Genomic DNA, 57671 nt, shown 5'->3' with positions numbered 1-57671 from the left:
AGCATGAGGCCGAGCGCGTGGTGGCACGCATCCAGAGCCTGCGCGCCGAGGGTAGCCTGCAGGCCGAGGGTGGGCAGTACAAGGAGTGGAAAGACTTCTGCGTGCTGTACCGCGCCAACCACCTGGCCAAGCCTTTCGAGAAGGCTTTTCGCAAGGCCAACATTCCGTACAAGGTCTCAGGCGGGCAGAGCTTTTTCGACCGCGCCGAGATCAAGGACCTGTGCTGCTGGATGCGGCTGCTGGTCAACAACAACGACGACCCGGCGTTCATGCGCGCGGTGACCACGCCCAAGCGCGGCATAGGCCACACCACGCTGGGCGCGCTGGGCACATTCGCGAGCCAATCCAAGCAGAGCCTGTTCGAGGCGCTGTTCAGCAACTCGCTGGGTTCGGTGCTGCCGGCCAAGGCGGTGGGCTCGCTGCATGAGTTCGGCCGCTACCTCAACGACCTCGAGTACCGCGCCAAGCGCACCGTGGGTGCGGAGGACGCGCGCGCCTTCCTGAACGACTGGCTCAAGGAAATCGATTACGAAAAGCACCTTTACGACGGCGAGGACAGCGAAAAGCTCGCCGCCGCGCGCTGGACCAACGTGATGGATTTCTGCGACTGGGTCGCGCAGCGCTGCGGCGGCCAGATCGATGACGCCTCCGGCGCGGTGGTGGCCGCCGAAACCAAAACCATGCTGGAGGTGGTGCAGACCATCGCGCTGCTGTCCACCATCAGCGAACGCGAGGGCGACCAGAACGTGGTGACACTGTCCACCCTGCATGCGGCCAAGGGCCTGGAGTGGCCGCACGTGGTGCTGGCCGGCGTGAACGAGGGCCTGCTGCCCTTCAAGCTGGAAGACGACGATGGGACCAACACCGACAACATCGCGCTGCGCCTGCAGGAAGAGCGCCGCCTGATGTACGTGGGCATCACGCGCGCGCAGCGCACGCTGGCCGTGAACTGGCTGCGCAAGCGCAAAAAAGGCCGCGACATGATCCCCGGCGCGCCCAGCCGCTTCATCGCCGAGATGGCGCTGGACAAGGCCACGGTGAAGGAAGACCCGCGCGAAAAGCTCAAGGCCTTGCGCGCGGAGTTCGCGAAAAAATCCGCTGAGGGGATTGCGGCGGCAGCGGCGGCGGCAGAGACTCGCTAGCGCTGCGCCCGAACTCCCGTTCCTAGTTCAGCGCGAGATTAGGCGCGCCCCCGCAGACAGTGCTTAGGCAAGGGGGCTGCAACGACATATCGCGTTGAAATAGGAACGGGACATCACAGCCCGAGCCATTTGCCGAGGTCCATCAGCTTGGCCTGGTCATACTCGATGAACCCCTGCACGGTAAGCGCTTCCAGCCGCTTTTTTCCGTCGGCGGATTGATCCAGCCCCACAAAGTAGGCGGTGATCTGGGCACGCTCCGCATCGCTCAGCTTGCCGCTGGCGATCAGGTGCTTGATGGGCACGGGCTTGCTGGTGGCCAACACCTTGCCGCCCTTGGCCTGCCAGTCTTTGACCACCGCGCGTGACGCGGTGACGCCTGAGGCGACCATGTTGTTTTCCACCATGAAGGGCACCGCGTCCTGCAGTTTGACGTAAACGGTTTCCACCGGTTGCGGCCCGAGCACGTCACGCAAGGTGGCGCGCATGATCACCGAGGTGATGGAGTCTTCACTGGGCGCACCTATCTTGAGGCCCTTCAGGTCGTTGATGGACTTGAGCGGGGAGTCGCTGCGCACCAAGAAGGAAGCGCTGTAGTCGGTAAAGCCCTTGGTCAGCGCGACCAGGCGGTAGCCGTTTTTGGACATCGCCCGGATGGAATGATGGGCCGGGTGCACATAGGCGATGTCGTAGCGCTGCTCGGCCATGCCCGCCGCGAGTTCTTTGTAGTCTGTTACGGGCTGTATCTTGACCGGACGCTTGAGCAGCTTGCCCAGGTCCTCGGACAGGTCGCGAAAACGCTCCACAGTGGCGCCTGGATTGACACGGTAAGTCACGCCTTCATTCACGGCGAACACCAATGGAGCCCCTTGGGCGCAGGCTTGGCCGGCCAGCAAAGCCAGCACCAGCGTACTTATGTATTGACGAATTTTCATAACGGATGCCCCTCTGGGTAAAAATGGAAACCAATTCAGTATTTCAGTATGTCAGTTACAAATGGTTTCAACTCACGGGTTTACCTGAGTTGTGCGTCATAGAAGATGTATTCGTGAGATAGTGCGCAAGCCCCGAGCTGCACGTTGCTTAAAACCGTCATCTGCCGCCTGGGTTTTCCTTCACTGCCGCGCCACAGTCCCGACCCCCGCCCCGGGGCCTGTGCAGCGTTCCCATAACCCCGTTCCGAACGGCCTCGAGCCGGCGTTCACCTGTCCATGACTTCGAATACCTTCCGATTTGCTCTTTTGTTGATAGCAAGCTGCGCACTGTCCACCGGGGTTACTGCCCAAACCAAGCCTGACACCGGATGCCCCGCGGCGGCGGACATGAAGGCCGCGCAGCTTTACGGCCTGTGGGCCGTGCGTTTTGCCAACCCGCCCGCCGGCCTGCCGGCCCGCGCCACCATGCTGCTGGAACAGCACGCCGAGTTCGCCGAAAGCCTGGCCGGTGTCGTGAGCCGCGACCTGGGCCCGGCCGGCGGCTCCAAGGCCATCGCCGCCCATGCCGCCAAGGCCGCGCTGGCCGGTGACCTCGAGGGCGGCATGCTGCTGCTTGACGAGTCCTCCGACAATGTCAGCATCACCGGCACCTGGAACGGCGAGATGGTCGAAGGCTCCTGCGGCAAGGCCTTCAAGGGCAGCTGGAAAGACACCAGCAGCAGCGCACCCGACAATGCGCCCGACATTCCCTTCACGTTGACCCGGCTGCCTTGAGCCCAGCCCCCGCGTTTAAAAATTCCTTAAACACCACCGGACAGACTGCCCACCCATGCGACCGACATCCTCCTCATTTGCCGCGCCCCTGCTGTGGGCCGGCCTGCTGGGGCTTTGCGCCACGGCCCCGGCGCAGGCGCAAACCCCTGCGCGCGCTTCCGCCGCCCCGGGCTGGCAGGCTTGCCAGGCCATGAAGGCCGACCCGGCCGCACAACTGACCTGCTTCCAGCAATGGGCCGACGCGCAGACGCCGGCCAACACGCCCGCGCCCAGCCTCACCACGGCGCCGGCCAACCCCGCGACCGGCCAGGCGGCCACGCCGGTGCTGCTGCTGCCCTCGCTGAACACCGAAGCACCCGACGGCAAGCCTATCGGCTGCAAGAACACCAAGTACTCCGAACTCTCGCGCTTCTGGGAACTGCAGCGCGGCACCGACTGCGACACCTTTTCGCTGCGCGGCTACCGGCCGATCTCGCTGGCGGTGATTACCTCCGACAGCGTGAACATGCAGCCCTCGTCGCCGTCGCTGGGCCATACCGCGCTGACCTCGCAGCCTTATATGCGGACCGAAAACAAGATTCAGCTCTCGGTGCGCACCAAGATCGCCAAGGGTCTGCTGAAGAACGGCCCCGAAGACGACGACGACCACGACTCGCTGTGGTTCGGCTACACGCAGCAAAGCTACTGGCAGCTGTTCAACGGCGCCATCTCGCGGCCTTTCCGCACCACCGACCACGAGCCCGAGGTTCTCTACATCTACCCGCACCAGATCCCGCTGGCAGGCGGCTGGATGTACCGGCTTTCGGGCCTGGGGCTGGTGCACCAGTCCAACGGCCAGTCGCTGCCGCTGTCGCGCAGCTGGAACCGCGTCTACCTGATGGGTGCGGCGGAAAAGACGCTGAGCCAGGACTCGGGCCTGATCCTGCAGGGACGCATCTGGGACCGGCTCAAGGAGTCCTCGGGCAACGACGACAACCCCGGCATCGAGAACTACGTAGGCCGCGCCGAAGTCACCGGCAGCTGGCAGATCAACAAGGCCAACACGGTGGGCGTGACGCTGCGGCATTCGCTGCGAAAAGAGGCCCGCGGCTCGGCGCGCTTTGACTGGATGATGGCGCCCGCCTCGTCGCCCAACTACACCGGCCTGCGCTACCACGTGCAGCTCTTCAGCGGCTACGGCGACAGCCTGGTGGACTACAACCGCAAGCGCAACGTCCTCAGCGTGGGCCTGAGCCTGGTCGACTGGTAAGCACGGCGCTTTCGCCAGCACATGAACGGCGTGCCCGCCGATATACAAAAGTGCAGGCTTGCGCCATGCTGTGCCGATGCCCGAACCCACCACCTTCACCCTGGCTTGCATCGTGGCCGGCGCGCTGCTGATCGCGATGACGCTGGGGGGCTCTTTCATCGCGCGTCTGCCGCTGAGCGCCGCCATGCTGTACCTCGGCGTGGGCGTGGCCGTCAGCCCGGTGGGGCTGGGGCTGCTCAAGCTCGACGCGCTGAAAAACGCCGTGCTGCTGGAGCGCCTGACGGAAGTGGCCGTGCTGGTCTCGCTGTTCACCTGCGGCATGAAACTCGAGTTCCGCCGGCACGACGGCCGCTGGCGCATTCCGGTGCAGCTGGCGACGGTCTCCATGGTGCTCACGGTGGCGGCCGTTGCCGCGTTGGGCGTCTACCTGCTGAACCTGCCGCTGGGCGCGGCCGTGCTGCTGGGCGCCATCCTGGCGCCCACCGACCCGGTGCTGGCCTCCGACGTGCAGGTGGCCGATCCCGGCGACCGCGACCGCCTGCGCTTCGGCCTCACGGGCGAAGGCGGGCTCAACGACGGCACGGCCTTTCCTTTTGTCATGCTGGGCCTGGGCCTGCTGGGCCTGCACGAACTCGGCGAGGGCGGCTGGCGCTGGTGGGCCGTCGACGTGCTGTGGGCGGTGGCCGGCGGCCTGGCGCTGGGCTGGCTGCTGGGCACGCTGGTGGGCCGCGCCATCCTGTACCTGCGCATGCGGCACCGCGAGGCGCTGGGCTCGGACGAGTTCATCGCGCTGGGGCTGATAGGGCTCACCTACGGCCTGGCGCTGCTCAGCCATACCTACGGATTCCTGGCGGTGTTCGCAGCCGGGCTGGCGCTGCGCCGCATTGACGAGCCTCATGTGCGCCCGCAGGTGGCGGCACCCGACCCAGGCGAAACACTGAGCCCCGCGGAGCAGGAAGCGTCGGGCGCCGAGGCGCCGGCCCACATGATGCGCGCGGTGGCGCGCTTCAACAGCCAGCTTGAGAGTTTTGTCGAAGTCGCCATCGTGCTCGCGGTGGGCGTGCTGGTGGCCACCACGCGCTTTCGCCCGGAGGTGCTGTGGTTCATCCCGGTGCTGTTCCTGGTCGTGCGGCCGCTGGCGGTTTACATCGGCCTGCTGGGCACACGGGTCAGGGGCGCGCAGCGCAACCTGATGGGCTGGTTCGGCATACGCGGCATCGGCTCGCTCTACTACCTGCTTTACGCCATCAACCACCACATCGAGCGCGCGCTGGCCCAACAGCTGCTCTCGATCACGCTGGCCGTGGTCGTGGCCTCGGTCGTGGCGCATGGCGTTTCGGTCACGCCGCTGATGAAGCGCTACGAAGCGCGTAAGGCCGGCCGGCGGCGCTGAGAGCCACTCAAAAACCCTCCTGGCATTGTTGCGCCGCCTTGCCGTGCTGGCGCACTGTCTGCGGCAGCGCGCCTGGCCAGGATCGCTTCGCTGGGTTTTGTGAACAGCTCTCGGCTTCTTCCATTTTTAACCCCGCCTAACCGTAACGGAATGACCCGGCATTCCGTACGCCGTTGATATTGATAACTATTCTCATTTGTATAATCCCCTTTTCGCCAATCCCAAAATCCCAGGAGCCGTCATGACACCCGTGCTGAAACCCGTCTTTATTGCCACCCTGCTTGCCCTGCTCGCAGCACCCGCCATGGCCCAGCCTGCAGCCGCCACAGGCAGCACCGCAGCGGCACCGGCCGCACAAGCAGGGCAGGCCGTGACGGCGCCCGCCGTGGCCAAGCACTACGCGCAACTGGTGTTGGCCAGCTATGAGGACACGCTGGCCGGCGCGCTCACGCTGCAAAAGGCCGTGCAGTCCTTCACCGCCGCGCCCTCGGATGAAGGCCTCAAGGCCGCGCGCAAGGCCTGGCTGGACGCACGCGAGTTTTACGGCCAGACCGAGGCCTTCCGTTTTTACGGAGGCCCTATTGACGACAAAAACGGCCCCGAAGGCCGCATCAACGCCTGGCCCATGGACGAGTCCTACGTCGACTACGTCAAGGACGCGCCCAACGCCGGCATCATCAACAACCGCAAGGCCGTCATCGGCAAGAAGCAGCTGGCCAACCTCAACGAGCGCAACGGCGAAGAGAACATCGCCACCGGTTGGCACGCCATCGAGTTTTTGCTGTGGGGCCAGGACCTGAGCACCACCGGCCCGGGCAACCGCTCGTTTGAAGACTTCATCGACGGCAAGAAGCCCAACGCCGACCGCCGCCGCCAGTACCTGCAGGTGGTGACCGAGCTGCTGGTCGACGACCTGCGCAGCCTGACCAAGGCCTGGGCCCCTAGGGCCACGTCCTACCGCGCGAAGTTCGAGCGCGGCGGCATGGAGTCGGTGCGCAAGATTTTTGTCGGCCTGGGCTCGCTCTCGCGCGGCGAACTCGCGGGTGAGCGCCTGGAAGTCGCGCTGGCCAGCCAGGACCAGGAAGACGAGCACTCCTGCTTTTCCGACAACACCCATCGCGACGTGGTGAACAACGCCAAGGGCATACAGAACGCCTGGCTGGGCCAGTACAAACGCGCCGACGGCAGCACGCTCAGCGGTGTGTCGCTGCGTGAACTGGTGGCCGCCAAAAACCCGGCACTGGCCGAGCGCACCACCCAGCAGATCGCCGCATCGGTCGCCGCCGCCGAAGGCATACAGGCGCCGTTTGACCGCGAGATCGTCGGCGCCAAGGACGCGCCCGGCCGCCTGCGCGTGCAGAAAACCATCGCCAGCCTGGTGCAGCAAAGCAAGGACCTGGTCGAAGCGGCGAACGCCGCCGGCATCACCAAGCTGACCCTGGTCAAACCTTAAGTGTTGCGCCCCGTTTTGCCCCGACCACTCCCGCGCTCCCTGCGCGCGGGGCTGCTGTGGCTGGCCGTGACCGGCCTCGCGGGCCTGGCCTTCTGGGCGTCCGCGGGGCCGGCCGGCCAGGACGGCAGCGCGCCCGATGACGAAAAAACCGGCGGCGACACCACCGTGTTCGCCACCGGCCAGAACGCCTTCTCGTTTCCACTGGCCAACCTGCCCGATGAGGAGCGCACGCGCTTCGTCATCGGCAATTCGTTCTTCAAGCGCAACTGGGTGCAGGCGCCATCGTCCACCACCGCGCGCGACGGCCTGGGCCCGCATTTCATCGCCCGCTCCTGCGGCGGCTGCCACGTGCAGGACGGCCGCGGCGCGCCGCCGGATTTCACGCGCGGCCTGTCCGACCAGCCCGTGGGCCTTTTGCTGCGCCTGTCGATTCCGGGCAAGGACGTGCACGGCGGTCCCCTGCCCGACCCGCTCTATGGCGACCAGTTCTCCAATTTCGCGGTCCAGGGCGTGACACCCGAAGGGCAGATTTCGCTGCGCTACGAGACGGTGCGCGGCAAGTTCGCCGACGGCACGCCTTACCAGTTGCAAAAGCCCCGCTATGGTTTCAGCAAGCTCAACTACGGCCCCATGGCCAGGGATGTGATGCTGAGCCCGCGCATCGCTCCGCAGATGGCCGGCGTGGGTTTGCTCGAGGCGATTCCCGAGGCGGAGATCCTGCGCAATGCACGCGACCAGGCGGCCCTGGGCGGGCCGGTGCGCGGCGTGGTCAACCAGGTATGGGATGCGCCCACGCAGCAAATGCGCGTGGGACGCTTCGGCTGGAAGGCCAACGTCGCCACGCTGGCCCACCAGACCGGCGGCGCCTTCCTCGGCGACATGGGCATCACCTCGCCGCTGTTCCCCAAGGAAACCTGCACCAACGCGCAAAAAGACTGCCTGGCCGCGCCGCGCGGCGCACAGGGCAAGACGCCCGAGATCGACGAGAAGACCTTTAACGACGTGGTGTTCTACGAAAGCACGCTGGCACCGGCCGCGCGGCGCAACCCCAAGGATGCCCAGGTGGTGCAGGGACAGAAGCTGTTTGCCGCCGCGCAATGCGCTGCCTGCCATCGCCCGAGTTACGTGACCGGCGAAATTCCCTTCCCGCGCCTTGGCAGCAAGGCCGCGCAAGGCCAGACCATCTACCCCTACACCGACCTGCTGCTGCACGACATGGGCGAAGGCCTGGCCGACGGCCGGCCCGACTTCCTCGCGAACGGCCGCCAGTGGCGCACGCCGCCGCTGTGGGGCCTGGGCCTGGTGCCCGACGTGAACGGCCACAACCGCCTGCTGCACGACGGCCGCGCGCGCGGCGCGCTGGAGGCCGTGCTCTGGCATGACGGCGAGGCCAAGGCCAGCAAGGACAAGGTCCTGCAGATGAATGCACAGCAGCGCGCCGCGCTGGTCAAATTCCTCGAATCGCTGTGAACGCCATGCAATCCTTCCTCGCCCCCTTGAAGCCGGCCCTGGTGCTTCTCGCCGGTGCCGCCGTCTTGTTGGGCGGCGCCGCGCAGGCACAAACCGTCCCGTCCAAGGTCGCGGTGCCGTTTTACACGGCCGGCGATTTCATGCGCGGCGTCTACCGCTTCTGGTACGCGCCGCAAGCGGCCGCGTTCGCCGAGCAGGCCGGCGGCCTTCCCGCGGCGATCTCTGCGGTCTGCGATGCGGACGCCGGCGCGGCCGCGGCCAGCCTGGAGCAGGCGCGCGAACGCTGGAAAGCCAGCGCCCTCGCCTGGGACCGCCTGAGCGGCGTGCAGATAGGCCCGCTGGTGCAGCGGCGCTCGGCGCGCCAGATCGACTTCACGCCGACGCGGCCCGAACTCATCAAGCGCGCGATCCAGGCCGCCCCGCAGGACGCCACCGCCATGGAAAGCATAGGCACCCCGGCCAAGGGACTGCCGGCACTCGAGTGGCTGCTGTGGAGCCAACCCATCGCGCCAGGCACACCGGACTGCCGCTACGCGGTGCAGGTGGCCGCCGACATCCAGCGCGAAGCCGACACCCTGACCAAGGCCTTCAACGAACTGGCCGAGCGGCCGCCCGGCCAGGCCGAGGAAACCCAGGGCCCCGCGATGAGCGAACTCGTCAACCAATGGACGGGCGCGCTGGAGCGGCTGCGCTGGGCTGAAATGGAAAAGCCCCGCCTCGCCGGCAGCGCGCAAGGCGGCCGCAACGCCGCTGCCTATGCGCGCGGCGCCAGCGGCCAAACAGCCGCGCGCTGGGCCGCGCAGTGGCAGGCGCTGCGCACGCTCGGCGCCTCGCAGGCCCCCGAAGCGCCACGCCCCGGCGCCGGCCTGGCGCCGATTGAAACCTATCTGCGCGGCCTGGGCCGCAACGAACCAGCCGACCTGCTGGCACAAAGCATGGGCAAGGCCGACAAGACGCTGCAAAACCTCTCGCCCGCGAACAGGGCCGGCGTCACTGCCGCCGGGCGCTCGCTGGCCGAGCTGAAAAAACTCGCGGAAACCGAGATCGCACCGGCGCTGGAAGTCAGCATCGGTTTTTCGGACGCCGATGGCGACTAGGAATCCGCCATGCAGCCAGCCCTGACGACATTGCAGCGCCGGCAGTGGCTGGCACTGGCCGCGGCCGGGGTGGGCGCTTGGCTCAAGCCGGCCCTTGCAGCCACCACCGCCCAGCCGCTGCAACTGGCGGCGGCCTGGGAGGCGGTCCATGGCTATCAAGTCGGTGTGCTGGCCTATCGCGGCGCCGCGCTCCAGGTCAGCGCAGCGCTGGACGTGCCGACGCGTGCCCACGGCGTGTGGGCCGAGCGCGGCGGCACACTGCTGGCGGTGGCGCGCCGGCCGGGGGACTGGCTGCTGCGCTGGCAGCCCGAAGGCGAAGGCGGCGCCAAGGCCATCGCCTGGGCTTGGGCTGAACCGGACCGCGCCTTCAACGGCCACGTGATCGCCGGATCCGGCGGCAAGACGCTCTACACCACCGAAACAAATCTCGAAACCGGCCAGGGCCTGGTGGGCCTGCGTGATGCCGCCACGCTTGAAAAAATGGGCGAATGGCCGACCCACGGCATGGACCCGCACGAACTCCTGCTGGATGGCGACGGCAGCCTGGTCGTGGCAAACGGCGGCATTCCGGCACTGCCGGAAACCGGCCGCCTGAAGATTCACATGGACCGCATGGACGCCTCGCTGGTGCGGCTGGACACGCGAAGCGGTGCCTTGCAGGGCCAATGGCGCCTGGCCGACAAACGCCTGAGCCTGCGGCACATGGCCTGGGGCCGCGCACCGGCGGCAGGCGGCCCGCGCGTACTGGGCATCGCGCTGCAGGCCGAGCATGACGACATCGCGGCCAAAACCGCCGCGCCCGTGCTGGCACTTTTTGACGGCCAGAAACTGCAGACCTGTGCCGCCGGTGCCGGGCAGGTGCTTGCGGGCTACGGCGGCGACATCGCCTGGGCTGCGGGTGGCTTTGCCGTGGGTTGCCCGCGCGCCAACGGCGTGGCAGTGTGGCAATCCGATGGGCACTGGACCGGTTTTTTCCCGCTGCAGGAAGCCTGCGCCGTCGCCTCAGCGGCTACGGCGGGCGAAGCAGACACCACACTCTGGGCCGGCGGGCGGCTAGTCGCGCTGATGCGCGATGGCACGGGCCGCACGGCTTCACCGGCGCTCAAGAATGTGCGGCTGGACAACCACTGGGCGCCGATGGCGGGCTAGAGTTCGCCCTCATCCAGCGCACTTCACTGCTTCTTCCACAGCTCACCGTCCCTGGAACGGTAAGTGCCACCCGTGGCGCAGCAGCCTCCCGCCCCGAAGGCGATGCGCCCGAGGATGACGGTGACGACACCGTTGTCTGCCTGCAGCGACTGCCGCTCGCAATACGTGAAGAATGGATAGAGCTCGGGTTCGAGCACCATCTGCCAGTCGTCCTTCCCGGGCTCCTTGGGCTCCCTGGACTCCTTGGGTATCGCGCGATAAACCTTGCAGTCATGCACCGCGAGGTGCACCGGCTTGCCGCCCAGCAATCCCTTGAATACGCGCTCCGGCGGTATCTCCGCCATGGGATCGGGCTCGACAGGACGCGGAACAGGGACACGGCCACCGCCTGCCAGCCCCAATCCAATCCCAAGCCCAGCAGCCAGCAGGAGCTGACCCCACAGCATTTTGCGCTCAGGCCTCGTCACCGGCGAAAACGCCTGCCACGCCAGCGCAGCCGCAGCCGCGGCCGAAAGCACCGTGGCAACCCAGACCAGCAGCTCCGCGGCTTCGCTGGATGGACTGATCGTCCAGGCAAGCGCCAGCACGGCCGCATTGACCAGCAACAGCGCGAGGCTGGCCCATGGCCGCACCCGGGAGAACAAGCCTGCAATCAGCAAGAGCACCATGCACAGCAGCATCGCGGGCAGGACCACGACGCCTGAAAACAACAGCTCGAACACGCCCAGCAGCCAGCCACCGCTGCCTGCCACCTTGCCCACTGTGTACAGGTAAAGCGCCATGGCCAGGCCCGGCAGTGCCAGCAACTGCGCGGCGACAAAGGCAAAGGCGTAAGGTGTGTTGGAGGTCCTCAAGATGAGGGGGATTCTAGAGGGCGACTGAAATACCGCCGATGCGGCCAGGCGGACTACTCCGCAAGTGTTCGTCAGGCGCAAATGCAATCGCCCCGGCAACCCTTTCGGGCCACCGGGGCGATTGCGCCAGAACCGGCTAAAGCCGGCCTTGCACAGCTTATTGCTGGCTGGTCTTCACAAGCTCGGCAGCGGCCTGGGGCGCTGCGCCGGCCTTTTCGGCACGCGGAGCGGCCAGGTTTTGCTGGGCGGTCGCGCCATTGAAGCCCGATGCCGCATTGGCCTTCTGGGCCTGCAGCACTTCGCTTTTGACTTCAGCGCGGGTTTTGCTCGAAGGCGCCTGCATCTGGTCCAGCAGGAAAGCGTTCAGGGGTTGGGCGGACGCGGCCACGGAAGTCAGGGCGGCAACAGCAACAACAGCGGCGGCAACAAAGTTCGATTTCATGATGAATATCCTCTCAAAAGTTAAGTGACGTTCCGGGCATGGCGGGCTCATCTCCCCGTCTGTCCAGCCTCGGTGAGTCGCCTTGTAAGTGGCTTCGGCTCATCGATGTATGAACTGTATTCCTGTTAAATTGAACAAAAAATACCAATTCCCACAATACATTGCTGTTAAATTAGCAACAATAAAGGTGTTATATAAGGGTTAACCATGGATCGACTCCAATCAATGCGTGTGTTCCAGCAAGTGGTGGACGACGGCAGTTTTGCCGCCGCGGCGCGCAAATTCGACATGTCGTCCGCCGTCGTGACACGCCTGGTCGGCGACCTGGAAGACCACCTGGGCGTGCGCCTGCTGCAGCGCACCACGCGCCGCCTGGCGCTGACCGATGCCGGCGAAACCTACCTGGCCCGCGTGCGGCACATCCTGAGCGACATCGACGAAGCCCACGCCGCCGCCCAGGCCCATGCGCAGGAAATGTCCGGCACCATACGCATCATGACGCCGCCGGTGTTCGCCGTGCATGTGCTGGCGCCGCTGGTAGCCGAGTTCGGCCGGCGCTATCCCAAGGTTGTGCTCGACATCCATGTGGACTCGCCGCTGGTGCCGCCGGTGGAAGACTACGACCTCACCCTGCTGGGCGCGGCCGACACCTTTGATGCCAACATCATCGCGCGGCCCATTGCTTCGTCAGATGGCATCCTCTGCGCCTCGCCCGACTATCTGCGCCGCAACGGCATGCCGGAGCGGCCCGAAGACCTGCCGCAGCACCATTGCCTGCGCGTCAAGCAGGCCGCCAACCGCCACCGCGTCTGGCGCCTGACCAATCCCAACGAAGGCAAGCGCGTCATCGAAGTGCCGATAGAACCCAGCATGCTGGTCAACCACAGCGACACGCTGATACGCGCCTGCGTGGACGGCGCCGGCATCATGAGCCAATCCATCGACCTGGTGGCCAACCAGCTCAACAGCGGCGCGCTGCAGCGCATCCTCTCGCCCTGGATCACCGGCACCAACACCTTGTATGCGGCCCTGCCCAGCCGCAAGTTCATTCCGGTGCGCACCAGCGTGTTCCTCGAGTTCATGACCGAGTACACACGCAGGGTGATCAAAAAAATGGACGCGCGGCAGGACTGAGTTTTTCCTGGGTCTTGCGCGCGGCCTGGTTCGCGGCATGGAAGACCAGTGGTTCGTCCCCACATCAGAACAAGGGCCGGCACGATCGCACATCGGCCGGTTTTACGCACTCAGCACGGCATCAAGGCCATTCATCCTCTGCGGTGAAGGATGCAAGCGTTCTTGACGCGATGCTTTCATAACTTCCGCGCAGAAAAAGTTCCACGATTCCGCGTTTTCATTGTTCCAGTTTCGGCAATGGAATGTTCTGCAAACGCGCCCTTGTCGATGGGGCTTGGCGGAACAAGGTTGGAGGCATCGGTGAGCCACATTCACAACAGCGACTCAGCGAGGAAGGCCCCTCGGGCACACAGCCCGTCCGACCGGATTTTTCAAAAACTGTCTAAAGGAAATTCATCATGAAATCGAATCTCGTCTCCGCCTCCGTTCTTGCCGTCTCCGCACTCGCCTTCTTCGGCTCCGCCAGCAGCTTCGCCGAAGGCCGCGATCCTTTCCCCCAGGACCAGGTGAATACGGTCAGCAGCAAGACCCGCGCCGACGTCCGCGCCGAGCTGGCACAAGCCCAGCACGAAGGTTATTCCGTGAACATTGGCCCGACCTACCAAGCCCCCGAAGCCAGCGCACCCGCCAGCACCCGGAGCCGCGCTGAAGTGAAAGCCGAAGCCGGCAGCGCCGTGTCGGTCTCCGCACTCGAGCGCGACTACCCTGTCGTTCAATAAGCGTTCTACGCGCGGTTGATTTGCCGGGCCGCGGTTGCAAGAGGCTCCGCAACCGGCCGCTAAAAACCACAAAACCTCCCGCAGCGCTTGCGCTGCGGGAGGTTTTGAAGTTTGCGCCTGCCGATGGCCTCAGACGAAGTGGCATTCCCTTTAGAGGCTGTTCTGATGGAACAGAGCGCACTCGCCTGTGTGGCCGCCGGGTGGATCTCAACCCGCCAAAGCAGCCTCCAGAATAGGTCTTATGTCCCTCTTCCGAAAGGCCTCAAATCCGGATTCTTCCAGGGCTTTACGGCGATTGTCATTGAAGACAATGTTGTGGCACTCCTGAACAAGCATTGACGGAGACGCCACGCAGATCCCGGCGCGAATATCCTCCTCAATCACGGTTTCCGGATCAATGTCGGCCACTACAGCTTTGCGATTGGCCAGCAGATAAGAAACGCGAACGACTTCAAATACTTTTTTCGCCGTATAGAAATGGATGTTCACGATGAGTTTTGATCGCGCAACCAACTCATCCCTCTCCTTCCCATACAGGCCGCACACAAAGACAGCCTTGAGCCCGGAATGGCAAAGATGGTAGAACGCGTCCATACGATCGGGCCCGGGTGCTCCGTACATCAGAACGTCAATGTCCTGGACCGCCGCTTTGGGAATTCGCGTCAGAGATTCCGCATACCCTACCGGCACGATCCGGAGATCCGCATTGAGTTTCTTCCACGCATCCGCATTCCCTTCGCTGTAATCCCATATCTTGAAATTCGCCGCGGCATACATCATCGGCGGCTTCAGCACAGTCTCGCCTCGAATTTGCTCGAAGTTATAAACAATGGTGGAGGGCGGCAGCTTGCTGATCACATCCATCTCAAGCATCTGGGCGCCAAAGATGATGTTCGTCGCCGATTCAGAGAAGGTGTCTACGCCAAACTCCACTGTGTGCCCCAACTCACGCAGGCCCCAGACGACGGAATCAATGACTTCCTGGTAGGCATTTAAACCATACGCCCGGCCATTGCACATGATGTGACTGACGTGGTACTTCAATTGAATTCCTGGTATTGGCTGCTCAGCTGAAATTCATCGATCCAGCCTTGAAGCCATGGTTAAGCATCATTAACGATAGGCCGCCGGGCGCTCTGCGGCGTAGCCTCGGCCAAGCCTTTTGCCGGGATGCGGGGCGGCACGATAGGAGGGCATCTTACAGGCGTTCCGTACCTGGGAGGCGGTTGCGCGCCCTGGAAACTCGCAGATCCCGCGACCCCAAATGTTGCCAGCGCATGTGGGGCCCCGGTATCCCAACGCAAAGGGAAAGCGACGCACCAGAAATTAAAAAGCCCCTGAATCCATTAGGAATCAAGGGCTTGCGCATCTGGTGGCCTGGGGCGGAATCGAACCACCGACACAAGGATTTTCAATCCTCTGCTCTACCGACTGAGCTACCGGGCCTGAGCCTTAGATTATATATCAGCCGTGAGGGGTGCCCGGCCGGCCGGCCGGGAAAGGCTCAGATGCCGCGTTTGCCGCGCGTGAGGTCCACGCCCAGCTGCTTCAGTTTGCGGTACAGATGGGTGCGTTCCAGGCCGGTTTTTTCCGCCACGCGGGTCATGGAACCGCCTTCCTTGGCAAGGTGGAATTCGAAATAGGCTTTCTCGAATTCGTCGCGCGCATCGCGCAGCGGTTTCTCCAGCAGGAAGCTCTGCGTGGCCTGGGGCCCCATGTCGACGGGCGCCGGCAAGGTGCCGCCAGTCATCACGGCCTCGACGGTGAGGTCGGCCAAGGGCAACGCCGAATTGCTGTTCGGGGCGGCCGGCTTGCGCGGGGCCGTCTTGCTGAGGCCCTGCTCAACGGCCTTGAGCAGCTTTTGCAGGGTGATGGGTTTTTCCAGAAAGGCCATCGCGCCTATCTTGGTGGCCTCGACGGCGGTGTCTATGGTGGCGTGGCCGCTCATCATGATGACCGGCATGCTCAGCAGGCCGCTGGAGGACCACTCCTTGAGCAAGGTCACGCCGTCGGTGTCGGGCATCCAGATGTCCAGCAGCACCAGGTCGGGCCTGGAGCGGCCGCGGGCGGCACGCGCCTGCGCCGCGTTTTCGGCGAGCTCGACCTGATGCCCTTCGTCATTGAGAATTTCTGAGAGAAGGTCGCGTATGCCCAGCTCGTCGTCGACCACCAGAATATTTGCCATGATTGAATTGCTGCCTGCCTGTTGTTTGCGATGTCGTGCGGATCTAGAAATCGAAGTGTTACTGAATGTGTTGTTATGCCACAACTGCAAATGATAACGACACTTGCGCCCCTTGCACCGCGCCGTCCTCGACGCGATTGGAAATATCGATGCGCGCGCCGTGTTCGTCGGCGATTTTTTTGACCACCGCCAGCCCCAGGCCCGTGCCCTTGACCTTGGTGGTGACGTAGGGCTCGAAGGCGCGTTTGAGGATGTGTTCGGGAAAGCCGGTGCCCCTGTCTCGCACACTCAGGCGCACGCGCCTGGAGGTCTCGGAGTATTCGGTCTTGAGGGTGACGCGCGCACCCTCTCTGCCTTCTTGCGCGTCCTGCGCATTTTGCAGCAGGTTGTGGATGACCTGGCGCAGCTGCTGGGCATCGCCCTGGATCAGCGGGGCCTTGGGGTCAAGTTCGGTGACGACGGGCACGGCGGCGGCGGCATCGCTGCGCCGGCCGCCGTGGCCATCGTTATGGCTGTCGTGCAGGTAGAGCTGCATCACGTCGTTCACCAGGGCGTTGAGGTCCACGGGCTTGAGTTCGGCGGCCGGCAGCCGGGCGTAATCGCGGAACTCGTTGACCAGCCGCTTCATCGCGTCGACCTGGTCGACGATGGTCTTGACGGATTTGGTGAGCAGCAACTGTTCGGCCTCGCCCACCTTGCCGGAGAGCTTCATTTCCAGGCGCTCGGCCGACAGCTGTATCGGCGTGAGCGGGTTCTTGATTTCATGCGCGAGCCGGCGCGCCACCTCGCCCCAGGCCTGCGCGCGCTGGGCCGAGACCATTTCGGAAATATCGTCGAACACCAGCAGGAACTCCTCGGTGCCGGGCATCTTGGCGCCGCGCGCGATCAGCGTGATGGCGTTGTCGGGGGAGCCGGGCATGGCCGCGTTGAGTTCGAACGACTGCTGCCAGTGCTCCAGCGCGTGCGGTGCCCCGTCGCTGAGGTAATCGGCGAACTGGGCCAGCACGTCTTTGGCGAACACGCCCAGGCCAGGCACCTCGCCGAGCGACTTGCCGTGGTAGGCCGCCAGAGGCGCGCGCAGGATGCGCGTGGCGCCCGGATTGCTGGACTGGATGCTGCCGCGCACGTCCAGCACGATGACGCCTGCCGTCAGGTTGTCCAGGATGGTCTGCAGGTTGGCGCGCGCCGCGTCCACCTGGCTCATGCTTTGCTGCACCGCCGTGCGGGCATCGGACAGCTGCTGCGTCATGTCGGCAAAGGAACGCGTGAGCCCGCCGAGTTCATCCTTGCCTTGCAGCGCGGCCTTGGGCGTGAGGTCGCCCTGCGCCACCTGGCGCACGCCTTCGGCCAGCACCAGCAGCGGCTTGGCCAGCTGGTTGCCCAGCAGCACCGCCAGCAGCACCGCGCCGAACACGGCGAGGAACAGGCTGAGCGTAAGTGTGCCTATGTACATCTTGCGCAGGCCGCCGCGCGCCAGCGCGCGCTCCTGGTATTCGCGGTTGGCCTCCTGCACGGCGACGGCGTTGGCCACCAGGCCTTCGGGCAGCAGCTGGGTCACCTGCAAAAAGCGGGCGTCGCCCAGCACGGCCACATTGGGGTTGTTGACCACGGCGATGGCCTTGACGCGCGGCGCGTTGCCGGCGTTGGCCGCCGGGCCGGCGGCACTCGCCGCCAGTTCGCCGTTGCCGGCGGAGACCACCTCGTCCAGGCCTTCGATCTGCGTGACGACACGCTGCGTGCGCGCGCTGCGCAGTTGCTGCACCGAGGGACGCTCGGGTTTGAGCAGGAAGCGCGATTCGCCGGCGCTGGCGATCACCTGGCCCGAGGGGCTCCAGAGCACCACATCGCTGGCCTGCAACTGGTCGCGCAGGCGCTCGAGCGCCAGGCCGGCCATGGCGTCGGGCGTTTCGGCAATCTGCGTGGCGGCCTGCCGCGTCTTGTTGCCGAGGTCGGCCGCCAGCGTGTCCAGCGTGGCGCGGCCCAGGTTCAGGCCTGCGGCCAGGGCGCCTTCGACCTCCACGTCGAACCAGCTTTCGATGGAACGCGAAACGAACTGGTAGGACACCACGTAAATCATCAGGCCCGGCATCAGGCCCACCAGCGCGAAGATGGCCGCCAGCTTGACCAGCAGGCGGCTGCCGAAGCGGCCGCGGCGCAGGCGCAGCAGCAGGCGCGCAACGATCCAGCCGATCACCAGCAGCAGCAGGCCGGCGACGGCGATGTTGAGCACCAGCAGCAGCGCGTAGTTGCGCTCGTAGAGTTCGCGGTTGCCGGTGGCCTGCGTCAGCAGGAACATCAGCACCAGGCCCAGCGCGACGATGGCGCCTATGCCGACGCCGACCGTCCAGCGAAAAGCCTTGCTGCTTTTGAGGGACCCGCCGCTGACCTGCAGGTTCACTTGGTGGCCTCGGTGCCTGGGGCCGCGGGGGCGGCCTGGGGCGCGGCGGGTTCCAGCCTGAGCCGATCCTTGGCCTGCGCGGAAATATTCCAGTCCCGCTGGCCGGCCACGCCGATCTGGAACGGCCGCGGCAGTTGGGACAGGTCCAGCCGGAAACTGAAGTCCAGCTTGTAGGAGGCATCCGGGTCCACGTCGCCGGCTTCCGCAATCTTCCAGCGGGCCACGCGCTGGATGGCCGACAAGGCCTCGGACAGGGTTTCGTAATTCTGGTTCAAGGTGGCCCGCAAGCCGGAGGAGCTGGTGATCAGCCCCGACGCGATGTTGACGCGCCAGCGCCGGGTCAGCGGCTGGTAGGCCAGGCGTATGGTGCGGGCGGTGCTGGCCACGCGCGGGTCGGTCCAGTACCAGCGGTCGCGGTAGATATCGGCCTCGACCACAAAAAACATCGGAATACCCTTGAGCAGGGCGTCTTCCACCACCAGCGGGAGGTCGAAGCGGACCAGGGCGGACAGGTGCACGCCGTCTTCGCCGCGTTCGACCCGCAGCTGGGTGATCTCGGTGGCCGAGGCCAGCCCGGGCGCCCAGGCCATCAGCACGCAGAGAAACGCGCCCAGCAGCCAGCGCGCAGCGGCATACCCCAGGCGCCGACGGTCGTCAGCGGCCGCTTTTTTCAAGGAGTGCGTAATAAAAACCGTCGTGCTCACGCATCAAATTGTCCGGGAAGACCGTCGCTTCCCCGCCACTTTGCGGGAGCAAATGCCCCGGCGAGGGCCTTAATAGGGCATCGGTGTGGTGCGTAAGAAACGTTTGTATCTGGTTGTCGCCTTCCGCGCGAAAAACCGAGCAGGTGCAGTACAGCAGGCGCCCGCCGGGTTTGAGCAGCGGCCACAGCGTCTGGAGCAGCTTCGCCTGGATGGCGGCCAGCTGGGCGATGTCGGTGGGCCGGCGCAGCCAGCGCACGTCGGGGTGGCGCCGCACGATGCCGGAAGCGGTGCAGGGGGCATCCAGCAAGATGCCATCGTACAGCCGGCCATCCCACCAGCCGTCCGGCTCGCCGGCGTCACCCACACGAATCTCAGCCTGCAGGCCTAGGCGCAGCAAGTTCTGGCCCACACGTTCGCAACGGTGCGCATCGATGTCCAGCGCCGTCACCTCGCAATCGGCGATTTCCAGCAAGTGGGCGGTTTTGCCGCCCGGGGCGGCGCAGGCATCGAGGATGTGGAGCCGGGTACCGCTCCCGTCCGAAGCGGCAAGTCCTTCCAGCAGCAAGGGCGCCGCCAGCTGCGCGGCGGCGTCCTGAACTGAAAAATGCCCCTCGGCAAAGCCCGGCAAGCCGGTTACGGGTCGTGCCGAAGCCAGGATCACGCCGTATTGGCCCACCGGCGCGGCGTCGATCTGGACGGCTGCCAGCGCCTTCAGGTACGCAGCCTGGGTTGTTTTGCGTTCATTGACGCGCAGGATGAGGGGAGCACGGCTGTTGTTGGCCTGCAGAACAGCCTGCCAATCGCCTGGGTGATCCTTGCGCACCCGGTCTATCCACCACTGCGGATGGTTCCAGACGGCCTGGGGACTTTTTTCGGTGCGCGCCACCAGATCGTCGCGCTCGCGCAAAAAGCGGCGCAGGCAGCCGTTGATAAAGCTGGCCTGGTGCTGCGTGGCGTCGCCGCGTTTGGCGGCTTCAACCGCCTGGTCTACGAGAGTATGGGCGGTGTAAGGCGCGTCGTGCTCGGTCCAGATCAAGGCCAGGGCCACGCACAACAAAGCGTCGGCCTCGGGTGGCGGCGGGCGGCGGGCCAACTGCTGGCGCAAGGCCTCGGCACGGCCCAGCCAGCGCAGCGTGTGAAAGCCCAGCGACTGCACACCTGGCCGTAACGTGGCATCAACGTCTTCGAGCGCGGCAGTCATGGACTGGCCGTCGCGCACGGCCATTAACAGGGAAGCGGCGCCTTGCAACTGGCGCCACAGGGGGACTTGGGTTGGGTTGTCTTGCATTGAACTCACGGGTACCGCCCGAAATGGACGGCCAACACGTATTAGACCAGCCAGGAGATCACCACTGGTTGTGCCCTACTGAACTCTTAAGCCCAGCATGAGCCCCGGAACCGGCTTTGCCGGGCCGGAGGGCGGGCGGCCCCCTCGGGGGGCAAGGAGTTACACGCAGTGAACGACTGTGGGGGCTAACCGAGACTATCGGCCCAGATGTTGCTGGCCCAATTCAAAGCGTAGACGCCCTCAAGCTCGGTAGGCCCGGCGCTGACGCCGCCGGAGCCGGCGACCGCTTTGAAGGTTTTCTCGGCGGCCACGTATTCATGCACGCTGGCCACGTGGATCACGTTTTTGTTATCGACAAAGCTGTAGCAGGTGTTGGTCAGCATGGGCGCGGGGTTGACGTCCCAGCCCGAGAGCTGGGCCACGATGGCGGCGGCCGCAACCTTGCCGTGGTTGTTGGCCATGTGGCCGCTCTTGGGCATGGCCGGCGCCACCTGGATGGAGTCGCCGAGCACGTGCACGTCCTTCGCGGCGGTGGATTCGAAAGTCAGGTAGTTGACGCCGCACCAGCGGTTGTTGGCCTGGTTGTTCAGGCCCGCCTGCACGGCGATGGTGCCGGCGCGCATCGCGGGCAGCACATTGAGCACGTTGGCCTTGACGTCGTCCTGCACGTCGAACTTGATGATGCCGGCCTTCACATCCACCGCCGTGGCCTTGTGCTGGCCGCGGTATTCGACGATGCCCTTGTACTGCTCGGCCCAGACCTTCTTGAACAACGGGCCCTTGGAGGTGACGTCGGGATTCGCGTCCAGGATCAGCACCTTGCTGCGCGGCTTGGCGGCCTTGAAATAGCCGGCGATGACCGAGGCGCGCTCGTAAGGGCCGGGCGGGCAGCGATAAGGCGCTTCGGGAATCGTGATGGCGTAGACGCCGCCGTCGGGCATGGCCTCCAGCTGGCGGCGCAGCGCCACGGTTTCCGCACCGGCCTTCCAGGCCTGCAGCACCTGGCCGGAGGCATTGGCCTCCTTGAGGCCCTCAATGCTGCCGAACATCAATTCCACGCCGGGCGAGACCACCAGCTTGTCGTAGGCGATGGTGGCGCCGCCGGCCAGCGTGACGGTCTTCCTCGCGGTGTCGATGGCGCTCGCGTAGTCTTTCACCACCGTGACGCCGTGGGCGCGCGACAGGCCCGCGTAGGAGGTGGTGAGATCAGAGAGCTGCTTACCGCCGCTGAGCACCAGGTTGGAGATGGGGCAGGAAACGAAAGCATCCTGCGGCTCGATCAGCACCACATCGATTGTGTGGTCGGACAGCAGGCGCACATACTTGGCGGCGGTGGCGCCGCCGTAGCCGCCGCCTATCACCACGACCTTGGCCTTGGACGGAACGGCGGTGCTGGCGCAGCCGGCCAGCCCCAACAGGCCCAGGGCGGCGGTGGACTGCAGGAAAGAACGGCGCTTGAAGCCGGCCATCGAAGCGAAAGAAGCGGAAGAGGATTGAAGAAGCGTGTTCATGGTGTCTGTTCTCCCTTACTTCTTTTGCGCGGCAAAGTAGCCGGCCAGCGTCTCGATCTGCGTGTCGTTGAAGCCCTTGCTGATCTGGTGCATCACGGTAGCCGGCCGCGCGCCGGTCTTGAAGGCGTTCATCTGCGCGACGATGTAGCCTTTGTCCAGGCCGGCCAGAGAAGTGACCTGGGAACCCTGCACCACCTTGCCGTCGGTGCCATGGCAGTTGGCGCAGGTAGCGGCCAGGCTCCGCGTGTAGAGCGCTTCCTTGCTCTGCGCCTGCGCGAGAGGGCTGAGTGCCAGGCACAGCAAGGGTACGGCGAGTTGGGCGAGATGTGGGATTCTCATGTGGGGCCTCCAGGCGGTTTCAGACTTGGTTTCTTCTTGATCCGACAATTTAACGCTGCGCCCTAGGCGCCCTATAGGGAGTATCCAGTACTTCGGTGCGCCGCGTCACCCCGGCATTCGAACCATTGGCGATTTGCTTGGCACCCATTCATCGTTGATGGCACTGCGTTCAAAAGATCGCGTCGGGCCGCGTCGGCAGTTCGTCCCGCATGGACAAAGCCGCCATGGGCCGGCCGTAGATCTGGAAGATGCGCTCCGCAAGCGGCGGGTGGCTGGCGAACCAGCGGCCCCGGTCGCGGGCATCGACCAGCAGCATGTGCTGCACCGCCGGGTGCAGGCTGCGCGCGGGCGCCATGCCCTGCTCTTCCTCGCCGGCTACCTTGCGCAGCACGCCGCCCAGACCTTCGCGGCTGCGCGTGAACTGCACGGCGCGCGCGTCGGCCAGGAACTCGCGCTGGCGCGAGATCGCCGCCTTGAGCGCGCGGCCTGCCAGCCAGCCCAGCGAACCGGCAACCAGGATGGGGAAACCGGGCAAGGCAAGGAAAGAACGCTGGCCGTTCTCGCCGGCGCCGCACATGCTGCGGCCCAGGTTGAAGATCATCTCCAGCCCGAACACCATGCCGGCCAGCCGCATGTTCAAACGCGTATCGCCTTCGCGCAAGTGGCTCAGCTCGTGGGCCACCAGGCCCTGGAGTTCGTCGCGCGTGAGCTTGTCGAGCGCGCCTTGCGTGACGGCGATGACCGCGTCGTCTTCGCTCCAGCCTGCGGCGAAGGCATTGATCGCGTCCAGGCGCGGCAGCACCATGGCCAAGGGCGGTTTCATGCTCGCGGCGATGGCAAGTTCGCTGACGATGTTGCTGAGCTTTTGTTCGGCTTCCCGGCTGGCGGGCCAGGCCTCGCGCGCGCCCACGCGGCGCGCCAGCGCCTCGCCGCCGCTGCTCAGCGCCGAGGTCTCCAGCCACCAGCCGCCCAGCACGAACAACAGGGTCACCGAGGTGTTGACGGTAAAAAAGTAGCCCGGGTAGCCGCTGAAGCCTGGCGTCACCAGCCGCCAGGCCAATGCCAGCGCCCCATTGACGGCCAGCAACAGGGCGACCAGGGTCAGGCCGAAGAGCAACAGCAGTCGCAGGGTCTGGGCGCGGGCGGTTTCCTGCCGTTCAAAGAAGCGCATCAGCGGCGGGCCGGGAAGGAGCAAGCCATTTGGCAGCCACTACATTTGAATGCGCACGGCCTGGCGTTCGGTCGCATTCTCGGTCGCGCGCAGCATGGCCGAAGGTGCAAAACCAAAAGTGCGGGCGATCAGCACGGCCGGAAACTGGCCCTGTGCATTGTTGTAGTCCAGCACGGCATCGTTGTAGGCCTGGCGCGCGAAGCCGACCTTGTTCTCTGTGCTCGTGAGTTCTTCGCTGAGTTCGCGTATGGTCTGGTCGGCCTTGAGTTCAGGGTAGGCCTCGGCCACGGCGAAGAGGCGGCCCAGGCTGCCTTCGAGCGCCTGCTCGGCGACGGCCAGCGCGGTCACGGCCACGGCGTTGGCGGGCCGGCTGCGCACCGCATCGCTGGCGCTGCGCGCCTGGTTGCGCGCCAGTGTCACGGCCTCCAGCGTGCTTTGCTCGTGCTGCAGGTATTTCTTGGCGGCTTCCACCAGGTTGGGGATCAGGTCATAACGGCGCTTGAGCTGCACGTCGATCTGGCCGAAAGCATTGGCAATGATGTTTTTGTGCCGCACCAGCCGGTTGTAGGCGCCCACGGCCCAGAAGACCAGCAGGGCAAACACGACGATGACGACAAGCGTGCTGAGGGACATGGGACTCCTTGGTACTGAAGAAGGCCGGCAGGAGAGGATCCCGGCCGGCGGCTGCCGCGAGGTTAACTGCTTTTGGGCCGGATCGGCAAGCCGGCCCTCCGCCCTGTGTGGCGGCCACGCGGCAAGCGGCCAAAAAAAAGCCCCACACCTTTGCAGGTGTGGGGCCGGGCGCCTTTCAGGGCGCCGGGAGCGTGTCAGCCGGCTTACTCGGAAGCGGCGCTGTCGCCAGCACCGGTTTCAGCCGCGGCGGGCATGGCTTCCAGTTCGGCGGCTTCGGCTTCGGCGATGGCGCGGCGCTCGGCGTCGTCCATCTGGTCCTTGGCCTTGCGTGCCTCGTGGTAGGCCATGCCGGTGCCGGCGGGGATCAGGCGGCCGACGATCACGTTCTCTTTCAGGCCGCGCAACTCGTCGCGCTTGCCCATGATGGCAGCCTCGGTGAGCACGCGGGTGGTTTCCTGGAAGGAAGCCGCAGAGATGAACGAATCGGTCGACAGCGAAGCCTTGGTGATACCGAGCAGCAGGTTGCTGAACGTTGCCGGGACTTTGCCGTCGGCGCGCAGGGCGTCGTTGGCGTCCAGCATGGCGGAACGCTCGACCTGTTCGCCGGCGATGTAGCTGGAGTCACCCACGTTTTCAACGACCACACGGCGCAGCATCTGGCGAACAATCACTTCGATGTGCTTGTCGTTGATCTTCACGCCCTGCAGACGGTAAACGTCCTGCACTTCGTCGACGATGTAGCGAGCCAGCTCTTCCATGCCCAGCAGGCGCAGGATGTCTTGCGGGTCGGCCGGGCCGTCCACAATCGATTCGCCCTTGTTGACCACCTGGCCTTCGTGCACCAGGATGTTCTTTTCCTTCGGAACGAGGTCTTCCCAGACCTTGCCGTCAGGATCGGTGATCTGCAGGCGAACCTTGCCCTTGGTCTCTTTACCGAAGGACACGGTACCGGTCATCTCGGCCAGCGTGCCCTTGTCTTTCGGCGTACGGGCTTCGAACAGCTCGGCAACACGCGGCAGACCGCCGGTAATGTCGCGCGTCTTCTGGCCTTCGATCGGGATACGGGCCAGCACTTCGCCGGGGCCCACGTCCTGGCCGTCGCGCACCTGGACCAGCGCGCCCACCTGGAAGCCGATGGTCACCGAGTGATCGGTGCCGGGGATCTTGACTTCATGGCCGGAAGCGTCGATCAGCTTGACCTGCGGACGGATCACCTTGGTGGCGCCGCGGCGTTTCGGATCGATCACCACCAGGGTGGACAAGCCGGTCACATCGTCAACCTGCTTGGCAACCGTCACGCCTTCTTCCACATTCTCGAAGGCCACCTTGCCGGCGAACTCGGTAATGATGGGGCGCGTCAGCGGATCCCAGTTGGCCAGGATGGCACCGGCCTTGATGGTCTGGTCGGCTTTCACCGCCAGAATCGCGCCGTACGGCACCTTGTGGCGCTCGCGCTCGCGGCCGTGTTCGTCATGGATGACGATCTCGCCGGAACGGGCGATCACGACCAGTTCGCCCTTGCTGTTGGTCACATAGCGCATCGGTGCGTTGAAACCGATCACGCCGTTGGACTTGGCTTCGACGCTGGAGGCGATGGCTGCGCGCGATGCGGCGCCGCCGATGTGGAAGGTCCGCATCGTCAGCTGGGTGCCGGGTTCGCCGATCGACTGGGCGGCGATGATACCGACCGCTTCGCCGATGTTGATCAGGCCACCGCGGCCCAAATCGCGGCCATAGCACTTGGCGCACAGGCCGAAGCGGGTTTCGCAGGTCAGGGCCGTGCGCACTTTGACTTCGTCCACGCCGGCTGCTTCGAGCTCTTCGATCAGGTCTTCGTCCAGCATGACGCCGGCCTTGGCCAGGACCGAGCGGTTCTCGGGGTGCAGCACGTCTTCCACCGCGGTGCGGCCGAGGATACGGTCGCGCAGCGATTCGATGACTTCACCGCCCTCCACGATGGCGCGCATGAGCGAGCCTTCCTGGGTGCCGCAATCCTCTTCGGTCACGACCAGATCCTGCACCACGTCGCACAGGCGGCGCGTGAGGTAGCCGGAGTTGGCGGTTTTCAGCGCCGTGTCGGCCAGACCCTTACGGGCACCGTGGGTGGAGATGAAGTACTCCAGCACGTTCAGGCCTTCGCGGAAGTTGGCCGTAATCGGCGTTTCGATGATGGAGCCGTCGGGCTTGGCCATCAAACCGCGCATACCGGCCACCTGGCGAATCTGCGCCGCGGAACCGCGGGCGCCGGAGTCGGCCATCATGTAGATGGAGTTGAAGGATTCCTGCTCGACTTCCTTGCCGTTGCGGTCGATGACCTTCTCTTTCGAGAGCTGGGCCATCATCACCTTGGACACTTCGTCGCCGGACTTGCCCCAGATGTCGACCACCTTGTTGTAACGCTCGCCGGAGGTCACCAGGCCCGAGACATACTGCTGCTCGATCTCTTTGACTTCCTTCTGGGCGCGCGCAATGATGGCCGGCTTTTCCTTGGGGATCAGCATGTCGTCGATGCAGATCGAGATGCCGGCCTTGGTCGCCAGGCGGAAGCCCGACTGCAGCAGCTTGTCGGCGAACACCACGGTCTCTTTCAATCCGCACTTGCGGAAAGACACGTTGATGAGCTTGGAGATTTCCTTCTTCTTCAACGCCTTGTTGATGTTGGAGAAAGGCAGGCCCTTGGGCAGGATCTCGGACAGCAGCGCGCGGCCGCCGGTGGTTTCCCACAGCTTGGTCGACGGCACGAATTCGCCGGTGGCCTTGTCCTTGGTGTACTCGGTCAGGCGCACGCTGATGCGGGCGTTCAGGTCGAGCTCACCCGCATCGAACGCGCGGCGGACTTCGCCGGTGTCCGAGAACACCAGGCCTTCGCCCTTGCCGTTGGTACGGTCGCGGGTCGTGTAGTACAGGCCCAGCACAACGTCCTGCGAAGGAACGATGGAAGGCTCGCCGTTGGCGGGGAACAGGATGTTGTTCGAAGCCAGCATCAGCGTGCGGGCTTCCATCTGCGCTTCCACCGACAGCGGCACGTGGACGGCCATCTGGTCGCCGTCGAAGTCGGCGTTGAAGGCCGAGCAGACGAGCGGGTGCAGCTGGATGGCCTTGCCTTCGATCAGGATGGGCTCAAAGGCCTGGATACCGAGACGGTGCAGCGTAGGCGCACGGTTCAGCATCACGGGGTGTTCCTTGATGACCTCTTCCAGGATGTCCCAGACCACCGGCGTGCCGGATTCGACTTCCTTCTTCGCCGCCTTGATGGTCGTGGCGATGCCGCGCGACTCGAGCTGCGCGAAGATGAAAGGCTTGAACAGTTCCAGCGCCATCAGCTTGGGCAGGCCGCACTGATGCAGCTTGAGCGTCGGGCCCACGGTAATCACGGAACGGCCGGAATAGTCGACGCGTTTGCCCAGCAAATTCTGGCGGAAACGGCCCGACTTGCCCTTGATCATGTCGGCGAGAGACTTCAGCGCGCGCTTGTTGGCGCCCGTCATGGCCTTGCCGCGGCGGCCGTTGTCCAGCAGCGAATCGACGGCTTCCTGCAGCATGCGCTTTTCGTTGCGCGCGATGATTTCAGGGGCCTTCAGCTCCAGCAGGCGGCGCAGGCGGCTGTTGCGGTTGATGACGCGGCGGTACAGGTCGTTCAGGTCGGAGGTCGCGAAGCGGCCGCCGTCCAGCGGCACCAGCGGACGCAGGTCCGGCGGCAGCACGGGCAGCACGTCCAGCACCATCCAGCCCGGCTTGATGCCGGACTTCTTGAACGCTTCCATCAATTTCAAGCGCTTGGCGTTTTTCTTGATCTTGATTTCGGAACCGGTCAGGTCGTTGCGCAGCTTGTCGATTTCGACGTCCAGGTCCAGCCCTTCGAGCAGGTCCTTGATGCCTTCGGCGCCCATCTTGGCGGTGTACTCGTCGCCGTACTCTTTACGCTTGGCGTCGTAGTCGTCTTCCGACATGATGCTGAATTTCTTCAGCGGGGTCATGCCGGGATCGGTCACCACGTATGCTTCAAAGTAGAGCACGCGCTCGATGTCGCGCAGCGTCATGTCGAGCACCAGGCCCAGGCGCGACGGCAGCGACTTCAGGAACCAGATGTGCGCGCACGGTGCGGCCAGGTCGATGTGACCCATGCGCTCGCGGCGAACCTTGGTCTGCGTGACTTCAACGCCGCACTTCTCGCAGATGACACCGCGGTGCTTGAGGCGCTTGTACTTGCCGCACAGGCATTCGTAGTCCTTGATGGGGCCAAAGATCTTGGCGCAAAAAAGACCGTCGCGCTCGGGCTTGAAGGTGCGGTAGTTGATGGTTTCAGGCTTCTTGACTTCGCCGAAAGACCACGAACGGATCTTCTCGGGCGAGGCCATGCCGATCTTGATGGCATCGAAATGCTCATCCGGCGTGAATTGCTTGAACAGGTCGAGTAATGATTTCATGAGTTAAATCCTTTTCTTTCCTGTTGATTAGCTGCGTTCCAGCTCGATGTCGATACCGAGCGAACGGATTTCCTTGACCAGCACGTTGAACGACTCGGGCATGCCGGCCGTGATCGCGTGCTCGCCCTTGACGATGCTCTCGTACACCTTGGTGCGGCCCTGCACGTCGTCGGACTTGACGGTGAGCATTTCCTGCAGCGTGTAGGCGGCGCCGTAGGCTTCCAGCGCCCAGACCTCCATCTCGCCGAAACGCTGTCCACCGAACTGCGCCTTGCCGCCCAGGGGCTGCTGCGTGACCAGGCTGTAGGGGCCGGTCGAACGGGCGTGCATCTTGTCGTCCACCAGATGGTGAAGCTTCAGGACGTGCATGTAGCCGACCGTCGTCGTGCGCTCGAACTGGTCGCCCGTGCGCCCGTCGTACAGCTGGGCCTGGGTGCGCGTCGCCGTCAGGCCCTTGGCCTTGGCGATGTCATCCGGGTAGGCCAGCTTGAGCATGGTCATGATGTCTTCTTCCGAAGCGCCGTCGAACACCGGCGTCGCGAAAGGCACGCCGGTGGCCAGATTGCTGGCCATCTCGAGCACGTCGGTATCCGACAGCTTGGCCAGGTCCTCGGTGCGGCCGGACTTGTTGTACAGCGTGTCCATGAACCTGCGCAGCTCGGCCACCTTGGCTTCGGCTTGCAGCATGTCGCCGATACGCTGGCCCAGGCCCTTGGCGGCCCAGCCCAGGTGGACTTCAAGCACCTGGCCCACGTTCATGCGCGAAGGCACGCCCAGCGGGTTCAGCACGATGTCGCACGGCGTGCCGTCGGCCATGTAGGGCATGTCTTCGACCGGAACGATCTTGGACACCACACCCTTGTTGCCGTGGCGGCCGGCCATCTTGTCGCCGGGTTGCAGGCGGCGCTTGACGGCCAGGTAGACCTTGACCATCTTGAGCACACCGGCCGGCAGTTCGTCGCCCTGCGTGAGCTTCTTGCGCTTTTCTTCGAAAGCCAGGTCGAAGCTGTGGCGCGTCTGCTCCATGGCGTTCTTGACGCTTTCCAGCTGCGAAGCCACTTCGTCGTCCGCCGGGCGGATGTCGAACCAGTGGTACTTCTCGACGTCGGCCAGGTAGGCCTTGTCGATCTTGCTGCCCTTGGCGAGCTTCTTCGGACCGCCGTTGGCGACCTTGCCGACCAGCATCTTTTCGATACGGTCGAACGCGTCGGCTTCCACGATGCGCAGCTGGTCGTTCAGGTCCAGGCGGAAACGCTTGAGTTCGTCGTCGATGATCTGCTGGGCGCGCTTGTCGCGAACAATGCCTTCACGGGTGAAGACCTGCACGTCGATCACGGTGCCCTGCGAGCCCTGGCTCACGCGCAGCGAGGTGTCCTTCACATCGCTGGCCTTTTCGCCGAAGATGGCGCGCAGCAGTTTTTCTTCCGGGGTCAGCGTGGTCTCGCCCTTGGGTGTGACCTTGCCGACCAGCGTGTCGCCCGGCTGGACTTCGGCGCCGACATAAATAATGCCGGACTCGTCAAGGCGGTTGAGCTGCTGCTCGGACAGGTTGGGAATGTCGCGCGTGATTTCTTCGGAGCCCAGCTTGGTGTCGCGGGCCATCACCACGAGTTCTTCGATGTGAATCGAGGTGTAGCGGTCTTCGGCCACCACGCGCTCGGAGATCAGGATCGAATCCTCGAAGTTGTAGCCGTTCCAGGGCATGAAAGCCACCAGCATGTTCTGGCCCAGGGCCAGCTCGCCGATGTCCGTCGATGCACCGTCGGCGATCACGTCGCCCTTGGCCAGCTTGTCGCCCATCTTGACGATGGGGCGCTGGTGGATGTTGGTGTTCTGGTTGGAACGCTGGTACTTGATCAGGTTGTAGATGTCCACACCGACTTCGCCGGCCAGGGCTTCCGCATCATTGACGCGCACCACGATGCGGGTGGCATCGACGTAGTCGACCACACCGCCGCGATTGGCCGTCACCACGGTGCCGGAGTCGACCGCGGAAACGCGCTCGATGCCGGTGCCGACGAAGGCTTTCTCGGGACGCAGCACAGGCACGGCCTGGCGCTGCATGTTGGCGCCCATCAGCGCGCGGTTGGCGTCATCGTGCTCCAGGAAGGGCACAAGGGAAGCCGCCACCGAGACAATCTGCGCAGGGGACACGTCCATGTACTGGATGCGCTCGGCGCCGACCAGCACGGATTCGCCGTTTTCACGGGCAGACACCAGATCGCCGGTCAGCTTGCCGGATTCGTCCAGCAGGGCATTGGCCTGGGCGATCACGTACTTGCCTTCTTCGATGGCCGACAGGTAGTCGATCTGGTCGGTGATCTTGCTGTCCACCACACGGCGGTACGGGGTTTCGATGAAACCGTACTCGTTGAGGCGGGCGTACAAGGCCAGCGAGTTGATCAGGCCGATGTTCGGGCCTTCGGGCGTTTCAATCGGGCAGACGCGGCCGTAATGGGTCACGTGCACGTCGCGCACTTCGAAACCGGCGCGTTCGCGGGTCAAACCACCCGGGCCAAGGGCCGAAACACGGCGCTTGTGGGTGATCTCGGACAGCGGGTTCGTCTGGTCCATGAACTGCGACAGCTGCGATGCGCCGAAGAATTCCTTCAGGGCGGCGGAGATCGGCTTGCTGTTGATCAGGTCGTGCGGCATCAGCGGCTCTTGCTCGGCCTGGCCGAGGCGCTCCTTCACGGCCTTTTCGATACGCGCCAGGCCGGTGCGGTACTGGTTCTCGGCGAGTTCGCCGACACAACGCACGCGGCGATTGCCGAGGTGGTCGATGTCATCAACTTCGCCGTTGCCGTTGCGCAGGTCGACCAGGATCTTGACCACGGCGAGGATGTCCTCGTTGGTCATGACCATGGGGCCGGTGGAGGAGTCGCGGCCGACACGGGCGTTGAACTTCATGCGGCCCACGCGCGACAGGTCGTAGGTGTCCGGGTTGTAGAACAGGCGCTGGAACAGTGCCTGCACCGCGTCTTCCGTCGGCGGCTCGCCGGGGCGCATCATGCGGTAGATTGCGACGCGGGCGGCGAATTCGTCGGCCGTTTCATCGGCGCGCAGGGTTTGCGAGATGTACGCGCCCTGGTCGAGTTCGTTGGTGTACAGCACCTGCAGGTCCTGCACGCCGGCCACGCGCAGCTTCTTGAGCAGCACTTCGGTCAGCTCGTCATTGGCCTTGGCGATGATTTCGCCGGTTTCGGCGTCAACGATGTTCTTGGCGACCACGCGGCCGACCAGGAAGTCTTCCGGCACGCTGATGGTGGTGGTGTTGCTTTGCTCGAGCTCGCGGGTGTGGCGAACCGTGATGCGCTTGTCCTTGGCGACGACGACCTTGCCGTTCTTGTCGGTGATGTCGAAGCGGGCCACTTCACCGCGCATGCGCTCGGCGACGAATTCCATCTGCGCGCCGCTGTCCATCAGGCGGAAATTGTCGAACACGAAGAAGTTCGCGAGGATGGATTCCGGGTTCAGGCCGATGGCCTTGAGCAGGATGGTGACCGGCATCTTGCGGCGGCGGTCGACGCGGAAGTACAGCACGTCCTTCGGGTCGAACTCGAAGTCGAGCCAGGAACCGCGGTAAGGAATGATGCGGGCCGAGAACAGCAGCTTGCCCGAGCTGTGGGTTTTACCCTTGTCATGCTCGAAGAACACGCCGGGCGAGCGATGCAACTGGGACACGATCACGCGTTCGGTCCCGTTGATCACGAAGGAGCCCTTGTCGGTCATCAGGGGCACTTCGCCCATGTAGACTTCCTGCTCTTTCACTTCCTTGACCACCTTGGACTGCGACGTGGATGATTCGCGGTCATAAATGATCAGCTGCACCTTGGCGCGCACGGCCGAGGCGAATGTGAGGCCACGGGTCTGGCACTCGCGCACGTCGAAGGCGGGCTTGGCCAGGTTGTACTCGATGAACTTCATCTCGACAAAACCATTGTGCGAGACGATGGGGAATGCGTTGTCAAACGCTGCCTGCAGGCCTTCGATGGTGCGCTTCTGGGGGGCACGGTCGGCTTGCAGGAACGCTGTGTACGCGTCTTTCTGCATTTGCAGCAAATAGGGAACAGTCAACACGCTTTCGCGGTTGCCGAAGCTTTTGCGGATGCGTTTACGTTCGGTGTAGGAATAGGCCATGAGTTCTCCGCGTTGATGGGCTCTGGCGACTCTCGTGCCCGAATACACCACGTATTCAGGCAGCTTGGTGGTTGGCCACTACCAACCATGGCGGACGGTGACGCATTGCACGTCACCCGAACCAAGGCGTTTTCTGCAGTCGGGGTCAGAAAACACTGGAAAGCAGACGGTTTAAGTCTGCTTTTCGGTGTGCTCCTTGAAACACGAAAGGCTGGAAGCCCGACTACGGTCTTCCAGCCTTCTCGAACACCAAGAATTACTTGAGTTCGACTTTCGCGCCGGCTTCTTCGAGCTTCTTCTTCGCAGCTTCTGCGTCGGCCTTGGGAGCGGCTTCCTTGACGTTCTTCGGAGCGCCGTCCACCAGGTCCTTGGCTTCTTTCAGGCCCAGACCGGTGATTTCGCGCACGGCCTTGATGACCGACACCTTGTTGGCGCCAGCTTCGAGCAGCACGACGTTGAATTCGGTCTTCTCTTCAGCGGCAGCAGCAGCACCGCCGCCGCCAGCAGCAGCGGGAGCAGCCATTGCGGCAGCGCTCACGCCAAATTTCTCTTCGATGGATTTCACCAGTTCGTTGAGTTCGAGGACCGTCATGCTATCCAGCGCGGTCAAAAATGCGTCTTTATCGAATGCCATTTTGATTTCCTAAAAAAGTTGGTTAATTACGCTGCTACAGGTTCAGCTGCTGCGGGGGCTTCGGCTGCGCCGGCACCCTTTTTCGCCGCCAGCGCGCCCAGCACAACGGCGGTACGCGACATGGGGGACATCAGCAAGCCACACACCTGGGCCAGCAACACTTCCTTGGAAGGGATGTTGGCCAGTTGCTTCACGCCGTTCACGTCCAGGGTCTTGCCACCGAATGCACCACCGCGAATGACCAGCTTGTCGTTGGTCTTGGCGAAGTCAGATACCACTTTCGCGGCAGCTACTGCATCTGTGGAAAAGCCGTAGATCAGCGGACCGGTCATCTGGTCGGACACGACTTCGAATGCACTGCCGGCCACTGCGCGGCGAGCCAGGGTGTTCTTCAGAACACTCAGGGTCACGCCTTTGTCGCGGGCTTGGCTGCGCAGACGGGTCATGTCAGCGACCGTGATACCACGGTATTCCGCCATCACGAGCGTTTGAGCTTTAGCGGCGAGGCCAGTCACTTCATCAATGACGGCTTGTTTCTCACTGCGGTTGAGACTCAAGGTCTACTCCTTAAAAATGTGCCGTCGGGCGTCAGCCTGCTTTCGCCTGCCATTGCCCTTCAACACGCTCATGTTCAGCGACCAACTGTTTTCAGATTCTTTGCAAAACCATTCAAGCAGCGGGACCGCCATCTGCGTTGGCTGTCTTTCGATTAAGCGGCAAGCCCAAAAAGCCCACCGCGCCAACGGTCTTGGATGACCTGCCGGAGCGAACCCCGGCAGCCCACCACATTGGACAACCCTCGCGGGCCGCCCAAATTCCTGCGATTACGCTGCGATGGTTTGCGTGTCGACGCGAACGCCCACACCCATCGTGGACGAAACCGCCACTTTCTTCAGGTACACGCCCTTGCTCGAAGCCGGTTTGGCTTTTTGCAGTGCGTCGATCAGTGCCGCCAGGTTGCCCTGCAGCTTGGCCGTGTCGAACGAACGGCGGCCGATGGTGCCGTGCACGATACCGGCCTTGTCGACGCGGAACTGGACCTGGCCGGCTTTCGCGTTCTTGACGGCGGTGGCGACGTCAGGCGTCACGGTGCCGACCTTGGGGTTGGGCATCAGGCCGCGGGGGCCGAGCACCTGGCCCAGGGTACCCACGATACGCATGGCATCGGGGGAAGCGATCACCACGTCGAAGTCCATCTTGCCGGCCTTGATTTCGGCGGCCAGATCGTCCATGCCGACGATGTCGGCGCCGGCGGCCTTGGCTTCTTCAGCCTTGGCGCCTTGCGCAAACACGGCCACACGCTTGGTCTTGCCGGTGCCGTTAGGCAGCACGACCGCGCCGCGAACGACCTGGTCGGATTTCTTGGCGTCGATGCCGAGCTGCACGGCCACGTCGATGGACTCATCGAACTTGGCGACGGCGAACTCTTTCACAAGGCCCAGAGCCTCAGGCAGCGTGTACAGCTTGTTGCTGTCGATTTTGTCGCCGATGGTTTTTTGGCGCTTGGTCAGCTTGCTCATACAACACCCTCCACCGACACACCCATGGAACGGGCCGTGCCGGCAATAGTACGAACTGCAGCGTCGAGGTCGGCAGCCGTCATGTCTTTCATTTTGGTCTTGGCGATTTCTTCCAGCTGTGCGCGGGAGATCTTGCCGACCTTCACCGTGTGCGGCGTGGCAGAGCCCTTGTCGAGCTTGATGGCCTTCTTGATCAGGACGCCTGCGGGAGGCGTCTTGATGACGAAGGTGAAACTCTTGTCGGCAAATGCCGTGATCACCACAGGCAGCGGCAGGCCGGGCTCAACACCCTGGGTCTGCGCATTGAATGCCTTGCAGAATTCCATGATGTTCAGGCCGCGCTGACCGAGCGCAGGGCCGATCGGGGGGGACGGGTTAGCCTTACCAGCTGGCACTTGCAGCTTGATAAAGCCGACGATTTTTTTCGCCATACTTTTCTCCTTGCGGGTCATAACGCCTGGGCGCCGCCATCAAGGCGGGCCCGGGCTCCCCGGGGGTTACACAACTCAAAAACAGCCCCTGAGGACCGTTTCGCGCCGAGTTGCAAGGCGCGAAATTGAAGACCGGATCGAAATTACGTTTTTTCGATCTGGCTGAATTCCAGTTCCACCGGTGTGGCGCGGCCGAAAATCGTGACCGACACACGCACCTTGTTCTTGTCGTAGTTGACCTCTTCCACCGTGCCGTTGAAGTCGGTGAACGGGCCGTCCTTGACGCGCACGTATTCGCCGGTTTCGAACTCCACCTTGTGCCGCGGCTTCTCGGTGCCGACCTGCATCTGGCTGACGATCTTCTGGACGTCTTCCTCGGAGATCGGGGCCGGGCGGTTCTTGGCGCCGCCGACAAAACCCGTGACCTTGTTGGTGTGCTTCACCAGGTGCCAAGTTTCATCGTCCATGACCATTTCGACCAGGACGTAACCGGGAAAGAAACGGCGTTCCGTCGTTTTCTTCTGGCCGTTCTTGATTTCGACCACTTCTTCGGTGGGCACCAGGAAACGGCCGAACTTGGACTGCATGCCCGCGCGGTTGATGCGTTCGACGATGTTGCGCTCGACCGCTTTTTCCATGCCGGAATAGGCATGGACGACATACCACTGCATGCCTGGCGTCGGCGTGAGGGACGTACCCGCCGCCACTTCGCTGACTACCGTGCCATTCAGATCGCTCATTATCGTTTCCATCCCAGGATCAGGTCGTAAAACACCCATTCGAGCGTCTTGTCCGTAAACCACAAAAACAGCGCCATGATCACCACAAAGCCGAACACATAGGCCGTCATCTGGATGGCTTCCCGACGGGCCGGCCAGACGACCTTCTTGACTTCGCGCCAGGAATCACGGCCGAAGGCCACGAACTGCTTGCCCGGCTCTGACAGCATGAACACCGCCACGGCCGCCACCAACCCGGCGATCAGGGCACCCCACTGGACCACTTGACCCTGCTTGGCCAGCAGGTAAAAGCCCACCAGGGAGGCCAGCACCAGAGCAACGGCCGCGCCCAGCTTGACCTTGTCGGCGCTGGTACTGACGGTTTCAACTTGAGAAGTGGCCATGGTTGGCGGATTTCCTGTTCAATCTTCGGGCGTCTTTTCAGACGCTTAAGCCCACCTGGAGTTTTTGACTCCCGGCGGGCTTGCTTTTTAACTTTTCAAACCACCCTCAGCGCTGATACACATCAACCATCAGGTGGCAGGGGCAGTAGGAATCGAACCTACAACCTTCGGTTTTGGAGACCGACGCTCTGCCAATTGAGCTATACCCCTCCATCAAACCTTGCAAATTACGCAATGATCTTGGCAACGACGCCGGCGCCGACGGTCTTGCCGCCTTCGCGGATGGCGAAACGCAGGCCTTCTTCCATGGCGATCGGGTTGATCAGCTTGACGGTGATCGACACGTTATCGCCTGGCATGACCATTTCCTTGCCTTCTGGCAACTCGATCGCGCCCGTCACGTCCGTCGTGCGGAAGTAGAACTGGGGGCGGTAGTTGTTGAAGAAAGGCGTGTGGCGGCCGCCTTCGTCCTTGCTCAGGACGTAGATCTCGCCGGTGAAGTGCGTGTGCGGCTTGATGGAGCCGGGCTTGCACAGCACCTGGCCGCGCTGCACGTCTTCGCGCTTGGTGCCGCGCAGCAGGATACCGACGTTATCGCCGGCCTGGCCCTGGTCCAGCAGCTTGCGGAACATTTCCACGCCGGTGCAGGTGGTCTTTTGCGTGTCGGCAATACCGACGATCTCGATTTCCTCGCCGACCTTGATCACACCGCGCTCGACACGGCCGGTCACGACGGTGCCGCGGCCGGAGATGGAGAACACGTCTTCCACGGGCATCAGGAAGGCGCCGTCAACCGCGCGCTCTGGCAGGGGAATGTAGGTGTCCAGCGCTTCGGCCAGCTTCATGATGGCCTCTTCGCCCAGGGGACCCTTGTCGCCTTCCATGGCGAGCTTGGCCGAGCCGTGGATGATGGGGGTCTTGTCGCCGGGGAAGTCGTACTTGTCCAGCAGCTCGCGCACTTCCATCTCAACGAGTTCGAGCAGCTCGGCGTCGTCGACCATGTCGCACTTGTTCAGGAACACGATGATGTAAGGCACGCCCACCTGGCGGGCCAGCAGGATGTGCTCGCGGGTCTGGGGCATGGGGCCGTCAGCGGCCGAGCACACCAGGATCGCGCCGTCCATCTGGGCGGCGCCGGTGATCATGTTCTTCACATAGTCGGCGTGGCCTGGGCAGTCCACGTGGGCGTAGTGGCGGTTCGCGGTTTCGTACTCGACGTGGGCGGTATTAATCGTAATGCCGCGCGCCTTTTCTTCGGGTGCCGCGTCAATTTGGTCGTAGCCCTTGGCTTCGCCGCCGAACTTGGACGCCAGAACGGTCGTGATCGCCGCCGTCAGCGTCGTCTTGCCATGGTCCACGTGGCCAATCGTGCCTACGTTGACGTGCGGCTTGGTCCGCTCAAATTTGCCTTTTGCCATTTTTCAACTCCAGAAATTTATAAAGAGTTACAAAACCAGTGAATCACTACCGCCGGCCGCAGCGCTTTGCGCGCTGCGCCGACTCAAAATATGGTGCCCTTTGCGGGAATCGGACCCGCGACCTCTCCCTTACCAAGGGAGTGCTCTACCACTGAGCCAAAAGGGCCTAAATTCTTCAAAAAGCCAAAAGACTTCAAAACTCTCTCACTGCAGTCCGGCGCAAGATCAACCAGCAGAGCCCGCAAACACCCCGAAACCGGAGCCTCGTGGAGCGGGAGACGGGAATCGAACCCGCGTCATTAGCTTGGAAGGCTAGGGTTCTACCATTGAACTACTCCCGCGCAGCTCTGCCAATTCAACTCACATCAAACCATCCACAGCCCAAAACCCGCTTTACGCGACTGCCTTGCACTGGCCGCTTGCCAAAAATCAAACAAAATCTGGTGGATGAGGCTGGATTCGAACCAGCGTAGGCGTTAGCCAACAGATTTACAGTCTGCCCCCTTTAGCCACTCGGGCACCCATCCTTCAAGCGAACCTCGGATTATGCCACGGTTTTATGTCGGACGAAATGCCGGGGCCTCGCAAAAACATTAAAAAATGCCGGCCGGGCCGCTTCCGGGGCTGGCGCGGGTTTGCGCCTGTCAAACTAGCGCCATGAGCGCCTCACTTCTCCCCCCTTCGCCGCCAGAACCGTCCTCCCAGCGCCGGGTCAACCTGGCTTTGCAGGGCGGCGGCTCCCACGGCGCGTTCACCTGGGGCGTCCTGGACGCCCTGTTGCAGGATGAACGCATCCAGTTCGACGGCATCAGCGGCGCCAGCGCGGGCGCGGTCAATGCCGTGGCACTGGCGCATGGATTTGCCGTGGCCACCCACAAGGACAGCGGAACGCCGAACCCCCGGGAGGCGGCCCGCGCATCGCTGGCCCGGATCTGGCAAGGCGTGGCCGCCATGGGCAGCCTGGGCTCCATGGCCGAGGGCATCAGCAAGATGCTGCTGGGTGGCTGGCCCTCCGACAAAGTGGGTACTAACTTTTTTAATAGCGCAATGAGCCAGTGGCTCTCGCCTTACCAGTCCAATCCGCTGGACATCAATCCCCTGCGCAAGCTGCTGCAGGCGGAAATCGACTTTCACGCCATCGCCGGCCTGGACATACCCAAGGCATTTGTATCCGCGACCCATGTGACCACGGGCCGGGCGGAAATCTTTTCGGGCAAACGCCTGACTTTGCAGGCCGTGATGGCCTCCACCTGCCTGCCCACGCTGTTCCAGGCGGTGGAAATCGACGGTCAGTCTTACTGGGACGGGGGATTTTCCAGCAATCCGTCCCTGCTGCCCCTGATCAGCGAATGCAGCAGCCGCGACATCATCGTGGTGCAGATCAACCCCCTGCGACGGCCCGAGGTCCCGCACACGCCGCACGACATCATGGACCGGGTGAACGAGCTGACCTTTAACGCCAGCCTGCTGTCCCAGATGCGCACCATCGACTTCATCAATCGCCTGCTGGCCGACGGACGCCTGCAGGAGGGTGTGAAGTACAAAAGCCTGCTGCTGCACCGCATCGACGGCGGCGAGGCCCTGGAAGACCTGCCCTCGTCGAGCAAGATGTCGGCCGACGGCGCCATGATTGAAAAGCTGTTTGACATGGGCCACGGCGCGGCCAAACGCTGGCTGCGTCGCCATTTTGAGGCGCTGGGCCAGCAAAGCACGGTCAATATCCGGCGCGACTACGTCGGAAGCCTTCCGCAGGAGTTTTAGCGGGGCCGCTTGGAGCCTTACGCTTCTTGTATTAGTGCTTGCCCGCCGCGCGCACTTTGCCGCGCCGCTTAGTTTTTAGGGTGCGCATCGCGCCATTCCCGCGCCTGCGAGAAATGGCCGCAACCGATAAAAGGCAGCGGCGGCCGCAAGGCGGACAGCGGCGAGGGATGGTTGGCCACCAACACCTTGTGGCGCTTCACATCGATCAAGGCCCGCTTGCTTTGCGCATGGGCGCCCCACAGCATGAAGACCACCGGATGGTCGCCGTCGGACACCTGGTGGATCAAGGTGTCGGTCAGCACTTCCCAGCCTTTGCCGGCGTGGCTGGCGGGCTGCGCTTCTTCCACCGTGAGACAGGTGTTCAGCAGCAGCACGCCGTGCGTGGCCCACTTCACCAGGCTTCCGCCGGGCGCCGGAAAGGCGGGCGGCGGTGTGCCCAGGTCGCGCTGCAACTCCTTGAAGATGTTGCGCAGCGAGGGCGGCAAGGCCACGCCGGGCGCGACGGAGAAGGCCAGCCCTTCGGCCTGGCCCCGGCCGTGGTATGGATCCTGGCCCAGGATCACGACGCGCACCTCTTCGGGCGGCGTCAGTTCCAGCGCGCGCAGCGGCTGGGGCGGAAAAATCGTCGCGCCTTCGGCAAGCCGACCCTGCAGAAAATCCAACAGCTTGCGGCCGGTGGGACCGGCGAAAAAAGCCTCGGTGGTGGGTCGCCAGCCCGGCGCTACCGGCCAGTCCGCAGGGTTCGCGCTCTTCAGCTGGTCCGCAGAGTTCATGGACGCCGCCTCTTTCTCTTTGACTTACTTGCCGGCAAACAGCTGGGCCAAGGCCAGTCCCGGCTCTTCGGCCCGCATAAAGGCCTCGCCCACCAGGAAGGCATTCACGCCGGCATCGCGCAGGCGTTTCACGTCGGCCGGCGTGGCGATGCCGGATTCGGTGACCAACAGGCGGTCCGCCGGCACCTGACCCAGCATGCCCAGCGTGGTGTCCAGCGAGACCTCGAAGGTCTTCAGGTTGCGGTTGTTGATGCCGATCAGCGGCGTCCTGAGCTTGAGCGCGCGCTCCAGTTCAGCCTTGTCGTGCACTTCGACCAGCACCGCCATGTCCAGCGACATGGCCAGCGCCTCGAGCGACTTCATCTGCGCGTCGTCCAGGCAGGCGGCGATCAGCAGGATGCAGTCGGCGCCCATGACACGCGCTTCATACACCTGGTAGGGATCGACCATGAAGTCCTTGCGCAGCACCGGCAGGCTGCAGGAAGCCCGGGCCTGCTTCAGGTAGTCGATGCTGCCCTGGAAGAACTGCTTGTCCGTCAGCACCGAAAGGCAGGCCGCGCTGAGCGTGCCGTCGCCTTCGGCATAACTTTGCGCGATGTCGGCCGGGATGAAATCGGCGCGCAGCACGCCCTTGGACGGGCTGGCCTTTTTGACCTCGGCGATCACCGCGGGCTGGCCCGCCGCGATCTTGGCGCGCAGCGCGCCCACAAAGTCGCGCGTCAGCACGCGCGACTCGGCGTCTTCGCGCATCACCGCCAGCGGTTTCTTGCGTATCGCTTCAGCGATTTCCTGGCGTTTGACGGCGATGATTTTGTCGAGGATGTCGGACATGGTGTTCAGGCTGCCAGTTGTTGGGTGGTGGAAATCAGCTGCTGCAGGCGGGCCTTGGCCGCGCCCGACGCCAGCGCCTCGCGGGCCAGCACGATGCCGGCCTTCATGGAGTCGGCCACATTGGCGGCATACAGCGCCGCGCCGGCATTGAGGATCACGATGTCGCGCGCCGCACCGGGCTGGTTGTCCAGCACGCCCAGCAGCATGGCCTTGGACTGCTCGGGTGTCTCCACGCGCAGCGCGCGGTTGCTGGCCATGGGCATGTCGAAGTCTTCGGGGTGGATTTCGTATTCGGTGATTTCACCGTTTTTGAGTTCGCCGACCACGGTGGCTGCGCCCAGGCTGACTTCGTCCATGCCGTCCTTGCCGTAGACCACCATCGCATGCTCGGCGCCCAGGCGCTGCAGCGCGCGCACCTGGATGCCCACCAGGTCGGAATGGAACACGCCCATCAGGATGTTGGGTGCGCCGGCCGGGTTGGTCAAGGGGCCCAGGATATTGAAGATGGTGCGCACGCCGAGTTCCTTACGGATGGGCGCGACGTTTTTCATGGCCGGGTGGTGGTTGGGCGCGAACATGAAGCCCACGCCGACCTGTTCGATGCACGTCGCAATCGCTTCGGGGGAAAGGCCGATGTGAATGCCCAGGGACTCGATCACGTCGGCGCTGCCCGACTTGCTGCTCACGCTGCGCCCGCCGTGCTTGCTGACCTTGGCGCCGGCCGCTGCGGCCACAAACATGGAGCAGGTGGAAATATTGAAGGTGTGCGAACCGTCACCGCCGGTGCCGACGATATCGACCAGGTGGGTCTTGTCGGTGACGTTGACCTTGGTGGAAAACTCGCGCATCACCTGCGCGGCGGCGGTGATCTCGCCTATGGTCTCCTTCTTCACGCGCAGGCCGGTGATCAGGGCGGCCATCATCACGGGCGACATTTCACCGCTCATGATCAGGCGCATGATGTGCAGCATCTCGTCATGGAAGATTTCGCGGTGCTCTATGGTGCGTTGCAGCGCTTCCTGCGGGGTGATCTTGTGGGTATGGGGCATGGCGTGTCTCGTTTGCTGTGTTGCTTTATGGGGGCTGGACGGGATGGCTCAGTTCGCCGGATTATCGGTAAAGGCAAGCTTGAGGCCGAACGCAATGAACATGACGCCGGCCGCGCGGTCCAGCCAGTGCATGCCGCGCTGCACGGCATCGCGTTTGGCCATCCAGGCGGCCGCCAGGGCCCAGCCCGTATTCACCGGGATGGCGTTCAGGTTGAACAGCACGCCCAGCAGCACAAAGGCCAGGGCTTTGTTGTCTGCGCCGGGCGCGATGAACTGCGGCACGAAGGCCAGGAAAAATATCGCAACCTTGGGATTGAGCACATTGGTCCAGAAGCCCCCCATGAAAACCGCCTTCAGGCGCCGCTCCGGCTGGGCCGCAGCCGCCGCGACGAGATCGGTGGTGGCCTGCGGCGCTTTGGACAACAGGATCTTCGCGCCTATCCACAACAGGTAGGCCGCGCCTATCCACTTGAGCACGGTAAAGGCAAGGGCCGAAGTGGCCAGCAACGCGCCGACGCCTACGGCCGCCGCGAAGATGTGGACAAAACAGCCGGCCGTGATACCCAGGCCGGCCACGATGCCGGCGCGCGCGCCTGAGCGCAGCGAGTTGGTCACGATGTAGAGCACATCGGGGCCCGGCGTCAGGTTGAGCAGCCAGCCGGCCGCGATGAAGAGCAACAGGTGCTGGAAGTCGGGCATGGCTTTGTCCTTTCAGGCCTTGAGATGGAAGAACTGCCGGATGGCGGCCACGGCGCGGTCCACCCCGGCGGCGTCCACGTCGAGGTGCGTCACAAAACGCAGCCGGTACAAACCCGTGGCCTGTATGCCCTGGCTGCCCAGGTGCTTGAGCAGCGCCGCCGACTGCTCGCGCGCCGCGCCAGTCAAATCGACAAACACAATGTTGGTGTGCGGCGGTTCGACCTGCAGGCCCTCGATGCCTGCCAGCCCGTCGGCCAGGTGTTTGGCCAGCGCATGGTCCTGGGCCAGGCGCCCGACGTGATTGTCCAGCGCGTGCGAGGCTGCCGCCGCCAGCACGCCGGCCTGGCGCATGCCGCCGCCCGCCATCTTGCGGATGCGGTGCGCCCGCGCGATGAACTCGCGCGAACCGCACAGCGCCGAGCCAACGGGTGCACCCAGCCCTTTGCTGAAACAGACGGAAACGCTGTCAAAGCAGTCCGCAATGCGGCGCGCCTCAGCCAGCGGATTGTTGCCCGTTTGCGCGGCCTGCGCGACGGCGGCATTGAACAGCCTGGCGCCGTCCAGGTGGCGCGCCAGCCCGTGTTTTTTTGCGAGCGCGGTGGCCTGCCGGACGTAGTCAAAAGGCAGCAGCTTGCCGCCCAGGGTGTTTTCCAGCGCCAGCAGCCGGGTGCGCGCGAAATGCGCGTCGTCGGGCTTGATGGCTGCCTCGATTTCGGACAGGGCCAGGGTGCCGTCCGTGTGGTGGTTCAACGGTTGCGGTTGCACGCTGCCGAACACCGCCGCGCCGCCACCTTCCCAGCGGTAGCAATGCGCCATCTGGCCGACGATGTATTCGTCGCCGCGCTGGCAATGGCTCAGGATGGCGCAAAGGTTGCTCTGCGTGCCGGTGGGCACAAAAAGCGCGGCCTCGAAACCCAGCAGGCCGGCGATTTTTTCCTGCAACGCGTTGACTGCCGGGTCGTCGCCGAACACGTCGTCGCCCAGCGGCGCGGCCAGCATGGCCTCGCGCATCGCGGCGGTCGGCCGGGTCACGGTGTCGCTGCGCAGGTCCACGGAATTTTGGCTCATGCGGTTTGCTCCAGGAAGTTTTTCAGCATGGCGTGGCCGTGCTCTGTGAGTATCGATTCGGGATGGAACTGCACGCCCTGGATGGGCAGTTCCTTGTGGCGCACGCCCATGATCTCGCCATCGTCGGTCCAGGCCGTGACGGCCAGGGCCTTAGGGCAGGACGATTTTTCAATCGCCAGCGAGTGGTATCGGTTGACCACGAACTGCTCGGGCAGGTCGGCAAACACGCCCTGCCGCGTGGTGGTGATCACGCTGGTCTTGCCGTGCATGAGCTGCTGGGCGCGGATGATGGTGCCGCCGAAGGCCGCGCCTATCGCCTGGTGGCCCAGGCAGACGCCCAGGATCGGCAGCTTTCCGGCGAAGTGCTGGATCGCCGCGACCGAGATACCGGCCTCGGCCGGCGAACACGGCCCGGGCGAGACCACCAGCAGGTCGGGCGCGCGCGCGGCGATGTCGGCCACACTGATTTCATCATTGCGGAACACCTCGACCTCGGCGCCCAGTTCACCGAAGTACTGGACGATGTTGTAGGTGAAGCTGTCGTAGTTGTCGATCATCAAGAGCTTGTTGCGCTTCATGGTTCAGGCCTCCTGGCGCAGGCGTTGGAACTCGCCGCGCTCAAAATCAATGGATGCGGCAATCATGGCGCGGTAGGCCGCTTCCAGGATGGCCTCGGGGGCGCCGGCCGCGCGGGCCTGGGCGCGCACGCGGTCTACGATGAATTCGATGCGCGCCTGGTCGACGATGTCGCCGGCGCTTTGTTTGATGCGCGCCGCCTGCGCGACATAGGCACTGCGCTCGGCGACCAGCGCCACGATGCGGTCGTCAAGCGCGTCGATGTTGCGGCGCACGTCGGCCATGCTGCGGCAGTGCTCGACAGTTGGGTGCTTGGCCGTGCTCATTCCAGGCCCTCCTCGACGAGTTCGGAGGCCCGTAGCAGCGCGCGCGCCTTGGCCTCGGTTTCCTTCCATTCGAGTTCGGCCACCGAATCGGCGACCACACCGGCCGCCGCCTGCACGTAAAGCGTCTGGTCCTTGATGATGCCGGTGCGTATGGCGATGGCCACGTCCATGTCGCCCGCATAGCTGAGGTAGCCGCAGGCGCCGCCGTAAAGGCCACGCTTGGTGGGCTCGAGCTGGTCGATGATTTCCATGGCGTGGACCTTGGGCGCGCCGGTCAGCGTGCCGGCCGGGAAGGTGGCCTTGAGCACGTCCATGCTGGTCATGCCGTCCAGCAGCACGCCTTCAACGTTGCTCACGATGTGCATCACATGGCTGTAGCGTTCCACCGCGAAAGCCTCGGTGACCTTCACCGTGCCGGTCTTGGCGATGCGGCCTATGTCGTTGCGCGCGAGGTCTATCAGCATGACGTGCTCGGCGCGCTCTTTCGGGTCGTTGACCAGTTCGTGCTCGACGGCTTTGTCGGCCTCGGGCGAAGAGGCGCGCGGACGGGTGCCGGCAAGCGGCCTGATGGTGATCTTCTGCCCCTCGCTGACTTGCTCCTGCCGCACCAGGATTTCGGGCGAGGCACCCACCACATGGAAATCGCCGAAGTGGTAGTAATACATATAGGGCGAGGGATTGAGCGAACGCAGCGCACGGTACAGGCTCAGCGGCGACTCGGTGTAGCGCTTCTTGATGCGCTGGCCGACCTGCACCTGCATGAAGTCGCCGGCTTCGATCAGGCGTTTGGCCTTTTCCACGGCGGCTATGTAGTCGGCCTTGGCGAAATCGCGTTCGGCTGGGTAGCCCTGCGAAGGCTTGACCACCGGGGCGCTGACCGAGTACTTGAGTTTTTCCCTGAGTTCGCGCAAACGCTTCTTGGCGTTGGCGTAGGCCTCGGGCTGGGCCGGGTCGGCATAGACGATCAGGTAGAGCTTGCCCGAAAGGTTGTCGATCACCGCCAGCTCTTCGCACTGCAGCAGCAGAATGTCGGGACAGCCCAGGGTGTCGGGCGGACAGCTGGCTTCGAGTTTTTTCTCGATGTGGCGCACCGCGTCGTAGCCGAAATAGCCGGCCAGGCCGCCGCAAAACCGCGGCAGGCCGGGCCGCAGCGCGACCTTGAAACGCTTCTGGTAATCGGCGATGAAGTCCAGCGGGTTGGCCGTTGAGGTCTCCACGACGCGGCCGTCGGTCACCACCTCGGTGACCCGGTCGGCGCCGAAGCCCGAGGCGCGCACCAGCGTGCGGGCCGGCAGGCCGATGAAACTGTAGCGGCCGAAGCGCTCACCACCGACGACGGACTCCAGCAGGAAGCTGAATTTGCCGCCGTCCTTGGAATGCGCGAGCTTGAGGTACAGGGATAAAGGCGTTTCAAGGTCGGCAAAGGCCTCCGCCATCAGCGGAATGCGGTTGTAGCCCTGGCCGGCAAGGCTTTTGAATTCGAGTTCAGTGATCACGGTCAATCCTTTTCAGGGAGGCAAGACGCATAAAAGCGCTGCCGCCTGTCATTCAACACGCCCCGAAGACCGGGGCCGGGATGCTCCCGCGGGCTGCGCAGGGCATCAACAAAGAAAGGGGGGTGTCGCAGAACCTGCGGCAAGTGCACGGGCCGGGGCAGCGCTGTCGGCGTGCCGGCCCGCATGCGCCTCAGGCGAGCGGGAAATGACAGGTACGCCAGGGCCAGGCTCCCCGGTCGCCACAACCTGTTTGAATGATGCGATGAATGAACATGTAGGCCAAAGTGTAGCAAAGACCGGAGCCGGTTAGCCTCCGCCGGGCATCAAAAAGCCGGACCGGGGCCCGGCAGGGGCCGGTGAGCAGGCCCTAGTACTAATGCTTATCTCGCAAACCCTCTTGCGAGGGGCGGCCCCTGAACTCGAAAATGAGGAGATAAAAAACGAACGCTCGTTCTATTCCAACCATACTTTGGAGACAATCCATGACTTTGACAACGCGATGCCTTGCGGGCCTGGCCGGCCTGATGCTTTCATTCGGCGCCCTTGCCGCGCCGATGGAGGTCTCGGGCGTCAAGCTCGACGACCCGATTGAGGTGCATGGCACCAAACTGCAGCTCAATGGGGCCGGCATTCGCTACAAGGCGGTGTTCAAAGTCTATGTGGCCGGAATGTACCTGCCCAAAAAAGCCGCCACCCCCGAAGAGGTCTACGCCATGCCCGGCCACAAACGCATCAGCATCACCTTGCTGCGCGATATCGACTCCAACGAGCTGGGCAAGAGCTTCACCACGGCCTTCACAGACAACGCCCCCAAAGCCGAAATGTCCAAGCTCATCCCCGGCCTGATCAAGATGGGCCAGATCTTTGCCGACCAGAAGAAGCTCGTCGCCGGCGAGGGTTTCACCATCGATTGGATCCCCGGCACCGGAACCGTCATCTCGGTCAAAGGCAAGCCGCAAGGCGAGCCCTTCAAGGAAGTCGAGTTTTTCAATGCCCTGGTGCGCATCTGGCTGGGCCCGCAGCCCGCCGACTGGAAACTCAAGGATGCGATGCTGGGCAAGACAAACTGAAGCGCCTCGCTTTTCACACCATCAACGGGGCGCAAGCCCCGTTGCCGTTTTTACCGCGTCATTTTTGAAAGCGCAGCCCGGCCAGCGAGTGAAGAAAGCCATCGGCGTCCACTTCACGCACCGGCTCGCCATGGTTGTAGCCGTAGGTCACCAGCAGCACCGGACAACCGGCCGCCCGCGCAGCCTGCGCGTCATTGCTGGAGTCGCCGATCATCAGCGTGCGCGCGGGCGCGCTGCCCAGCGCTTCGCAGGTCTTGAGCAGGGGCAAGGGATCGGGCTTCTTGCGCTCGAAGGAATCGCCGCCGAAGACCTCGCTGAAAAATCCGTCCAGGCCCTTGAGCCTGAGCAGCTGGCGCGCCATGGCAAGCGGTTTGTTGGTCAGGCAGGCCAGCTTGAGCCCGGCCTGCTGCAAAGTGCGCAGCCCTTCCAGCCCACCCGCATACACCGTCGAGTGCAGTCCGTTGATGGCCGCGTAATGCCGCTGGTAGCTTGCAAAGGCTTCGGCGTAGCGTGCCGGCAAGTCCGTCCCCGCATGCGCCAGCACCGCCCTCACGAGGTTCTCGGAGCCTTTTCCCACCATGCGTTCCACGGTCGCCGCATCAAATGGGCGATGCGCCTGGCCCGGTTGCTGCAGGTCGGCCAGCATGGCGTTCACGGCAGCCACAAAGTCCCCCAGCGTGTCCACCAGCGTGCCGTCCAGGTCCACCATGGCGGCATCGAAATGGGCACGGGTCAAAACAGGAGGATTCATGCAAACAAGCCAAGAAAGGTATGGCCGCTTGAGCGGCGGAAATGCCTCAAGAGGCGCTCTGCCTGGCGCGGCGCCTGGCTTCTATCGCGCGGTCCAGGCTGTCGAGCAGGCGCTGCTCGTCAAGCGGTTTTTCCAGCCAGCCCGAAATCCCCAGCGCCTGGCTGCCGGCATGCTGGCGCGCCTCCGAGGCGGTGACCGACAGCACCAGCACCGGCAGGCGCGCCGTGCGTTTGTTGGCCCGCAACTCGCGTATCAGCGAGAACCCGGTTTCGTAGGGCGGCCTGACGTCCACCGTCATCGCCGCGTACGACTCCATCTTGAGGTAGTCTCGCGCCTGTTCGGGCGTGTGCGCCATGTCGGCGTCATAACCGCCTTTGTCCAGCATCATGCCGATGAGCTTGGCCACGTCAGGGTCGTCTTCGTACACCAGCACGCGCGGGCGCATCACGCCGTCGAGCCCCATGGGCGCCGTGACCGGCGGCGCTTCCCGCCACACCGGCAATTCGAAAAAGAATGTCGTACCCACCTGGCTTTCCGTGCTGAAGCCTATGGTGCCATCCATGCGCTCGATGATGGCCTTGGAAATGCTCAAGCCCAGGCCGGTGCCGCCCTTTTTCCGCGTGTCGGAGGAGTCGGCCTGGGAAAATTTCTGGAAAATTCGCTGGCGGAACTCATCCGGAATGCCGGGGCCGTTGTCGATGATTTCCACCCGGGCACGTCCCGACTCCGTGCGCATCGCCACCCGCACGGCGCTGCCGGGCATCGAGAACTTGATGGCATTGGACAGCAGGTTGGTCACCACCTGGATCAGCCGGTCGCTGTCGACGCAGACCTGGACCGGCGCTTCTATCCTGCCCATCACCAGCTTGACGCCGTGCTGCTCCGCGAAACCCTCGTTGGCGGCCAGGGCCTGCTCCAGCAGGGGCCCCAGCTCCATAGGCCGCAGCTCAAAGCTCATCTTGCCGGACTCGATCTTTTCGCTGTCGAGGATGTCGTTGATGAGCCGGATCAGGCGCTCGCAATTGCTCTGGGCGATGCCCACCAGGTTTTTGGCCTGCGCCGGCAGTTCACCCGTCACGCCTCCCCAGACCAGGCCCAGCGAGCCGCGTATCGAGGTCAGCGGCGTGCGCAGTTCATGGCTGACGGTGGAGACGAACTCGCTCTTCATGCGGTCTATGCGCTTGAGTTCGGTGACGTCGTTGCCCAGCGAGGAAAAGCCGATGACCGTGCCCTGCTCGTGCCCCTCGCCGTAGCGCGGGAAATAACTCATGACGTATTCGCGCCGCTCGCCGCCGAGGGGCGCCAGCTCGATTTCGTAGCGCACCGAATACCCGGCCAGTGCCTCCCCGACATGGCCTTTGACCTGGTCGTACAGCTGCGGCCCCAGGACGTCCAGCATGGTCCGGTTCTGTATCTCCTCGCTCCTGAGGCCCAGGGCTTCTTCATAGGCCCGGTTGTGGAACTGGAAACGCTCTTCCCTGTCGACATAGGCGATCAGGGCCGGCACGGCGTCGGTCAGCTCGCGCAGCTGGGCTTCGCTGTCGCGCAGGGCCTCGCTGATGCGGTTGCTTTCGGTGATATCGTGAATGATGGCCGTGAACAGCCGGCGGCCGCCCACGTTGACGTCGCCGAACGATGCGTTCACCGGGAACTCGGTGCCGTCATGGCGCAGCCCCAGGACTTTGACGTCCCATTCGCGAAAGCCGCGCTGGCGGTTTGCCAGGCTGGCGAAGAAGGCCTGGAAGCCCATGCGGTAGCGCGTGGGCAGCAGCATGGTCACCTCCCGGCCCACTAGGTCGTCGAGCCTGTAGCCGAAGAGGTGGCGGGCGGCGCTGTTGGCGTTGACGATGATGCCTTCCTGGGTGGCCGTCACCAGCCCCTCGGCCATGCTTTCGGTCACGGCCCGGCTCATGGCTTCGCTGTCGGAAAGCCTGGCCTCGATGCGGCGGCGCTTTTCCTGCGAGCGGACGATCATCTGGATGGCCCAGCCGAACACGCTCAGGCACAGCAGCCCGCCCAGCAGGATCAGCTGCTTGACGGTCTGGGCGCTTTGCCGTGTTTCTTCTTTCGAGTGTTCCAGGGCCTGGGTTTCGCCCATCTTGATACGGGCCACCAGCGCTTCGATTTCGTCATAAAGCCGGCGGTTGGGCTCGCCGCCGACGATGGCCGCCGCCGCTTCCAGCCCGGCTTGCTGCCGGGCGGCGATGGCCTGCTCCATCAGCGCGAAGCGGCGCGTCATGGCGTCTTCCAGCGCGCGCCAGTCCTGGCTGGTGCCGGCCGCCGCATGCACGCGCTGCAGCGCCTGCCGGCTCAGCGCGCGGGCTTCCTGGTATGCGGCGAGGTCCGTGGCGGTGTTGGTCAGCAGGTAGCGCCGCTGCGAGGACTCCGCCGCCTTGAACTCCGCGACGACCTGCTCCAGGAGCAGCACCGTTTCGCGCGCCTCGGTTTCGCTTTGCGTGCCGCTGAGCAGCGTATTGATGGTGAAGTAGGAAGCCGCGATGCTCAGGATGATCAGGACCATCCCGGTGAACAGGGCGACATTGATGGTCGCGCGAAAAGGCGACTTCATGGCGCGGGAGCCGGCAGGCCTGGTTTGCCAGAAAAGCGGCTCATCACGCCATGCCGGTGCGTTACTGCGAGCCCAGCACGGTGCGGACCGCCTGCAGCAGCGATTCGGTCTCCACGGGCTTGGTGATGTAGCCGTCGGCGCCGCTGGCCAGGCCCTTGAGCACCGCCTCGCGGGTCGCCTTCGCCGTGAGCATGATCACCGGGATGTCCTTGAGCTGCGGGTGCGAGCGGATGCGCAGCAGGATGTCAAACCCGTCGGCATCGGGCAGCATCACGTCCAGCAACACCAGGTCCGGAATCGGCGGTTTGCGGAACTCGGCCACCACTTCGGCGCGCGAGCCCGCCACCCGTATGTCGAAACCCTCGAAGGTCAGGTAGTGGCTCAGGAACTTTGCCAGGTGCTCATCGTCGTCCACGACAATGGCCGACAGGCGTTCGCCGGGCGCGCGCTGGCGCGGCTGCTCGCGCTTGCGGGCGATGCGGACGTAGTAATTGGATTTCTTCAGCGTGGCCGCGCAGAAATCGGCCTCGGCGCCCGCCTCGTTGAGCGCCGTGGGACTCAGCTGGAACTGCAGCGAAGCGGCGAACGGGTCCGGCTGGACCTGGGTCACCAACCCCTTGGCCAACAGCGATTTCACGGTGTTGTCGAGCGTCGCGCCGGTGGGTTCTCCCACGCTCTGGCGTATCTGGGCCATGGACAGGATGCCGTCGAGGCGTACCAGCAACTCCACCTCAGGCGGTGAAATCGTGGTGGCCGCGCTGCGCAGCTCCTGCTGGCCTTTGGGCGTAACGGCGTAAATATCGTTGTATTGCACTGTGTAGCTCCTCTCTGTGGTAAGGGGCATGACATGCGCCGGGGCGCTGCCTGATTCTAAGGTCCGGGGCCCGCTCGAATGGTGCACGCCCTCAGGAAGAAGATACACCAACTGGGCCGGCCCGGGCATTCAAGGTGATTCCGCGGGCGGCGGCGGCAAGGCCGATCGCAGCGCCGCCATCAATTCTTCCAGCGAGGCTTCCATGCGCAGCAGCAGCTCATCGATGCCGGCGCGCGGACCTTCGTCATGAAGCGCCTGCTCCAGCGCGCCGGCGTCCAGCGGCAATTGCGTGGCGCCTATCTGCGCCGAGACGCCGCGCAGGGAGTGGCTGAGCAGCTCCGCCGCCTTCAGGTCGCCGGCCGCCAGCGCCTCGCGGATGCGTGCCGGCGTGTCCGCGCGGCCGTCCATGAAGCGGCGCAGCATCGAGATGTAAAACCCTTTCATGTTCATCGCCCGGCTCAGCCCCAGGGCCATGTCGAGTCCGGCGATGCTGTCGGGCAGCACCTCATCGGGGGAACCCGCCGCGTCCGCCGCCTGCACGGCCGCAAGGCGGGACGCCGGTGTGCCGGTTTCGGCCAGCGGGGCCGGCGCGGCCTCGCTCTTCGCGGTTTCCGCAAGCGCCTCCAGGCTGCCCAGCGCCCTGCGCAGTTCGGCGGCGGCGTCCGCGCGCTGCGCGGGCGTGAGGCGGCCCGGGTCCAAATCCAGGCGCAGGCCGGGCCGGTCGCACTGGATCACCCCCGCCGCGGCGGGCGGCGCCGCCAGGGTTTTGCGGACCGCATAGACCGTGATCGGTTCGGCGAATCCCTTGGCGACGACCGGCTCGCGCGCCTCGACCTCGATCTCGTCCTGCACCAGGTCGTGGGTGTCCCTGGAAATCAGGATGCCGCCGGGCTCCGCGGCCTGTTCGAGCCGGGCGGCCAGGTTCACTTCACGGCCGATGATGGTGTAGTCCATGCGCAGGTTGCTGCCGAAGTTGCCGACGTCGCAGAAGCCCGAATTGATGCCGATGCGTATCTCGAAGGCCTTGGGAATGCCCATGGCCTTCCAGCGCCGCTGCAGCTCAGCCATGCGCTGCTGCATGGCGACGGCCATCTTCACGCATTGCACCGCGTCCTGGCGCGGGCCCAGGGTGTGGGGGTCGCCGAAGAAGATGACGATGGCGTCGCCGATGAACTTGTCCAGGGTCGCGCCGTATTCGGCGGCGATCTGCGACATCTCCTCGAAGTAACTGTTGAGCAGAAAAGTAACTTCTTCGGGCTGCCACTGCGCCGTGGAAGCCGTGAAGTTCTTGATGTCCGAGAAAAACACCGTCAGTCGCTTGCGCTGGGTCTGGATCTCGGCCTGCCGGGAGCCGTCAAAGAGGGACTGGTAGACCTGCGGTGCGAGGTAGCGCGACAGCTGCTCGGACAGGGTCTTCAGGCGCTTGGCATTGGCGCTGCGCTCCAGGTGCAGCCGCACGCGCGCCAGCAGCACCGGCGGGCTGATGGGTTTGGTGATGTAGTCGGTGGCGCCCAGGTCCAGCCCGAACTGCTCTTCTTCCACGCTGCTGAGCGCCGTGAGGAAAATGACGGGGATGTCGGCCGTGCGCGAATCGCGCGCCAGCCGCCGCATGACCTCGTAGCCGTCCATCCCGGGCATCATCACGTCCAGCAGGATGATCTCCGGGCGCCTGTCGGACAACGCCACCTGCAGGCCCTCTTCACCGGACTCGGCGGCCTCCACCTCATAGCCGTCCTGCAGCAGGGCGACGAGGAAATACCGGACGTCCGCCGTGTCGTCCACCACCAGGATGCGGGCGCGGCGCGCGGGGCCTCGCCCGCCTTGCTCGCTTACGGCTTCAGTCATGCGGCTCCTCCATGGATGGCGGGGCCGGCATCCGGCCCGGCCGGTTACCGGGGTTGGCGCGTGCGGGTCCGCATCGACGCGCGCCGGCCTATTTCACCAGTTCCGCCCGCATCGCGTCAATTACCGCCTTGTAATCGGGTTTTCCGAAGATGGCGCTGCCGGCCACAAAGGTGTCGGCGCCCGCGGCGGCCACGCGCGCGATGTTGTCGGTCTTGATGCCGCCGTCGACTTCAAGGCGGATGTCCTTGCCCGAGGCATCGATGCGCTTGCGCGCCTGCTCGATCTTGCGCAGCGCCGAGTCGATGAAGCTTTGCCCGCCGAAGCCGGGGTTGACGCTCATGATGAGAATCAGGTCGATGTCCTCGATCACCCAGTCCAGCACGTCCAGCGGCGTGGCCGGGTTGAACACCAGCCCGGCTTTGCAGCCTTTGGCCTTGATCGCCTGCACGCTGCGGTGCACATGGCCGGAGGCTTCAGGGTGGAAGCTGACCAGGTCGGCGCCGGCCTCGGCAAAGGCCGCGGCCAGCGCGTCGACGGGCTGCACCATCAGGTGCACGTCCACCGGCACCGGCGTGCCGTCGGCTTTTTTGGCGTGCGGCTTGAGCGCCTGGCAGATCATGGGCCCGAACGTCAGGTTGGGCACATAGTGGTTGTCCATCACGTCGAAATGGATCCAGTCGGCGCCGCCGGCGATGACGGCCTTGATCTCATCGCCCAGTCGGGCGAAATCGGCGGACAGGATGGAGGGGGCGATCCGGTAGGTGGGCGGCTGGTTTTTAGGCATGGCCGGATTGTCGCAGCAAGCCGCGGCCCGCGCCCGCCCCCGGCGCTGCCGGCTGTTTCGCCCGGCCAACAGCCGCAGCAGGCGGTTAACATGGTCGCTGAGAACCTGTTCACGGTCTAAACGGAACAGGTTCCAATACTTTCAGCCATGCCCAAATACCAATTTTCCTGCGAAGCCGTTCCCCAGTACCTGCCCGAACAATCGGCGCCGGAAGACCATGTCTACGGGTTTTCCTATACCGTCACGGTCACCAACACCGGCGAGGTGACGGCCCAGCTGATCTCGCGCCACTGGGTCATCAGCGACGCCAACGGCCACAACGAAGAGGTCAAGGGCCTGGGCGTGGTCGGCCACCAGCCGCTGCTCAAGCCCGGCGAGTCCTTCCAGTACACCAGCGGGTCGCGCCTGCGCACGCCCAGCGGCACCATGCACGGCAGTTATTTTTGCGTGGCCGAGGACGGCGAGCGTTTCGAGGCGCCGATTCCCATGTTCGTGCTGGAGGCGCACAGCGGCAACGGCAGCGGCGCCGCCCCGCCCGGCCGTGTCCTGCATTGAGCCCACGGCCCTGACCGCCCGATGAAAGACCTGGCCTCCCTGCTCAAGGCGCTGGACCCGGACGCCGGCCTGGCCCAGCGCCATGTCTGGCTGATCAAGCTCTTCGAATGGATACGCGGCGACGAGACCTCCGTCGCCGCCGCGGTCGCGCGGGTGCAGGCCCTCATGGATGCCGTCGAGCGGCAGCCCGAGATCCAGGCACGCCTGCGGGCCTGGTGGCAGACGCTGATCCAGACGGTCGACATCACCACCTTGCTGGCCGATTTCGGCTTCGCGCCGCGCACGGCTTTTGTCAGCGAACTGGCCGAGCGCCTGCGCCGCAAACTGCTGCCTGGCACACCGGAGACCGTCGACGCCTCCGAACTGTTTCCCCTGGTGGCGCCCACGCGCTTCGACGCGCAGTGGATGGGCGCGCTCGAAGAGCCGCAGGTCGCCCGGCTGGCCCTGCTGCTGTCGGCCAGCCCCGACATGGACACGCTGCACTGGCACTACAGCCTGATGGACGCACTGACCTACTGCACGGCGCAGATACGCGCCACGGGTTTCGCGCCCGAGTTGCGCCTGCGCATGAACCGCGCCACGCCGCACGCGCGCGCCTTCCACGCGCTGCCGGCCGACATCGACGGATTGCGCAACGCCTTCTTCAAGCCCGTGCGGGACGAGGCGCAGCTGCAGGCCGCGATCGCGCAGTACCGCGAACGGCTGGACGCCTGCCGCCAGGCCGTCAACAGCATCTACACGCACCTGGAGGACAACGGCATCTCGGTCGGCATGGTGTTTCGCCTGCGCCAGCTGCGCGAGCGCATGCTGCGCGTGCGCGAACTGCTCGACAGCCTGGTCTCGCCCAAGCCCGCCATGGCCGCCATCAAGCTGCTGGGGCGCCGCGTCATCACCGCGCAGGAGGGCAAAAGCATCAGCGCGCTGATCAGCGCCAACTCCACGCTGCTGTCGGCCAAGGTGGCCGAGCGCAGCGCAGAAACCGGCGAGACCTACATTACCCGCACGCGCGGCGAATACCGCGAGATGCTGGGCAAGGCCATGGGCGGCGGCGCCATCACGGCCTTCACCACGCTGCTCAAGTTCATGATCGTGGCGGTAGGCCTCTCGGCCTTCTGGAGCGGCTTCTGGTCCGCCGTCATGTATTCCGCCAGCTTCATCCTGATCCAGCTGCTGCACTTCACGCTGGCCACCAAGCAACCGGCCATGACGGCGCCGGCCATGGCGGCCAAGCTCAAAGACCTCGGCTCGGCCGATGCGACCAGCACCATCGCGGCCTTTGTCGACGAGGTCACGCACCTGGTGCGCTCGCAGGTCGCGGCGGTCTTCGGCAATGTGTTCATGGTGGTGCCCGCGGTGCTGCTGGTCAACACGCTGGTCCTGCTGCTGCTGGGCCGGCCCATGATCAGCCACACCGAGGCCGAGCATGTGCTGGGCACGCTGACGCTGCTGGGCCCCACGCTGATGTGGGCGGGTTTTACCGGCGGCATCCTGTTCGCGGCCAGCATGATCGCGGGCTGGACCGAAAACTGGTTCGTGCTGCATCGCCTGGACTCGGCCATGCGCCACAACCCGCGCATCACCGCATTCCTGGGCGGCGAACGCGCGGCGCGCTGGTCCTCTTTCATGCGCGACAACATCTCGGGTTTCGCCTCCAACATCGCGCTGGGCTTCATGCTGGGGCTGATCCCGGCCTTCACCGGTTTTTTCGGTGTGGAACTCGAAGCGCGCCACGTCACGCTGTCCACCGGCCAACTGGCCGCGGCCGGCGCCTCGCTGGGCCTGGAGGCGTTCAGGCATCTGGCCATCTGGTGGTGCATCGCGGCCATTCCACTGATAGGCGCGCTGAACCTCGGCGTGAGTTTTTACCTCGCGTTCCGCCTGGCCCTGCAGGCGCACAACGTGAGCAACGTGGACCGTGCCCGCATTCGTGCGGCGATCTGGGCGCGCTGGCGCAGCCACCCCCGCAGCTTCTTCATGCCCTCTGAATAAGCCCACCCCCGTCCAGGCTCACTTCGTGTAGCCTGTTCCCCCCTCGAGGGGGCGGCGCCTGGGGCCGGCAAAGCCGGACCCTCGGCCCCCACTGGCTTGGTCACTGCACCCTTCAAGCCGCATTGATGAACATCGTCGTGATGGCAATACGCCAGCGTCGTTACTTGAAGTAAAAGTGCAAAGACGCCATTTCCGGTGTTGTCCTACATGTCGCCGTGCGGGTGGCCTGTAAATTAATGCAACAACTTTTCTTTCGCGCAACCCCACCGGGCCTCACGCCGCAAGGCTGGCCGACCAACGTGCAACATGACGCCCTCAAGCGCCTGTCTGCAGAAGTTCCAAACAGAGTGGAGACCCCATCCCCATGAATGAAGTCCTGGCCATCTGGGCCGAATGGATCAAGCCTTCAGCGGGCTTGCCGACCGTGCAGTGGTCCATGCTGCTCGCGCTGGCCGCCGCCGCGGGCCATCTCCTAAACCGCTACACCGGCATGCCCAAGGTGGTGGGCTATTCGCTGGTCGGCGGCTTTGCCGGCCTGGCCGGTTTCAGCGGCGCGGTCTGGCCGCTCCAGGGCACCGGGCTTTTCCTGCTGGAACTGGGCGTGGCAGTGGTGCTGTTCGAGGCCGGCGGGCGCATTCCCCTGCGCTGGTTTCGCCACAACCCCATGGTGCTGGTGCAAAGCCTGGCCGAATCGGCCTTGACCTTCATCCTGGTGTACTGGGCCCTGCACGCGATGAGCGTACGCGAGGCCGTGGCCGAACCGCTGGCCCTGCTGGCCATGGCCGCCTCGCCCGCCGTGCTGTCGCGCGTGGCCATAGACACCCGCGCCGCCGGCCCCGTCACCGAACGCGCGCTGGTGCTGTCCACCCTGGGCACGCTGTATGCGCTCACGCTGTGCAGCGCGCGCGCCGGCATGATGCACCGCCCCGACTCCGGCGTGACCAGCGTGCTCAGCACGCTGTACCCGGTGCTGGTGGTGCTGGGC

At 64.4% G+C, this 57671-nt stretch carries 49 protein-coding genes and 5 tRNA genes (2 of these 54 running past the window's edge); 15 read left to right on the top strand and 39 right to left on the bottom strand.

Going from position 1 to position 57671, the window contains the following annotated elements; genetic code table 11:
• Positions 1-1142 carry the 3' portion of an ATP-dependent helicase gene (locus tag ACSQ27_RS13375; protein WP_436155975.1) on the top strand. It extends 952 nt beyond the left edge of the window, so the window shows 1142 of its 2094 coding nt (coding positions 953-2094); its start codon lies beyond the left edge, outside the window; it ends in the stop codon at positions 1140-1142.
• Positions 1143-1255: 113 nt separating this feature from the next.
• On the opposite strand, the gene ACSQ27_RS13370 is transcribed toward ACSQ27_RS13375, so the two are convergent.
• Positions 1256-2074 carry a phosphate/phosphite/phosphonate ABC transporter substrate-binding protein gene (locus ACSQ27_RS13370; protein WP_436155974.1) on the bottom strand — a complete coding sequence of 273 codons (819 nt, stop codon included), beginning with the start codon at positions 2072-2074 and terminating at the stop codon, positions 1256-1258.
• A 387-nt stretch (positions 2075-2461) separates the two neighbouring features.
• Here ACSQ27_RS13370 and ACSQ27_RS13365 point away from each other — a divergent pair, with 387 nt between their 5' ends.
• From ACSQ27_RS13365 to ACSQ27_RS13335, 7 genes are all read left to right on the top strand, one after another.
• On the top strand, positions 2462-2848 hold the full coding sequence (locus tag ACSQ27_RS13365; RefSeq protein ID WP_436155973.1) for a hypothetical protein: 387 nt from the start codon (positions 2462-2464) through the stop codon (positions 2846-2848).
• A gap of 55 nt (positions 2849-2903) precedes the next feature.
• Positions 2904-4097 (top strand): phospholipase A, encoded by a 1194-nt coding sequence (locus ACSQ27_RS13360; protein WP_436155972.1) that lies wholly within the window; start codon positions 2904-2906, stop codon positions 4095-4097.
• 76 nt (positions 4098-4173) lie between these two features.
• On the top strand, positions 4174-5490 hold the full coding sequence (locus ACSQ27_RS13355; RefSeq protein ID WP_436155971.1) for a cation:proton antiporter: 1317 nt from the start codon (positions 4174-4176) through the stop codon (positions 5488-5490).
• Between the two features lie 241 nt (positions 5491-5731).
• Positions 5732-6943, top strand: a complete 1212-nt coding sequence (locus tag ACSQ27_RS13350) for an imelysin family protein (protein WP_436155970.1) — start codon at positions 5732-5734, stop codon at positions 6941-6943.
• Positions 6944-6958: 15 nt separating this feature from the next.
• Positions 6959-8413 carry a di-heme oxidoredictase family protein gene (locus ACSQ27_RS13345; RefSeq protein WP_436155969.1) on the top strand — a complete coding sequence of 485 codons (1455 nt, stop codon included), beginning with the start codon at positions 6959-6961 and terminating at the stop codon, positions 8411-8413.
• Between the two features lie 5 nt (positions 8414-8418).
• The gene (locus ACSQ27_RS13340; RefSeq protein WP_436155968.1) at positions 8419-9510 is read left to right on the top strand and encodes an imelysin family protein; all 1092 of its coding nucleotides are present in this window, start codon (positions 8419-8421) and stop codon (positions 9508-9510) included.
• Between the two features lie 9 nt (positions 9511-9519).
• Positions 9520-10659, top strand: a complete 1140-nt coding sequence (locus tag ACSQ27_RS13335) for a DUF1513 domain-containing protein (protein WP_436155967.1) — start codon at positions 9520-9522, stop codon at positions 10657-10659.
• Between the two features lie 23 nt (positions 10660-10682).
• On the opposite strand, the gene ACSQ27_RS13330 is transcribed toward ACSQ27_RS13335, so the two are convergent.
• Both ACSQ27_RS13330 and ACSQ27_RS13325 read right to left on the bottom strand, forming a co-directional pair.
• Positions 10683-11513 (bottom strand): hypothetical protein, encoded by an 831-nt coding sequence (locus tag ACSQ27_RS13330; RefSeq protein WP_436155966.1) that lies wholly within the window; start codon positions 11511-11513, stop codon positions 10683-10685.
• Positions 11514-11670: 157 nt separating this feature from the next.
• Positions 11671-11955, bottom strand: coding sequence for a DUF4148 domain-containing protein (locus ACSQ27_RS13325; RefSeq protein WP_436155965.1), 285 nt, complete (start codon positions 11953-11955; stop codon positions 11671-11673).
• 207 nt (positions 11956-12162) lie between these two features.
• Between ACSQ27_RS13325 and ACSQ27_RS13320 the strand changes: the two genes are divergently transcribed.
• Both ACSQ27_RS13320 and ACSQ27_RS13315 read left to right on the top strand, forming a co-directional pair.
• Positions 12163-13089 carry a LysR family transcriptional regulator gene (locus ACSQ27_RS13320; RefSeq protein ID WP_436155964.1) on the top strand — a complete coding sequence of 309 codons (927 nt, stop codon included), beginning with the start codon at positions 12163-12165 and terminating at the stop codon, positions 13087-13089.
• Between the two features lie 398 nt (positions 13090-13487).
• The gene (locus tag ACSQ27_RS13315) at positions 13488-13808 is read left to right on the top strand and encodes a DUF4148 domain-containing protein (RefSeq protein ID WP_436155963.1); all 321 of its coding nucleotides are present in this window, start codon (positions 13488-13490) and stop codon (positions 13806-13808) included.
• Positions 13809-14015: 207 nt separating this feature from the next.
• Here ACSQ27_RS13315 and ACSQ27_RS13310 read toward each other — a convergent pair whose 3' ends face one another.
• The 23 genes from ACSQ27_RS13310 to ACSQ27_RS13200 all read right to left on the bottom strand — a co-directional run bounded on the left by ACSQ27_RS13310 (position 14016) and on the right by ACSQ27_RS13200 (position 38257).
• On the bottom strand, positions 14016-14852 hold the full coding sequence (locus ACSQ27_RS13310) for a hypothetical protein (protein ID WP_436155962.1): 837 nt from the start codon (positions 14850-14852) through the stop codon (positions 14016-14018).
• Positions 14853-15178: 326 nt separating this feature from the next.
• Positions 15179-15254: transfer RNA gene (locus ACSQ27_RS13305), tRNA-Phe, on the bottom strand.
• A gap of 58 nt (positions 15255-15312) precedes the next feature.
• On the bottom strand, positions 15313-15993 hold the full coding sequence (locus ACSQ27_RS13300; RefSeq protein WP_436155961.1) for a response regulator: 681 nt from the start codon (positions 15991-15993) through the stop codon (positions 15313-15315).
• A 73-nt stretch (positions 15994-16066) separates the two neighbouring features.
• The gene (locus tag ACSQ27_RS13295) at positions 16067-18391 is read right to left on the bottom strand and encodes an ATP-binding protein (protein ID WP_436155960.1); all 2325 of its coding nucleotides are present in this window, start codon (positions 18389-18391) and stop codon (positions 16067-16069) included.
• Positions 18388-19095, bottom strand: a complete 708-nt coding sequence (locus tag ACSQ27_RS13290) for a DUF4390 domain-containing protein (protein ID WP_436155959.1) — start codon at positions 19093-19095, stop codon at positions 18388-18390. The genes ACSQ27_RS13295 and ACSQ27_RS13290 overlap by 4 nt, the downstream gene beginning before the upstream one ends.
• Positions 19046-20383: a 16S rRNA (cytosine(967)-C(5))-methyltransferase RsmB gene (gene rsmB / locus ACSQ27_RS13285; protein WP_436155958.1), complete on the bottom strand. Its 1338-nt coding sequence runs from the start codon at positions 20381-20383 to the stop codon at positions 19046-19048. Before rsmB ends, ACSQ27_RS13290 begins: the two co-directional genes overlap by 50 nt.
• Positions 20384-20568: 185 nt before the next feature.
• The gene (locus ACSQ27_RS13280; protein ID WP_436155957.1) at positions 20569-21894 is read right to left on the bottom strand and encodes an FCSD flavin-binding domain-containing protein; all 1326 of its coding nucleotides are present in this window, start codon (positions 21892-21894) and stop codon (positions 20569-20571) included.
• A gap of 15 nt (positions 21895-21909) precedes the next feature.
• Positions 21910-22233 carry a c-type cytochrome gene (locus ACSQ27_RS13275; RefSeq protein WP_436155956.1) on the bottom strand — a complete coding sequence of 108 codons (324 nt, stop codon included), beginning with the start codon at positions 22231-22233 and terminating at the stop codon, positions 21910-21912.
• 169 nt (positions 22234-22402) lie between these two features.
• Complete coding sequence (locus ACSQ27_RS13270; RefSeq protein WP_436155955.1) at positions 22403-23404, bottom strand: M48 family metalloprotease; 1002 nt, start codon at positions 23402-23404, stop codon at positions 22403-22405.
• A 39-nt stretch (positions 23405-23443) separates the two neighbouring features.
• Positions 23444-24037: a LemA family protein gene (locus ACSQ27_RS13265; RefSeq protein ID WP_436155954.1), complete on the bottom strand. Its 594-nt coding sequence runs from the start codon at positions 24035-24037 to the stop codon at positions 23444-23446.
• A gap of 203 nt (positions 24038-24240) precedes the next feature.
• Positions 24241-28464: a DNA-directed RNA polymerase subunit beta' gene (gene rpoC / locus ACSQ27_RS13260; RefSeq protein ID WP_436155953.1), complete on the bottom strand. Its 4224-nt coding sequence runs from the start codon at positions 28462-28464 to the stop codon at positions 24241-24243.
• A gap of 27 nt (positions 28465-28491) precedes the next feature.
• Positions 28492-32604 (bottom strand): DNA-directed RNA polymerase subunit beta, encoded by a 4113-nt coding sequence (rpoB, locus tag ACSQ27_RS13255; RefSeq protein WP_436155952.1) that lies wholly within the window; start codon positions 32602-32604, stop codon positions 28492-28494.
• 256 nt (positions 32605-32860) lie between these two features.
• Positions 32861-33238, bottom strand: a complete 378-nt coding sequence (gene rplL, locus ACSQ27_RS13250) for a 50S ribosomal protein L7/L12 (RefSeq protein WP_436155951.1) — start codon at positions 33236-33238, stop codon at positions 32861-32863.
• Positions 33239-33264: 26 nt separating this feature from the next.
• Positions 33265-33795 (bottom strand): 50S ribosomal protein L10, encoded by a 531-nt coding sequence (gene rplJ, locus ACSQ27_RS13245; RefSeq protein WP_122955012.1) that lies wholly within the window; start codon positions 33793-33795, stop codon positions 33265-33267.
• 267 nt (positions 33796-34062) lie between these two features.
• Positions 34063-34758: a 50S ribosomal protein L1 gene (rplA, locus tag ACSQ27_RS13240; RefSeq protein ID WP_436155950.1), complete on the bottom strand. Its 696-nt coding sequence runs from the start codon at positions 34756-34758 to the stop codon at positions 34063-34065.
• Positions 34755-35189, bottom strand: a complete 435-nt coding sequence (rplK, locus tag ACSQ27_RS13235; protein WP_188708843.1) for a 50S ribosomal protein L11 — start codon at positions 35187-35189, stop codon at positions 34755-34757. Before rplK ends, rplA begins: the two co-directional genes overlap by 4 nt.
• Before the next feature lie 143 nt (positions 35190-35332).
• Positions 35333-35860, bottom strand: a complete 528-nt coding sequence (gene nusG / locus ACSQ27_RS13230; protein ID WP_228778638.1) for a transcription termination/antitermination protein NusG — start codon at positions 35858-35860, stop codon at positions 35333-35335.
• A gap of 68 nt (positions 35861-35928) precedes the next feature.
• Positions 35929-36312, bottom strand: coding sequence for a preprotein translocase subunit SecE (secE, locus tag ACSQ27_RS13225; protein ID WP_436155949.1), 384 nt, complete (start codon positions 36310-36312; stop codon positions 35929-35931).
• Between the two features lie 134 nt (positions 36313-36446).
• Positions 36447-36522: transfer RNA gene (locus tag ACSQ27_RS13220), tRNA-Trp, on the bottom strand.
• A gap of 17 nt (positions 36523-36539) precedes the next feature.
• Positions 36540-37730, bottom strand: coding sequence for an elongation factor Tu (gene tuf / locus ACSQ27_RS13215; RefSeq protein WP_436155802.1), 1191 nt, complete (start codon positions 37728-37730; stop codon positions 36540-36542).
• A 91-nt stretch (positions 37731-37821) separates the two neighbouring features.
• Positions 37822-37896: transfer RNA gene (locus ACSQ27_RS13210), tRNA-Thr, on the bottom strand.
• Between the two features lie 101 nt (positions 37897-37997).
• Positions 37998-38071, bottom strand: a tRNA-Gly gene (locus ACSQ27_RS13205).
• Between the two features lie 100 nt (positions 38072-38171).
• Positions 38172-38257: transfer RNA gene (locus tag ACSQ27_RS13200), tRNA-Tyr, on the bottom strand.
• Between the two features lie 130 nt (positions 38258-38387).
• Between ACSQ27_RS13200 and ACSQ27_RS13195 the strand changes: the two genes are divergently transcribed.
• On the top strand, positions 38388-39491 hold the full coding sequence (locus tag ACSQ27_RS13195) for a patatin-like phospholipase family protein (protein ID WP_436155948.1): 1104 nt from the start codon (positions 38388-38390) through the stop codon (positions 39489-39491).
• 68 nt (positions 39492-39559) lie between these two features.
• On the opposite strand, the gene ACSQ27_RS13190 is transcribed toward ACSQ27_RS13195, so the two are convergent.
• From ACSQ27_RS13190 to trpE, 8 genes are read right to left on the bottom strand one after another with little or no spacing between them, the layout of a single operon-like run.
• On the bottom strand, positions 39560-40264 hold the full coding sequence (locus ACSQ27_RS13190) for a uracil-DNA glycosylase (RefSeq protein ID WP_436155947.1): 705 nt from the start codon (positions 40262-40264) through the stop codon (positions 39560-39562).
• 24 nt (positions 40265-40288) lie between these two features.
• Positions 40289-41095, bottom strand: a complete 807-nt coding sequence (gene trpC / locus ACSQ27_RS13185) for an indole-3-glycerol phosphate synthase TrpC (protein WP_436155946.1) — start codon at positions 41093-41095, stop codon at positions 40289-40291.
• Positions 41096-41100: 5 nt separating this feature from the next.
• The gene (trpD, locus tag ACSQ27_RS13180) at positions 41101-42144 is read right to left on the bottom strand and encodes an anthranilate phosphoribosyltransferase (protein ID WP_436155945.1); all 1044 of its coding nucleotides are present in this window, start codon (positions 42142-42144) and stop codon (positions 41101-41103) included.
• Between the two features lie 48 nt (positions 42145-42192).
• A complete protein-coding gene (locus ACSQ27_RS13175) occupies positions 42193-42843 on the bottom strand; it encodes a LysE family translocator (RefSeq protein WP_436155944.1) in 651 nt (216 codons plus the stop codon).
• Between the two features lie 12 nt (positions 42844-42855).
• Entirely contained in the window at positions 42856-43911 is a 1056-nt protein-coding gene (ltaE, locus tag ACSQ27_RS13170) for a low-specificity L-threonine aldolase (protein WP_436155943.1), read from the bottom strand.
• On the bottom strand, positions 43908-44489 hold the full coding sequence (locus ACSQ27_RS13165) for an anthranilate synthase component II (RefSeq protein WP_436155942.1): 582 nt from the start codon (positions 44487-44489) through the stop codon (positions 43908-43910). The genes ltaE and ACSQ27_RS13165 overlap by 4 nt, the downstream gene beginning before the upstream one ends.
• Positions 44490-44492: 3 nt before the next feature.
• Positions 44493-44813: a chorismate mutase gene (locus ACSQ27_RS13160; protein ID WP_436155941.1), complete on the bottom strand. Its 321-nt coding sequence runs from the start codon at positions 44811-44813 to the stop codon at positions 44493-44495.
• On the bottom strand, positions 44810-46309 hold the full coding sequence (gene trpE, locus ACSQ27_RS13155; RefSeq protein ID WP_436155940.1) for an anthranilate synthase component I: 1500 nt from the start codon (positions 46307-46309) through the stop codon (positions 44810-44812). The genes ACSQ27_RS13160 and trpE overlap by 4 nt, the downstream gene beginning before the upstream one ends.
• A gap of 482 nt (positions 46310-46791) precedes the next feature.
• Between trpE and ACSQ27_RS13150 the strand changes: the two genes are divergently transcribed.
• Positions 46792-47379: a chalcone isomerase family protein gene (locus tag ACSQ27_RS13150; protein WP_436155939.1), complete on the top strand. Its 588-nt coding sequence runs from the start codon at positions 46792-46794 to the stop codon at positions 47377-47379.
• A 58-nt stretch (positions 47380-47437) separates the two neighbouring features.
• On the opposite strand, the gene gph is transcribed toward ACSQ27_RS13150, so the two are convergent.
• From gph to rpe, 5 genes are all read right to left on the bottom strand, one after another.
• The gene (gph, locus tag ACSQ27_RS13145; protein WP_436155938.1) at positions 47438-48130 is read right to left on the bottom strand and encodes a phosphoglycolate phosphatase; all 693 of its coding nucleotides are present in this window, start codon (positions 48128-48130) and stop codon (positions 47438-47440) included.
• A 46-nt stretch (positions 48131-48176) separates the two neighbouring features.
• Positions 48177-50699, bottom strand: a complete 2523-nt coding sequence (locus ACSQ27_RS13140) for a PAS domain S-box protein (protein WP_436155937.1) — start codon at positions 50697-50699, stop codon at positions 48177-48179.
• Between the two features lie 61 nt (positions 50700-50760).
• Positions 50761-51513: a response regulator transcription factor gene (locus tag ACSQ27_RS13135; RefSeq protein WP_436155936.1), complete on the bottom strand. Its 753-nt coding sequence runs from the start codon at positions 51511-51513 to the stop codon at positions 50761-50763.
• Between the two features lie 129 nt (positions 51514-51642).
• The gene (locus tag ACSQ27_RS13130) at positions 51643-53358 is read right to left on the bottom strand and encodes an adenylate/guanylate cyclase domain-containing protein (RefSeq protein WP_436155935.1); all 1716 of its coding nucleotides are present in this window, start codon (positions 53356-53358) and stop codon (positions 51643-51645) included.
• A gap of 88 nt (positions 53359-53446) precedes the next feature.
• A complete protein-coding gene (gene rpe / locus ACSQ27_RS13125; RefSeq protein ID WP_436155934.1) occupies positions 53447-54142 on the bottom strand; it encodes a ribulose-phosphate 3-epimerase in 696 nt (231 codons plus the stop codon).
• Positions 54143-54289: 147 nt separating this feature from the next.
• Here rpe and apaG point away from each other — a divergent pair, with 147 nt between their 5' ends.
• The 3 genes from apaG to ACSQ27_RS13110 form a co-directional block, all read left to right on the top strand.
• On the top strand, positions 54290-54697 hold the full coding sequence (apaG, locus tag ACSQ27_RS13120; RefSeq protein WP_436155933.1) for a Co2+/Mg2+ efflux protein ApaG: 408 nt from the start codon (positions 54290-54292) through the stop codon (positions 54695-54697).
• A 21-nt stretch (positions 54698-54718) separates the two neighbouring features.
• Positions 54719-56686, top strand: coding sequence for a site-specific recombinase (locus ACSQ27_RS13115; protein ID WP_436155932.1), 1968 nt, complete (start codon positions 54719-54721; stop codon positions 56684-56686).
• A gap of 364 nt (positions 56687-57050) precedes the next feature.
• Positions 57051-57671, top strand: partial view of a cation:proton antiporter gene (locus ACSQ27_RS13110; RefSeq protein ID WP_436155931.1) — the 5' end (the start) only. It continues 648 nt past the right edge of the window; 621 of the gene's 1269 nt are visible here — the first part of the coding sequence; its start codon is at positions 57051-57053; the stop codon falls past the right edge of the window.

It is taken from the genome of Polaromonas sp. LjRoot131 (genome assembly GCF_964252805.1).
Taxonomy (GTDB): domain Bacteria; phylum Pseudomonadota; class Gammaproteobacteria; order Burkholderiales; family Burkholderiaceae_C; genus Polaromonas.
The sequence above is the reverse complement of the archived record's forward strand: the minus strand, read 5'-3'. Positions and strand labels throughout refer to the sequence as shown.

Bases quoted from the DNA above. Each gene is read 5' to 3' on its own strand.
- ACSQ27_RS13370 (WP_436155974.1), bottom strand. From the start codon at position 2,074: ATGAAAATTCGTCAATACATAAGTACGCTGGTGCTGGCTTTGCTGGCC.
- ACSQ27_RS13365 (WP_436155973.1), top strand. From the start codon at position 2,462: ATGAAGGCCGCGCAGCTTTACGGCCTGTGGGCCGTGCGTTTTGCCAAC.
- ACSQ27_RS13360 (WP_436155972.1), top strand. From the start codon at position 2,904: ATGCGACCGACATCCTCCTCATTTGCCGCGCCCCTGCTGTGGGCCGGC.
- ACSQ27_RS13355 (WP_436155971.1), top strand. From the start codon at position 4,174: ATGCCCGAACCCACCACCTTCACCCTGGCTTGCATCGTGGCCGGCGCG.
- ACSQ27_RS13350 (WP_436155970.1), top strand. From the start codon at position 5,732: ATGACACCCGTGCTGAAACCCGTCTTTATTGCCACCCTGCTTGCCCTG.
- ACSQ27_RS13340 (WP_436155968.1), top strand. From the start codon at position 8,419: ATGCAATCCTTCCTCGCCCCCTTGAAGCCGGCCCTGGTGCTTCTCGCC.
- ACSQ27_RS13335 (WP_436155967.1), top strand. From the start codon at position 9,520: ATGCAGCCAGCCCTGACGACATTGCAGCGCCGGCAGTGGCTGGCACTG.
- ACSQ27_RS13325 (WP_436155965.1), bottom strand. From the start codon at position 11,955: ATGAAATCGAACTTTGTTGCCGCCGCTGTTGTTGCTGTTGCCGCCCTG.
- ACSQ27_RS13320 (WP_436155964.1), top strand. From the start codon at position 12,163: ATGGATCGACTCCAATCAATGCGTGTGTTCCAGCAAGTGGTGGACGAC.
- ACSQ27_RS13315 (WP_436155963.1), top strand. From the start codon at position 13,488: ATGAAATCGAATCTCGTCTCCGCCTCCGTTCTTGCCGTCTCCGCACTC.
- ACSQ27_RS13300 (WP_436155961.1), bottom strand. From the start codon at position 15,993: ATGGCAAATATTCTGGTGGTCGACGACGAGCTGGGCATACGCGACCTT.
- rsmB (WP_436155958.1), bottom strand. From the start codon at position 20,383: ATGCAAGACAACCCAACCCAAGTCCCCCTGTGGCGCCAGTTGCAAGGC.
- ACSQ27_RS13280 (WP_436155957.1), bottom strand. From the start codon at position 21,894: ATGAACACGCTTCTTCAATCCTCTTCCGCTTCTTTCGCTTCGATGGCC.
- ACSQ27_RS13275 (WP_436155956.1), bottom strand. From the start codon at position 22,233: ATGAGAATCCCACATCTCGCCCAACTCGCCGTACCCTTGCTGTGCCTG.
- ACSQ27_RS13270 (WP_436155955.1), bottom strand. From the start codon at position 23,404: ATGCGCTTCTTTGAACGGCAGGAAACCGCCCGCGCCCAGACCCTGCGA.
- ACSQ27_RS13265 (WP_436155954.1), bottom strand. From the start codon at position 24,037: ATGTCCCTCAGCACGCTTGTCGTCATCGTCGTGTTTGCCCTGCTGGTC.
- rpoC (WP_436155953.1), bottom strand. From the start codon at position 28,464: ATGAAATCATTACTCGACCTGTTCAAGCAATTCACGCCGGATGAGCAT.
- rpoB (WP_436155952.1), bottom strand. From the start codon at position 32,604: ATGGCCTATTCCTACACCGAACGTAAACGCATCCGCAAAAGCTTCGGC.
- rplL (WP_436155951.1), bottom strand. From the start codon at position 33,238: ATGGCATTCGATAAAGACGCATTTTTGACCGCGCTGGATAGCATGACG.
- rplA (WP_436155950.1), bottom strand. From the start codon at position 34,758: ATGAGCAAGCTGACCAAGCGCCAAAAAACCATCGGCGACAAAATCGAC.
- rplK (WP_188708843.1), bottom strand. From the start codon at position 35,189: ATGGCGAAAAAAATCGTCGGCTTTATCAAGCTGCAAGTGCCAGCTGGT.
- nusG (WP_228778638.1), bottom strand. From the start codon at position 35,860: ATGCAGTGGTATGTCGTCCATGCCTATTCCGGCATGGAAAAAGCGGTC.
- secE (WP_436155949.1), bottom strand. From the start codon at position 36,312: ATGGCCACTTCTCAAGTTGAAACCGTCAGTACCAGCGCCGACAAGGTC.
- tuf (WP_436155802.1), bottom strand. From the start codon at position 37,730: ATGGCAAAAGGCAAATTTGAGCGGACCAAGCCGCACGTCAACGTAGGC.
- ACSQ27_RS13195 (WP_436155948.1), top strand. From the start codon at position 38,388: ATGAGCGCCTCACTTCTCCCCCCTTCGCCGCCAGAACCGTCCTCCCAG.
- ACSQ27_RS13190 (WP_436155947.1), bottom strand. From the start codon at position 40,264: ATGAACTCTGCGGACCAGCTGAAGAGCGCGAACCCTGCGGACTGGCCG.
- trpC (WP_436155946.1), bottom strand. From the start codon at position 41,095: ATGTCCGACATCCTCGACAAAATCATCGCCGTCAAACGCCAGGAAATC.
- trpD (WP_436155945.1), bottom strand. From the start codon at position 42,144: ATGCCCCATACCCACAAGATCACCCCGCAGGAAGCGCTGCAACGCACC.
- ACSQ27_RS13175 (WP_436155944.1), bottom strand. From the start codon at position 42,843: ATGCCCGACTTCCAGCACCTGTTGCTCTTCATCGCGGCCGGCTGGCTG.
- ltaE (WP_436155943.1), bottom strand. From the start codon at position 43,911: ATGAGCCAAAATTCCGTGGACCTGCGCAGCGACACCGTGACCCGGCCG.
- ACSQ27_RS13165 (WP_436155942.1), bottom strand. From the start codon at position 44,489: ATGAAGCGCAACAAGCTCTTGATGATCGACAACTACGACAGCTTCACC.
- ACSQ27_RS13160 (WP_436155941.1), bottom strand. From the start codon at position 44,813: ATGAGCACGGCCAAGCACCCAACTGTCGAGCACTGCCGCAGCATGGCC.
- ACSQ27_RS13150 (WP_436155939.1), top strand. From the start codon at position 46,792: ATGACTTTGACAACGCGATGCCTTGCGGGCCTGGCCGGCCTGATGCTT.
- gph (WP_436155938.1), bottom strand. From the start codon at position 48,130: ATGAATCCTCCTGTTTTGACCCGTGCCCATTTCGATGCCGCCATGGTG.
- ACSQ27_RS13140 (WP_436155937.1), bottom strand. From the start codon at position 50,699: ATGAAGTCGCCTTTTCGCGCGACCATCAATGTCGCCCTGTTCACCGGG.
- ACSQ27_RS13130 (WP_436155935.1), bottom strand. From the start codon at position 53,358: ATGACTGAAGCCGTAAGCGAGCAAGGCGGGCGAGGCCCCGCGCGCCGC.
- rpe (WP_436155934.1), bottom strand. From the start codon at position 54,142: ATGCCTAAAAACCAGCCGCCCACCTACCGGATCGCCCCCTCCATCCTG.
- apaG (WP_436155933.1), top strand. From the start codon at position 54,290: ATGCCCAAATACCAATTTTCCTGCGAAGCCGTTCCCCAGTACCTGCCC.
- ACSQ27_RS13115 (WP_436155932.1), top strand. From the start codon at position 54,719: ATGAAAGACCTGGCCTCCCTGCTCAAGGCGCTGGACCCGGACGCCGGC.